The sequence below is a fragment of the Pelomonas sp. Root1217 genome (assembly GCF_001425705.1).
GTDB lineage: Bacteria > Pseudomonadota > Gammaproteobacteria > Burkholderiales > Burkholderiaceae_C > Pelomonas.
In genome coordinates this window covers 56,146-111,524 of the sequence record NZ_LMDC01000029.1, presented here as the reverse complement: position 1 = coordinate 111,524, position 55,379 = coordinate 56,146, and the positions used below count along the sequence as shown (strand labels likewise).

General features: G+C 67.8%; 52 protein-coding genes (2 of these 52 only partly in view). 30 read left to right on the top strand and 22 right to left on the bottom strand.

Translation table 11 applies throughout. The features are described from left to right. The 4 genes from ASC95_RS26045 to ASC95_RS26030 all read left to right on the top strand — a co-directional run. A protein-coding gene (locus ASC95_RS26045; protein WP_162250856.1) for an MFS transporter crosses the window boundary here: on the top strand, positions 1-706 show its 3' portion. It extends 434 nt beyond the left edge of the window; 706 of the gene's 1,140 nt are visible here — the last part of the coding sequence; the start codon falls outside the window, past its left edge; the stop codon is at positions 704-706. 58 nt (positions 707-764) lie between these two features. Then, positions 765-1,541 (top strand): class I SAM-dependent methyltransferase, encoded by a 777-nt coding sequence (locus ASC95_RS26040; protein WP_057300614.1) that lies wholly within the window; start codon positions 765-767, stop codon positions 1,539-1,541. Positions 1,542-1,588: 47 nt separating this feature from the next. After that, a complete protein-coding gene (locus tag ASC95_RS26035) occupies positions 1,589-2,380 on the top strand; it encodes a DUF2520 domain-containing protein (RefSeq protein WP_235538056.1) in 792 nt (263 codons plus the stop codon). 120 nt (positions 2,381-2,500) lie between these two features. Beyond that, a complete protein-coding gene (locus ASC95_RS26030) occupies positions 2,501-3,055 on the top strand; it encodes a protein phosphatase CheZ (RefSeq protein WP_057300612.1) in 555 nt (184 codons plus the stop codon). Here the strand turns inward: ASC95_RS26030 and ASC95_RS26025 are convergent. Then, positions 3,052-3,873, bottom strand: a complete 822-nt coding sequence (locus ASC95_RS26025) for a zinc-dependent peptidase (RefSeq protein ID WP_057300611.1) — start codon at positions 3,871-3,873, stop codon at positions 3,052-3,054. The two genes, ASC95_RS26030 and ASC95_RS26025, sit on opposite strands and share 4 nt — an antisense overlap. A gap of 70 nt (positions 3,874-3,943) precedes the next feature. Between ASC95_RS26025 and ASC95_RS26020 the strand changes: the two genes are divergently transcribed. Beyond that, entirely contained in the window at positions 3,944-5,110 is a 1,167-nt protein-coding gene (locus ASC95_RS26020) for a YbfB/YjiJ family MFS transporter (RefSeq protein WP_057300610.1), read from the top strand. 87 nt (positions 5,111-5,197) lie between these two features. Here the strand turns inward: ASC95_RS26020 and ASC95_RS26015 are convergent, their stop codons facing one another. After that, entirely contained in the window at positions 5,198-5,458 is a 261-nt protein-coding gene (locus ASC95_RS26015) for a hypothetical protein (RefSeq protein ID WP_157256511.1), read from the bottom strand. 302 nt (positions 5,459-5,760) lie between these two features. On the opposite strand from ASC95_RS26015, the gene ASC95_RS31530 reads away from it, so the two are divergent. Next, positions 5,761-5,937, top strand: coding sequence for a hypothetical protein (locus ASC95_RS31530; RefSeq protein WP_200960207.1), 177 nt, complete (start codon positions 5,761-5,763; stop codon positions 5,935-5,937). Between the two features lie 39 nt (positions 5,938-5,976). Further along, positions 5,977-6,309 (top strand): YXWGXW repeat-containing protein, encoded by a 333-nt coding sequence (locus ASC95_RS26010; protein ID WP_057300608.1) that lies wholly within the window; start codon positions 5,977-5,979, stop codon positions 6,307-6,309. Positions 6,310-6,343: 34 nt separating this feature from the next. Here the strand turns inward: ASC95_RS26010 and ASC95_RS26005 are convergent, their stop codons facing one another. The 4 genes from ASC95_RS26005 to ylqF form a co-directional block, all read right to left on the bottom strand. After that, positions 6,344-7,546 (bottom strand): acetyl-CoA C-acetyltransferase, encoded by a 1,203-nt coding sequence (locus ASC95_RS26005; protein WP_057300607.1) that lies wholly within the window; start codon positions 7,544-7,546, stop codon positions 6,344-6,346. 16 nt (positions 7,547-7,562) lie between these two features. Further along, a complete protein-coding gene (locus ASC95_RS26000; RefSeq protein WP_057300606.1) occupies positions 7,563-8,729 on the bottom strand; it encodes an acyl-CoA dehydrogenase family protein in 1,167 nt (388 codons plus the stop codon). Continuing rightward, on the bottom strand, positions 8,726-10,138 hold the full coding sequence (locus tag ASC95_RS25995) for a wax ester/triacylglycerol synthase domain-containing protein (RefSeq protein ID WP_057300605.1): 1,413 nt from the start codon (positions 10,136-10,138) through the stop codon (positions 8,726-8,728). The genes ASC95_RS26000 and ASC95_RS25995 overlap by 4 nt, the downstream gene beginning before the upstream one ends. A gap of 65 nt (positions 10,139-10,203) precedes the next feature. Then, the gene (gene ylqF, locus ASC95_RS25990; protein ID WP_057300604.1) at positions 10,204-11,169 is read right to left on the bottom strand and encodes a ribosome biogenesis GTPase YlqF; all 966 of its coding nucleotides are present in this window, start codon (positions 11,167-11,169) and stop codon (positions 10,204-10,206) included. A 108-nt stretch (positions 11,170-11,277) separates the two neighbouring features. Here ylqF and ASC95_RS25985 point away from each other — a divergent pair, with 108 nt between their 5' ends. Next, a complete protein-coding gene (locus ASC95_RS25985; protein WP_057300603.1) occupies positions 11,278-11,676 on the top strand; it encodes a cold-shock protein in 399 nt (132 codons plus the stop codon). 86 nt (positions 11,677-11,762) lie between these two features. Here ASC95_RS25985 and ASC95_RS25980 read toward each other — a convergent pair whose 3' ends face one another. The 5 genes from ASC95_RS25980 to ASC95_RS25960 form a co-directional block, all read right to left on the bottom strand. Beyond that, positions 11,763-12,080 carry an energy transducer TonB gene (locus ASC95_RS25980; protein ID WP_057300602.1) on the bottom strand — a complete coding sequence of 106 codons (318 nt, stop codon included), beginning with the start codon at positions 12,078-12,080 and terminating at the stop codon, positions 11,763-11,765. Positions 12,081-12,110: 30 nt separating this feature from the next. After that, positions 12,111-13,658, bottom strand: coding sequence for a methyl-accepting chemotaxis protein (locus ASC95_RS25975; RefSeq protein WP_057300601.1), 1,548 nt, complete (start codon positions 13,656-13,658; stop codon positions 12,111-12,113). Positions 13,659-13,868: 210 nt separating this feature from the next. Continuing rightward, positions 13,869-15,146, bottom strand: coding sequence for a cytochrome c (locus tag ASC95_RS25970; protein ID WP_057300600.1), 1,278 nt, complete (start codon positions 15,144-15,146; stop codon positions 13,869-13,871). Further along, the gene (locus ASC95_RS25965; RefSeq protein ID WP_057300599.1) at positions 15,143-15,820 is read right to left on the bottom strand and encodes a c-type cytochrome; all 678 of its coding nucleotides are present in this window, start codon (positions 15,818-15,820) and stop codon (positions 15,143-15,145) included. Before ASC95_RS25965 ends, ASC95_RS25970 begins: the two co-directional genes overlap by 4 nt. Next, on the bottom strand, positions 15,817-16,494 hold the full coding sequence (locus ASC95_RS25960) for a YggS family pyridoxal phosphate-dependent enzyme (protein ID WP_057300598.1): 678 nt from the start codon (positions 16,492-16,494) through the stop codon (positions 15,817-15,819). The genes ASC95_RS25965 and ASC95_RS25960 overlap by 4 nt, the downstream gene beginning before the upstream one ends. Before the next feature lie 27 nt (positions 16,495-16,521). On the opposite strand from ASC95_RS25960, the gene ASC95_RS25955 reads away from it, so the two are divergent. The 3 genes from ASC95_RS25955 to ASC95_RS25945 all read left to right on the top strand — a co-directional run bounded on the left by ASC95_RS25955 (position 16,522) and on the right by ASC95_RS25945 (position 19,680). Then, on the top strand, positions 16,522-17,565 hold the full coding sequence (locus ASC95_RS25955; protein WP_057300597.1) for a type IV pilus twitching motility protein PilT: 1,044 nt from the start codon (positions 16,522-16,524) through the stop codon (positions 17,563-17,565). 77 nt (positions 17,566-17,642) lie between these two features. Then, a complete protein-coding gene (locus ASC95_RS25950; protein ID WP_057300596.1) occupies positions 17,643-18,779 on the top strand; it encodes a PilT/PilU family type 4a pilus ATPase in 1,137 nt (378 codons plus the stop codon). A 10-nt stretch (positions 18,780-18,789) separates the two neighbouring features. Further along, positions 18,790-19,680, top strand: a complete 891-nt coding sequence (locus tag ASC95_RS25945) for an NAD(P)-dependent oxidoreductase (RefSeq protein ID WP_057300595.1) — start codon at positions 18,790-18,792, stop codon at positions 19,678-19,680. 219 nt (positions 19,681-19,899) lie between these two features. On the opposite strand, the gene ASC95_RS25940 is transcribed toward ASC95_RS25945, so the two are convergent. From ASC95_RS25940 to ASC95_RS25930, 3 genes are read right to left on the bottom strand one after another with little or no spacing between them, the layout of a single operon-like run. After that, the gene (locus ASC95_RS25940; RefSeq protein ID WP_057300594.1) at positions 19,900-20,511 is read right to left on the bottom strand and encodes a BON domain-containing protein; all 612 of its coding nucleotides are present in this window, start codon (positions 20,509-20,511) and stop codon (positions 19,900-19,902) included. Between the two features lie 19 nt (positions 20,512-20,530). Then, a complete protein-coding gene (locus ASC95_RS25935; RefSeq protein ID WP_057300593.1) occupies positions 20,531-21,109 on the bottom strand; it encodes an SIS domain-containing protein in 579 nt (192 codons plus the stop codon). Between the two features lie 16 nt (positions 21,110-21,125). Then, entirely contained in the window at positions 21,126-21,518 is a 393-nt protein-coding gene (locus ASC95_RS25930; protein WP_057300592.1) for a YraN family protein, read from the bottom strand. Between ASC95_RS25930 and rsmI the strand changes: the two genes are divergently transcribed. Further along, the gene (gene rsmI / locus ASC95_RS25925) at positions 21,511-22,431 is read left to right on the top strand and encodes a 16S rRNA (cytidine(1402)-2'-O)-methyltransferase (RefSeq protein WP_057300591.1); all 921 of its coding nucleotides are present in this window, start codon (positions 21,511-21,513) and stop codon (positions 22,429-22,431) included. The two genes, ASC95_RS25930 and rsmI, sit on opposite strands and share 8 nt — an antisense overlap. Here rsmI and ASC95_RS25920 read toward each other — a convergent pair. Both ASC95_RS25920 and ASC95_RS25915 read right to left on the bottom strand, forming a co-directional pair. Continuing rightward, complete coding sequence (locus tag ASC95_RS25920; protein WP_157256510.1) at positions 22,409-23,596, bottom strand: sorbosone dehydrogenase family protein; 1,188 nt, start codon at positions 23,594-23,596, stop codon at positions 22,409-22,411. The two genes, rsmI and ASC95_RS25920, sit on opposite strands and share 23 nt — an antisense overlap. A 149-nt stretch (positions 23,597-23,745) precedes the next feature. Next, a complete protein-coding gene (locus tag ASC95_RS25915) occupies positions 23,746-24,072 on the bottom strand; it encodes a hypothetical protein (RefSeq protein WP_057300774.1) in 327 nt (108 codons plus the stop codon). 135 nt (positions 24,073-24,207) lie between these two features. On the opposite strand from ASC95_RS25915, the gene tldD reads away from it, so the two are divergent. The 4 genes from tldD (at position 24,208) to ASC95_RS25895 (ending at position 29,744) form a co-directional block, all read left to right on the top strand. Next, complete coding sequence (gene tldD, locus ASC95_RS25910; protein ID WP_057300589.1) at positions 24,208-25,671, top strand: metalloprotease TldD; 1,464 nt, start codon at positions 24,208-24,210, stop codon at positions 25,669-25,671. Between the two features lie 203 nt (positions 25,672-25,874). Continuing rightward, entirely contained in the window at positions 25,875-27,002 is a 1,128-nt protein-coding gene (locus tag ASC95_RS25905) for a 3-deoxy-7-phosphoheptulonate synthase (RefSeq protein ID WP_057300588.1), read from the top strand. 93 nt (positions 27,003-27,095) lie between these two features. Further along, complete coding sequence (htpG, locus tag ASC95_RS25900; protein ID WP_057300587.1) at positions 27,096-28,976, top strand: molecular chaperone HtpG; 1,881 nt, start codon at positions 27,096-27,098, stop codon at positions 28,974-28,976. 207 nt (positions 28,977-29,183) lie between these two features. After that, positions 29,184-29,744 (top strand): GNAT family N-acetyltransferase, encoded by a 561-nt coding sequence (locus ASC95_RS25895; RefSeq protein ID WP_057300586.1) that lies wholly within the window; start codon positions 29,184-29,186, stop codon positions 29,742-29,744. 16 nt (positions 29,745-29,760) lie between these two features. Here the strand turns inward: ASC95_RS25895 and ASC95_RS25890 are convergent, their stop codons facing one another. Genes ASC95_RS25890 through ASC95_RS25880 form a run of 3 tightly spaced genes read right to left on the bottom strand, consistent with a single transcriptional unit; the run spans position 29,761 to position 35,390 of the window. Beyond that, on the bottom strand, positions 29,761-31,248 hold the full coding sequence (locus tag ASC95_RS25890; protein ID WP_082568127.1) for a M81 family metallopeptidase: 1,488 nt from the start codon (positions 31,246-31,248) through the stop codon (positions 29,761-29,763). Position 31,249: 1 nt separating this feature from the next. Then, the gene (locus ASC95_RS25885) at positions 31,250-33,148 is read right to left on the bottom strand and encodes a serine hydrolase (RefSeq protein ID WP_057300585.1); all 1,899 of its coding nucleotides are present in this window, start codon (positions 33,146-33,148) and stop codon (positions 31,250-31,252) included. A 13-nt stretch (positions 33,149-33,161) separates the two neighbouring features. Continuing rightward, the gene (locus ASC95_RS25880) at positions 33,162-35,390 is read right to left on the bottom strand and encodes a TonB-dependent receptor (RefSeq protein ID WP_082568126.1); all 2,229 of its coding nucleotides are present in this window, start codon (positions 35,388-35,390) and stop codon (positions 33,162-33,164) included. A 171-nt stretch (positions 35,391-35,561) separates the two neighbouring features. Between ASC95_RS25880 and ASC95_RS25875 the strand changes: the two genes are divergently transcribed. Beyond that, the gene (locus ASC95_RS25875; protein WP_057300583.1) at positions 35,562-36,278 is read left to right on the top strand and encodes a helix-turn-helix domain-containing protein; all 717 of its coding nucleotides are present in this window, start codon (positions 35,562-35,564) and stop codon (positions 36,276-36,278) included. Here the strand turns inward: ASC95_RS25875 and ASC95_RS25870 are convergent. Then, on the bottom strand, positions 36,275-37,555 hold the full coding sequence (locus ASC95_RS25870) for a peptide MFS transporter (protein WP_057300582.1): 1,281 nt from the start codon (positions 37,553-37,555) through the stop codon (positions 36,275-36,277). The genes ASC95_RS25875 and ASC95_RS25870 overlap by 4 nt on opposite strands. A 104-nt stretch (positions 37,556-37,659) precedes the next feature. On the opposite strand from ASC95_RS25870, the gene ASC95_RS25865 reads away from it, so the two are divergent. Continuing rightward, positions 37,660-38,802, top strand: a complete 1,143-nt coding sequence (locus ASC95_RS25865; RefSeq protein WP_057300581.1) for an FAD-binding oxidoreductase — start codon at positions 37,660-37,662, stop codon at positions 38,800-38,802. Here the strand turns inward: ASC95_RS25865 and ASC95_RS25860 are convergent. After that, positions 38,799-39,518, bottom strand: coding sequence for a Crp/Fnr family transcriptional regulator (locus ASC95_RS25860; protein ID WP_057300580.1), 720 nt, complete (start codon positions 39,516-39,518; stop codon positions 38,799-38,801). The two genes, ASC95_RS25865 and ASC95_RS25860, sit on opposite strands and share 4 nt — an antisense overlap. 127 nt (positions 39,519-39,645) lie before the next feature. Here ASC95_RS25860 and ASC95_RS25855 point away from each other — a divergent pair, with 127 nt between their 5' ends. The 10 genes from ASC95_RS25855 to ASC95_RS25810 all read left to right on the top strand — a co-directional run bounded on the left by ASC95_RS25855 (position 39,646) and on the right by ASC95_RS25810 (position 51,757). After that, entirely contained in the window at positions 39,646-41,592 is a 1,947-nt protein-coding gene (locus tag ASC95_RS25855) for a long-chain fatty acid--CoA ligase (RefSeq protein WP_057300772.1), read from the top strand. Further along, complete coding sequence (locus ASC95_RS25850) at positions 41,589-42,368, top strand: ABC transporter ATP-binding protein (RefSeq protein WP_057300579.1); 780 nt, start codon at positions 41,589-41,591, stop codon at positions 42,366-42,368. Before ASC95_RS25855 ends, ASC95_RS25850 begins: the two co-directional genes overlap by 4 nt. Further along, positions 42,368-43,297 carry a branched-chain amino acid ABC transporter permease gene (locus ASC95_RS25845; RefSeq protein ID WP_057300578.1) on the top strand — a complete coding sequence of 310 codons (930 nt, stop codon included), beginning with the start codon at positions 42,368-42,370 and terminating at the stop codon, positions 43,295-43,297. Before ASC95_RS25850 ends, ASC95_RS25845 begins: the two co-directional genes overlap by 1 nt. A gap of 123 nt (positions 43,298-43,420) precedes the next feature. Continuing rightward, the gene (locus tag ASC95_RS25840) at positions 43,421-44,485 is read left to right on the top strand and encodes a branched-chain amino acid ABC transporter permease (protein WP_057300577.1); all 1,065 of its coding nucleotides are present in this window, start codon (positions 43,421-43,423) and stop codon (positions 44,483-44,485) included. 34 nt (positions 44,486-44,519) lie between these two features. Next, on the top strand, positions 44,520-45,833 hold the full coding sequence (locus tag ASC95_RS25835; protein WP_057300576.1) for an ABC transporter substrate-binding protein: 1,314 nt from the start codon (positions 44,520-44,522) through the stop codon (positions 45,831-45,833). Between the two features lie 2 nt (positions 45,834-45,835). Beyond that, entirely contained in the window at positions 45,836-46,642 is an 807-nt protein-coding gene (locus tag ASC95_RS25830; protein WP_057300575.1) for an ABC transporter ATP-binding protein, read from the top strand. Further along, positions 46,639-46,938, top strand: coding sequence for a hypothetical protein (locus tag ASC95_RS25825; protein WP_057300574.1), 300 nt, complete (start codon positions 46,639-46,641; stop codon positions 46,936-46,938). Before ASC95_RS25830 ends, ASC95_RS25825 begins: the two co-directional genes overlap by 4 nt. Further along, positions 46,935-48,170 (top strand): phenylacetate--CoA ligase family protein, encoded by a 1,236-nt coding sequence (locus ASC95_RS25820; RefSeq protein ID WP_235538055.1) that lies wholly within the window; start codon positions 46,935-46,937, stop codon positions 48,168-48,170. Before ASC95_RS25825 ends, ASC95_RS25820 begins: the two co-directional genes overlap by 4 nt. Before the next feature lie 131 nt (positions 48,171-48,301). Then, a complete protein-coding gene (locus ASC95_RS25815; protein WP_162250855.1) occupies positions 48,302-50,707 on the top strand; it encodes a CehA/McbA family metallohydrolase in 2,406 nt (801 codons plus the stop codon). 81 nt (positions 50,708-50,788) lie between these two features. After that, a complete protein-coding gene (locus ASC95_RS25810; protein WP_057300573.1) occupies positions 50,789-51,757 on the top strand; it encodes a tripartite tricarboxylate transporter substrate-binding protein in 969 nt (322 codons plus the stop codon). A gap of 221 nt (positions 51,758-51,978) precedes the next feature. On the opposite strand, the gene ASC95_RS25805 is transcribed toward ASC95_RS25810, so the two are convergent. Continuing rightward, positions 51,979-53,601 (bottom strand): diguanylate cyclase, encoded by a 1,623-nt coding sequence (locus ASC95_RS25805; protein WP_057300572.1) that lies wholly within the window; start codon positions 53,599-53,601, stop codon positions 51,979-51,981. 168 nt (positions 53,602-53,769) lie between these two features. On the opposite strand from ASC95_RS25805, the gene ASC95_RS25800 reads away from it, so the two are divergent. Beyond that, positions 53,770-55,113 carry a GH1 family beta-glucosidase gene (locus tag ASC95_RS25800; protein ID WP_057300571.1) on the top strand — a complete coding sequence of 448 codons (1,344 nt, stop codon included), beginning with the start codon at positions 53,770-53,772 and terminating at the stop codon, positions 55,111-55,113. Between the two features lie 7 nt (positions 55,114-55,120). Continuing rightward, positions 55,121-55,379, top strand: the 5' portion of a protein-coding gene (locus ASC95_RS25795; protein WP_057300770.1) for a LacI family DNA-binding transcriptional regulator. It continues 746 nt past the right edge of the window; only the first 259 of its 1,005 coding nucleotides appear in the window; the start codon lies at positions 55,121-55,123; the stop codon falls past the right edge of the window.

Genomic DNA, 55,379 nt, shown 5'->3' with positions numbered 1-55,379 from the left:
GCTGGGCATTCCGGCCGGCGCCTGGCTGGGCTACGCATTGGGCTGGCAGGCAGCCTTTGTCGTCGTTGCCGTCCTGACGTTGCTGAGCTTGGCTGCCATGGTGGTCGCCCTGCCGGCCGGCATCGCGGTGCCGGTGGCCAGCCTGAAGAGCCTGGGCGCCGTGCTGCGCAGCGGCCGGTTGATGGGCGCGGTCGCCTTCACCGCCCTCTTCATCGGCGCGCTCTACGTTTGCTACACCTTCGTGGCGCCGCTGCTGGAGACTGTTTATGGCCTAAGCCGCGACGGCGTGGCCGGCATGCTGCTGCTGTTCGGCCTGGGGGCCGTCGCCGGCAACGCGATGGGCGGCCGGCTGACCGACCGCATCGGCTCACGCCGCACGCTGGTGCTGCTGTGCCTGGCGCAGTGCCTGCTGATGCCGGCGCTGACGCTGCCGACCTGGCCGCTGGCGGTGATGGGTGCGCTGGTCTTCACCTGGAGCGTGTTCGGCTGGAGCTTCATGGTTCCGCAGCAGGCGCGGCTGGCGGCGCTGGAACCGGCCCAGCTGCCGGTGCTGTTCGCATTGAACGCCTCGGCCATCTATGTCGGGGCGACGCTGGGCGCCAGCGTTGGCGGCATGGTGCTCAAAGGCCTCGGCCTGCATGCGCTGGGCCTGTTTGGCGCCGCGCTGGCCCTGCTTGGTCTGGCGTCTTTGGCATTCCGTCGCTGACCTTGGACAGGGGCCGACGGGCACCGGATACTGCCCTTTCCACAAGGAGACCCTCCCTATGAAGACTTGGCTGATCGCCACTCTCGCCACTTCCGCCATGTTTGCTGCTGCGGGCGCACAAGCTCACGACGCCAACCCGCTGAAGGCCGCTGTCGCGGCCGACAACCGCCTGGTGGGCAATGTCGCCCGCGATGCGCAACGCCACCCCTACGAAACGCTGAGCTTCTTCGGCATCAAGCCCACCGATACCGTCGTCGAACTCGCCCCGGGCGGGGGGTGGTTCACCGAGATCCTTGCCCCCTATCTGCGCGAAGGCGGTCAGCTCTATGCGGCCGACGGCGGCAGCGCGCGCTTCAAGGCCAAGATGGATTCAATGGGCGTCTACAGCAAGGTCAAGATCACGGCCTTCGACCCGGCCAAGGGCGTGTTTGACATCGCCCCGGCCGGCAGCGCCGATGCGGTGCTGACCTTTCGCAATGTGCACAACTGGATGAACGGTGGCACGGCCCAGGCCGTCTTTGACGCGGCCTTCAAGGCGCTGAAGCCCGGTGGCACGCTGGGCGTTGAAGAGCACCGCCTGCCGGCCTCGCGCACCCAGGATCCCAAGGCTCCGAGCGGCTATGTGCAGGAGGCCGCCGTCATCAAGTTCGCCGAGAACGCGGGTTTCAAGCTTGCCGGCAGGAGCGAGGTCAACGCCAACCCCAAGGACACGGCCGACCATCCCGAAGGTGTCTGGACGCTGCCGCCGACCTATGCGCTGAAGGACAAGGATCGCGCGAAGTACCAGGCCATCGGCGAGAGTGATCGCATGACGCTGAAGTTCGTCAAGCCCTGAGAAGGCATTCGCACCTTCTTCGCCCGCGCCCACTCATGAGACATGCTGTGATCGGGTACGGCCGGCTGGCCAGGGCGCTGGTGCCGGCGTTCCGAGCGGCGGGCGAGGAGGTTGTCGTTGGTCGGCGCTCGCCGGGTGAAGGCGAGTTCGCAATGGCCGATGCCGCCCAGGCGGCCGACTGGGTCTGGCTGACAGTCCCCGACGATCAGATCGCCACGACCGCCGCCGCCTTGCCGTGGCGCGCCGGCCAACTGGGCCTGCATTGCAGTGGCGCGACGCCGCTGGCCGCGCTGGGCCCGGCGCCGGCCGCGGCAGGCTTTCACCCGTTGAAGTTGCTGGCGGGCGACGTGGGCCTTGCCGGCGTGCATGTCGGTATCGAGGCGGATGCAGCACACCGGCCTGCGCTGGAAGCACTCGCTCACGCGCTGGGTCTGGTGCCACTGGCATTGCCGTCGCCGATGACGGCCCAGGCGCGGGCGGCCTATCACGCCGCGGCCAACCTGGCCGCCAGTGGCGTGCTGGCCGTGCTGGCCGAAGCCCAAACGCTGTGGGCGACCGCTGGACTGGCGCAGGCCGAAGCGCTGCCAGCCCTGGCGCCGCTGACCCGCGGTGCGCTGGACACGGCCCTGGACCGTGGCCTGGCCGGTGCCGTCTCAGGGCCTGTCGCGCGCGGAGACGCCGGCGTGCTGAGCCGCCATCTGCAGGCGCTGGCGTCTGCCGGGCTGGACACCGACCTGCTGCTGGCGCTGGGCCGGCGCCAGCTTCTGCTGGCCGAGGAAGCCGGCCGCCTCGACGTGATGCAGGCCGCGGCTTTGCGCGCACTGCTTGCGGCGCCCTGAATTGCACCCAGCGTGACAAAGGCCGCGTTCGGCAGCGAGCTGCGGAGTTGCGTGCCGGGGAGGCGCTTCTAAACTGGTTGGAGCCCCGTCGCTGCCGCCGGGCCATTCAGGGAGTTCCACATGTCCGACGCGTCCATCCAGGCCATCATCCGGGCCGACGCCGCCCAGATCCTGCATGACGTGGTCGACGAGTTGCCCGATGCGCGCGAGCGCCTGGCCTATGTGCGTAGCATGACTGAGCAGGCCGCCACCAAGGTGCTCAACCTGGTGGAAGCCGCCCAGGACGACGCCGAGGCCGTGCGCAAGAAGGGCCGCGAGCTGTCGGACGCGCTGAACCGCCTGGCCCTGTCCAGCAACATCAGCGCCGACCGTGCCCGTGCGCTGATGAAGCTGTGCGCCGCCTACGCCGCCGATGCCGCGAGCTTTGCCGCGCGCGAGAAGTCGCTGCACACCGAGATCATGATGTCGCAGGACTTCCAGGACCTCTCGGGCCAGGTCATCAACAAGGTCAGCAAGATGCTGGAGCGCGCCGAGCCGCCGCTCAAGGATCTCGTCCAGTCCCTGCCCGCGCCGGCTGCGGCTGCCGTGTCTGCCGAACTCGGTGGCGTGCAGACGCCGGACAAGGCGCTCAAGCAGGACGACGTGGACGATCTGCTCGCCAGCCTCGGCTTCTAGTTCCAGCTCGCCGGGTCCAGCCGGTAGTAGCCACTGAGCTCGCCGTACAGCGCCGGGTGACCTGCGGCCAGCTCGATCGGCCGCTCGAAGAACAGTTCGCTGATCACCGCGAAGAATTCCGCCGGGTCGGTCGCGCCATAGGCGTCGATGAGCCCTGGCTCGCCGCGGGCCAGCCGCCAGCGCAGCGCATCGAACTCGTTTTGCATCACCGTCGACCAGCGCCGGTAAGCCTCGGTCGACGGCAGTGCCGGCGCGCCATTGGCCGGGCCGCCCGCCTGGTCGAGCTGGTGGGCGAACTCGTGAATGACGACGTTGTGCCCGTCCCCCGGCGTGGCCGCACCGCGCTTGACCTCGTCCCAGGCCAGCAGCACCTGGCCTTGGCTCCAGCTCTCGCCAGCCAGAACGCGGCGCTGGTCAGACAGCACGCCGCCCGATTCGGTCACCGGCCGGTCGACGACGAAGGCGCCGGGATAGACCAGCACCTGGCGCAGCTCCGGGTAGACGCCGCGCGCCGCGCCCAGCAGCGGCAGGCAGGCCAGGGCGGCAATGGTCACGCGAATCTCGTCCGTCACGCGCAGGCCACGGCAGCCCAGGATGGGTTTCTCGGCGAGGAAGACCTGCATCAACCCTTTCAGTCGCAGTTGCTGGCGCGCCGGCAGCCGGGACACCAGCGGCACATGGCGGCGCAGCAGTCGCCGCCAGGACTGCGGGAAGGGGCGGCTGGCGATGCGCTCGCGGCGGCGGCGCACCCACAGCGGCCACAGCGCGATACCGGCGGCGGCGAGCAGGACGAGGCTGAAACAGACGAGCAGGGGCATGGCCGACAACTGGGTGCGGCCGCGCGCTTTGCAAGCTGCGGCAAAACCCGCGGCTGGTACAACCCGGGTCATGCCCAGCCCAACAGCCGCCCGTCTGCACGCCTGGCAGGTACTGCTGGGCGGTATCTGCGCGCTGGTGCTCACCATCGGGCTGGCGCGCTTTGCCTATACGCCGTTGTTGCCGCAGATGCAGGCTCAGGCGGGCCTGGGCGTCGCCGACGGCGGGCTGTTGGCTGCCATCAATTACGCGGGCTATATGAGTGGCGCGCTGCTGGCGGCCTGGATCGAAAGCCCGGCCTGGCGCCAGCGCCTGTACAGCTGGGGCCTGCCGCTGGCCTTGCTCATCACCGCCCTGATGGGCTGGAGCACGAACTTCGGCGTCTGGGCGTTGTCGCGCTATGTCGGCGGCCTGTGCGGTGCGGCCGGCATGCTGCTGGGCTCGGGCCTGGTGCAGGGCTGGTTGATCCGGTCGGGGCGCCGGCCCGAGCTGGGCATCTACTTCATCGGCCTGGGCCTGGGCATCGTCGTGTCGGCCCTGGGTGCCATGAGCATGACGCAGCAGGATCTGGGCTGGGCCACGCAATGGCAGGGCTTTGCCTTGCTTGGCCTGGTCTTTCTGGTCCCGGCATGGGCCTGGCGCCCGCCGGTGCCGCCGGTGGCCGCGAAGTCCGCGTCAGGCGCGGCACCGAGCCGGCGCTGGATGCTGCTCATGGTGGCCGCCTATTTCTGCGCCGGCTGGGGCTTTGTCATCAATGCGACCTTCACAGTCGCCATCGTCGAGAAGCAGCCTGTGCTGGCGGGACAGGGCCCCTGGGCCTGGTTGCTGGTGGGCTTGGCGGCGACGCCGGCGGTCTTCGTCTGGGACCGCATCGCGCGGCGCACCGGCGATGTCGGTGCGCTGTTGATTGCCTATGGCGTGCAGATCGTCGGTGTGCTGCTGCCGGTGCTGGCCGGAGGGCTGGTGGCGGCGCTGGCCGGCGCGCTGCTTTACGGCGCGACCTTCATCGGCATCGTCAGCCTGACGCTGGCCCTGGTCGGCCGGCGTTCACCGGCCAACCCGGGCAAGGCGATGGCTCGCCTGACACTGAGCTACGGCGTGGCCCAGATCAGCGCGCCGGCGCTGACGGGGCGAATGGTCGAGGCCAGTGGTCGCTTCGACGCCGCGTTGTGGCTGACGGCCGCCGTGCTGGCGGCCGGCATGCTGGCCCTGGCGGGCGTGCTGCGCGAGCCGCGCTGATTCGGGCTCACTTGCCGGCGGCGTGTCGGGGTTGGCAGCTGCTTGCTGAACCGGCTGGGCTTTGATCGGCCGCCGGGGCGGCGCGCATCAGGACCCCGGCTTTCCGGTCTGGCCGGCGCGGATGTTGCGGGCGCCGGCCTCCACGCTCTCGACGGTGCGGCGGTCGGCCTCGCGCTGTTCGGCGGTGCGGCAGCGCTTCGTCGGCAGGATGGTGCCAGTGCGGGTCTCGCGGTCGCAGACCACGTTCTCGTCGGCGGCGGCCACCGCGGCGTCCTTGGCCGGCGCGGGCGTGGTGGAGGCGCAGGCGGCCAGCACCAACGGTAGTAGGCTCAGCAGGAGTCGTTGCATGTGAAAGGTCGGTGGTGAAGCGCCGGAGAATACCCGCGCCTGGCAATCCAAGCCCGTGACATGAGGCACATGCTGAAAGCCCTGATGGTCGTTTTGAGCATCGGCCGGGGCCCTGGCTCAGCGGGAGGCGAAACGGGTCGATGGACCGGTCCTGCGCGCGGCGCGAGCGCTGGCTCAAGGGACCATTGCATGGGGCTCCAGACACAGTCCGCCACGGAGTAACTCTGTGTGACGCCGTCATCCGCCGGGCTCGTCCGGCGGTTAGTGGTGCACGGCCGCGCTTTTGTGGCCTGGAGTACCTCATGAAACGACTGGCCCTGGCCATTGCGCTGATTTCTACCGCCCTGCTGTCGGGTTGCATCATCGTGCCGGCCCGCCACGGCGGCTACCACCGGGACGGCTATTACCGGGATGGCGGCCACCAACGTGACGGCGGCTACTACCGCGGCAGCGTCTACGTTCAGCCTGGCCCGAGGTAACCGAATGGACCGCCTCCCTGAGGCGGCCTGGAGATTCCGATGAAACGACTCACTCTGGCGTTCGCCCTGGCTTCATCTTCACTGCTGTCGGCCTGCGTGGTCGTGCCTGCCCATCGCGCCGGCTATTACGACGGCGGCTCGACCATCGTGGTCGACGCGCCGCCTCCCGCGCCTTATGCCGAGGTCGTGCCCGTCACGCCCTATCCGGGCGCGGTCTGGGTCAATGGCTACTGGGGCTGGAGCGGCGGCCGTCACCACTGGGTGCCCGGCTATTACGAGCGTCCGCGCGCCGGCTATCGCTACGAGCCGCATCGCTGGGACAACCGGGGCGGCCGCTGGCATTTGCGTGCGGGTGGCTGGATCAGGATGTAGGGCCTTCGCGAACCATGCCGGCGGGAGACAGGCCCTAGACCCGCTCGATGATGGTGGCGATGCCCATGCCGCCGCCAACGCAAAGCGACACGGCGCCGGTGTGGAGATCGCGCCGCTCGAGTTCATCGAGCAGCGTGCCCAGCAGCATGGCGCCGGTCGCGCCCAGCGGGTGGCCGAGGGCAATCGAGCCACCATTCACGTTGACGCGGTCCAGGTCCAGGCCGAGATCGCGCGCCGTCTTCATCGGCACGGCGGCGAAGGCTTCGTTGATTTCCCACAGGTCGATGTCGCGAGCCTGCATGCCGGCCTGGCGCAGGGCCTTTTGGCATGCCGGCGTCGTGCCGGTCAGCATGATGGTCGGCTCGCTGCCGACGACGGCGGCCGCCCGGATGCGAGCGCGGGGCTTCAGCCCGGACGCTTCCCCGCCAGCCTTGGAACCCACCAGCACCAGGGCCGCGCCGTCGACGATGCCCGATGAATTGCCGGCATGGTGGCGGTGCTCAATGGTTGCGACCTGCGGATATTTGCGCAGCGCCAGAGCATCGAATTTGGCGCCGAGCTTGATGAAGGACGGGCTCAGCGCGGCCAGCGTGCCCGCCGTCGTCTGCGGGCGGATGGTTTCGTCCTCGGCCAGCAGCAGCGCACCGGTTTCGTCGTGCACCGGCACCAGCGCGCTTGCGAAGCGTCCTTCGGCGCGTGCCGCGGCAGCACGCTGGTGGGAGCGCGCTGCGTAGGCATCGAGCTCGTCGCGCGTGAAGCCTTCCAGCGTCGCGATCAGGTCGGCGCTGATGCCCTGTGGCACGAAGCCCACCGCATTGACGACCCGCTCGTCCAGCATCCAGGCGCCGCCATCGCTGCCCATGGGCACGCGGCTCATGCTCTCGACACCGCCGGCGGCGACCAGGCGCTCGAAACCGCTGGCCACCTTGGCCGCGGCGAGGTTGACGCTCTCCAGCCCCGAGGCGCAAAAGCGCGATTGCGTGACGCCAGCCACCGACTGCGCCCAGCCGGCATCCAGCACGGCGATGCGGGCGATGTCGCCGCCCTGCTCGCCGATGGGCGTCACGCAGCCGAGGATGACGTCGTCGACCAGGGCCGTGTCAAGCTGGGTGCGCTGCTGCAGGGCCTGTAGCACGCTGCGCACCAGCCAGATGGGCGTAGCCGCATGCAGTGAACCATCGGGCTTGCCCTTGCCGCGCGGTGTGCGGCAATGGTCGTAGAGATAGGCGTCGAACATTGCGGTCTCCAGGGCCTCACATGGATCGCGAGGCCAGTTCTTTCATGATCTCGTTGGTGCCGCCGTAGATGCGCGTCACGCGGGCGTCGGCCCACAGTGCGGCGATCGGCGTCTCCAGCATGTAGCCATAGCCACCGAAGAGCTGCAGGCAGGCGTCGGTCAGCCGGGAGGCGAGGTCGCTGCACCAGGCCTTCACCAGCGCCGCGCGGGCAGCGTCGAGCTCACCCTTCAGATGGGCCAAGATGGCCGCGTCGACGAGGGCGCGGGCGGCGAGTAGGTCGCTCTGTGCCTGGGCCAGCACGAAACGCGTATTCTGGAAGTTCCAGATCGGCTGGCCGAAGGCCTCGCGCTGCTTGGCGTAGGCGATGGTGTCATCCAGCGCCCGCTCCATCATCGCGACGGCCTGGCAGGCGATGACGAGGCGTTCCTGCGGCAGCTCGCACATCAGCTGGCCAAATGCCAGGCCTTCACTGCGCCCGAGCAGATTGGCAGCGGGCACGCGCAGTTCGTCGAAGAACAGCTCGCTGGTGTCCTGGGCATGCAGCCCGATCTTGTCCAGGCGGCGGCGCGTCAGGCCTGTCGTGCTGGCGTCGATCTCCGCGACGATCAGCGACAAACCCTTCGCGCCAATTGCTTCCCCGGTGCGGCAGACGACGACGATGAGGTCGGCGTTCTGTCCATTGGTGATGAAGGTCTTCTGGCCGTTGATGACGTAGTGGTCGCCCTTTTCGTCAGTGACGCGGCGCGCGCGGGTGCGGATGGCCTGCAGGTCCGAGCCCGTGCCCGGTTCCGTCATCGCGATGGCGCCAACGCGCCCGCCGGTGGCCATCGCTGGCAGCCAGCGCGCCTTTTGCTCGTCATTGCCGTGGCGCAGCAGATAGGGCGCGACGATGGCTGAGTGCACGCTGCCGCCGAAGCCGCCCAGGTTGGCGCGCGCAGCTTCCATGACGATGACGGCCTCATGGCCGAAGTCGCCACCGCTGCCGCCGAAGGCCTCCGGCATGGCCGCGCACAGCAGGCCCTGGGCACCGGCTTCGTGCCAGGTGTCGCGCTCCATCAGGCCGGCCGCACGCCAGGCGGCGGCGCGCGGCACCCAGCGCTCACTGAAGAAGCGCGCGGCGCTGTCCTGAAGCAGGTGGTGCTCCTCGGTCATCCAGTTCGAGGCAAAGAGCGGAAGACTCATGAAATGCCGACGGCTTCTTCCAGCGTCGCGATCTCTTCCTCCACATAGGCCGCCAGCCGGCCCAGGTTGGGCAGGGCGTCGGTTGCAATCAGGCCGAAGTAAAGAGTGCCGGCATAGCTGAACAACGTGATGTTGAGCAGATGGGTGGCCGGCAGCGTCGACATCGGGTGCATCTCCAGCAGCGGTGCGCCCTTGATGTACAGGCGCTTGGCCGGCCCGGGTACGTTGGACACCAGCGTGTTGCCCATGGGCGTGACGACATCGGCCAGCTTGAGCATGCCGGCGATCTGGCCGAGCAGGCCGGTCAGGATGGTATAGGTCTCGACCGCCTCGGGCGCGACGGCGTCGATCATCGTGCGCACATTGCGCAGCGAATAGCCGACATTGCGCAGCCGCACATAGGCGTCGTCGGTGGGCGGCGACAGGTCGACCAGGATGATGCCGATCTTGTTGCCGCCGTTCTTCTCGCCTTCGCGGCGCAGGTTCACCGGCATCTGGATGGTGATGGGTCGGTCCAGCTCGATGCCCTCGTCGGCCAGAAAGCGGTGCATGGCGCCGTCCAGGCAGGTCAGGGCCACGTGGTTGAGCGTGGCGCGCGACACCTTGCGGATGGCGTCGATGCGGGCCATGGGCACGGCGGTCGTGGCGAACTGGCGGCCCGGCGTGGCATTGCCGGTGAAGGGTGTGCCGCGGCTGGCCATGAAGGGCAGGGCGATGGCATTCTTGGTCAGCTTGATGGCTTCCAGCGCCAGCATGGCCGTGAGCCGACCGATGCCGACGGCGCGCTTGCTGTTGGCGGTGAGCTGCTTCCAGACAGTGCCGGCGACGGCCTGGTCCAGCCGCTTCTTGCCCTTGAGGCCACCGCTGCCGCCGCTGCGGCGGGTGTGGTCCAAGGTCCAGACCGGGGTGACGGTGTCGTCGTCGGGCGTGGTGCGCAGCGACTCGACGCCCCAGCGCGTCATCGTGATGCCGTCGGCCACGGCGTGGTGCATCTTGTAGTAGATGGCGAATTGCCTGTCCCACAGGCCGGCGATGACATGCACCTCCCACAGCGGCCGGCTGCGTTCCAGCACCGGCTCGTGCAAATCGGCAGCCAGCGCATAGAGCGCCTCGCGATCATTCTGGCCGGCCTTCATCTTGTGGAAAAAGACGTGCTGTGCCAGGTCGACCGATTCGGCCGTGCTCCAGCTCGGCATCAGCGTCGGTGAGACGAAATTGATGACCTGGTCGAAGGGCGCCTGCACGTCGGTGTGCGTCAGGAACTCCTCATAGAGCTGCTTGGCGAAATTGGCGCCGCCACCTTTCACCCCCTTGGGCACCTGATGGATGTGCAGGCCCGCCACATGCTTGGGACTGGCCTCGCTTTCGGCAATGAAGAAGGCGAGGTCGAGCAGGGAGAGTCGGCTCATGATGTCTCGTGTCGTTCCGGGCGGCCCAGCATAGGCGCGCCGGTGAGACGGTCAAGGCCGGGAATTTACGCGCTTGTTTCCGCGTCCCCGCTGGACGACTTTCTCTTGCCGCTGCGGCGTTCCTTGTCGGCCAGACGCGCGGCCTCTGCCTCGGCGGCCTTGCGCTCTTCCTCCTCTGCAGCGGCCCGGCGCCAGGCCGTCATCTCGTCCGGGGTCTCCAGCGTGATGCAACCGAGCGCCCCGCCGCGGAAGTCCATCAGCAGCGCCTCGGCGGCCTTGTGCATCAGCACACCGCCACCGCGGACCTTGGCGCCGCGCTTGGCTCCGATGGCCTCCAGCACGGCGTCGTCGGTGCCCAACTCGGTGAGGCCGTAGCGCTGCTGCAGCCGCTCGGGGTAGTGGCGCTTGAGCACGGCGATCAGCTCCAGCGCCACTTCCTCCTCGTCGAAGGCATTGCGGCCGATGGCGCCGCTGGCGGCCAGGTTGTAGCCGCTCTGCGCGATGGCGATGCGGGGCCACAGCATGCCCGGTGTGTCGAACAGGTAGAAACCGTTCTCCAGCACGAACTTCTGCTCGAGCTTGGTGATGCCCGGCTCGTCGCCGGTCTTTGCCGCGCGCTTGCCGACCAGGGTGTTGATCAGCGTGCTCTTGCCGACGTTGGGAATGCCGCAGATCAGCACCCGCAGCGGCTTGTGCATGTCGCCGCGCAGCGGTGCGAGCTCGCGGCAGGCCTTGATGAGGGCGCGCGCCGGCGCCTTGTCGCCAGCGTCCAGCGCGATGGCGCGGGTATGCGCCTGGGCGTTGTAGTAGTCCAGCCAGGCGGTGGTCTGGGTCGGGTCGGCCAGATCCTGCTTGTTCAACACCTTCAGCGACGGCCGTCCCGTCGTCAGCGCCGCCAGCAGCGGGTTGCTGCTGGAGCCCGGCAGGCGCGCGTCGAGCAGTTCGATGACCACGTCCAGCCCCGCCTTCACGCGATCCTTGATCGCCTGACGGGTGGAATTCATATGGCCGGGGAACCAGTTGATGGGCATGCGCAGCAGAGGTGGGAATTCGGGAGGGCGGATTGTCGTTGGCTTACATCCGGTTGCGGCCGCCTGCGCGGCGTCCCCCAAGATCTGGGGGTAGTCGTTGAGGTGAATATGAGATTCGAAGGCGTATTGAGCGCGTGGAACCAGGATGCCGGCTACGGCGCCATCCGGCCGTCTGGCGGGGGAGAAGAAGTCTTCGTTGGCCTGGCCGCCTTCCCAACGGACGGCGAGGGTCCTCGAATGGATGAGCCGCTGAGCTTTGAAATTGTCACGAGCCGTGACGGTCGCAAGCAGGCGGTGAATCTGAAGCGGCTGTCGCAGGCCCATCTCAGCCCGGCACTTCGCGCATCGGCTGGCGGCACTCGCGTGCGAGCCCGGCAGGCGCAAAAGAAACGGCGCCTGGGCTTGCTGGCCGGAGGCGCCGTGGTGACGGTGATGCTGGTGGCGGGTGGGGTGCACTGGTGGCAGCCCACGGACCGGACCGGCGAGTTGCCGGTGATGAAGCGGTAAAGCGCGCTTCTCCTGCCTTGCGCCCTGCATGGCGCAAGTCCTGACACAGGCGAGAAAGGCCGCGCAGGCGGCCTTTCTGTCCAGTGTCAGTCCTCGTTCTTGAAAACGAGCTTGACTTCGTGGGTGGCCTTTTCGCCGGGCTCGAACTTCCACTCCATCAGGGCGGCCTTCACGGCGCGGTCGAACACCCGCTTCGGCTCGGCTTCGACGATCTCGACGTCGCTGACCTTGCCGTCGGCTTCGATCGTCATCTTGGCCTTGACCGAGCCGGTGGAGATGCCCTTCTTGGAGGCCTCGGCCGGGAATTCAGGTGGCACCTTCTTGACGACCTTGGGGGCGGCCTGGGCGGCCAGGGCCAGCATCAGGCTGGCGGCCAGGACGGTGGCGGAACGCAGGAATGACATGGCGGGCCTCGGGCGATGGATGAAAAGGGTTCAGGCGGCCCGGAAGAAGCCGACGGCTTCAATCAGGCGGGTCGAGCTGTCGCGCAGGGCGTCGGCCGAGCGGCTGAGGTCGCCGACCAGGCTGGTGTTCTGCTGTGTGGCCTTGTCGAGCTCGTTCATGGCGCCGTTGACGACGCCGACGCCGGCGGCCTGCTCGTGGGCAGAGTGCGAGATTTCCTCGATCAGCTGACCCATGTTGTTGACTTCGTCAACGACGCTGCGGATGGTGACGCCCGCGTTGTTCACCAGCGTCGTGCCGTTCTCGACCTTCACGGTCGATTCCTGGATCAGCACCTTGATTTCCTTGGCGGCACCGGCCGAGCGCTGGGCCAGCGCGCGGACTTCGGCGGCCACCACGGCGAAGCCGCGGCCATGCTCGCCGGCCCGGGCGGCTTCCACGGCCGCGTTCAGGGCCAGGATGTTGGTCTGGAAGGCGATGCCGTCGATCACGCCGATGATGTCGCCGATCTTCTTGGAGCTGGCGCTGATCTCTTCCATGGTCTCGACGACCTTGGAGACAACGGCGCCCCCATTGCTGGCGGCCTGGCGGGCTGTCACGGCGATGCCGGCGGCGCGGCGGGTCAGGTCGCTGGCGCCCTTGAGTGTGGAGGCGATCTCTTCCACCGAGGCGGCGGTGTTCTGCAGGCTGGCGGCGGAACGCGTCGTGCGCTCGGCCAGGTTGGAATTGCTGTCGGCGATGGAGCCGGAGTTATGGGCCACCTCGCTGGCGGCGGTGGACACATCGCGCACGACGCCCGAGAGAGCTTGCTGCATGTCCTTCATGGCCTGCAGCATCTGGCTGAGTTCGTCGCGGCCTTCGACGCGGATGTCTTGCGTCAGATCGCCGGCGGCGATGGCTTCGGCGGCCAGCTGGGCCTTGCGGGCCGGAGCGACGATGGAGCGGGTGATGACGAGGCCGCCACCGATGCCGATGACCACGGCCACGACCAGCAGGATGATGGTCACCCAGACTGAGAAGCGGGCCAGGTCGACGCCGGACGTGGCCAGGGCCTTACCGCTTTCGAACTGCATATCGACCAGCTTCTTCAGGCCTTCCTGCAGCGCGGCCTGGGCGGGGCGCAGGTCGGTGATCAGGCTTTCGCGGGCTTCATCGGGCGTGCCATCGGCCTGGATCTTCTGGAATTTCTCGAGCGCAGCCAGGAACTTGGTCTTGTGCTGACGCACCTCGCTGACGGCGGCCTTTTCCGTATCGCCGGCGACGGCGCCTTCCAGACCGGCCAGCTGCTTCTCGCCTTCTTCCAGCGCGTCGGCGATGGCCTTCTTCTGCTTCTTGATGGCGCCTGCGGTGTCCAGCAGCAGCAGGTCGCGCACGGCGCGCGAAATGATGTTGACCTGGCTTTCCAGACCGTTGGCTGCGCCAATCTTGAAGAGGCTGGAGTTGGCGGTGCGGTCCAGATCCTTGGCCAGGCCGTTCGCATTCTTCGCGCCGTAAATGCCGATGCCCACCAGCAGCAAAATGAGCAGGCCAAAGCTCAAGGCCAGGCGATGGCCAATACGCAATTGCGTCAGGAAGTTCATCTGTTCAGGTCCTTGTCCGGTGATCGGGTATCGGCGGCGGGCTGCCGCTCTTGAATTCAACGACGACTGTAGGCCTCTCGGCCCTGTTTTTGACGGCCCTACCCGGGAGCCGCGCGCAGTGTGTCGCGACCTGTGACCATTTGCTACCTGGCTGCGGCAGGCTTGCGTGAAGTCGTTCACATCGGCCCCCGCGCCCAGGGGCTTGTGGCCTCAACGGGCCGCTGCGGCGCGCAGCCTGAGCACCTCGACGGCGTCGACTTCGCCGGCAGCGTGGCCGAAGGATGCCCGCAGATGGCTGATCAGCGCGGCCAGGTCTTCGGCGCCCAGCACGCCCGCGAAGGGCGGCATGCCGTAGGGGCGCGGGTTGCCGGGCGTCGCCGGCGCGAAGCCGCCACGCTCGATGAGGCGGATCAGGTTGGCGGCGCTGGCCTGGGTGACCAAGCGGCTGCCAACCAGCGCCGGGTAGGCCATGACTCCGCTTTCGTCGCGCCGGCCCTGGCCCTGCTCGCCGTGGCAGGCGGCGCAGTGCTCGCGGTAGAGACCGGCACCGCGCTCGCGGCGGCGCGCATCCGGCTCGGCTGGCTCGGAGCGGGCGACGGCCTGCTCGGGCAAGGCGCGCAGATAGCTGCTCATCGCGGCGAGATCGGCATCATTCAGCGCCGCAGTGCTGCCGATGACGACCTCGGCCATCGGCCCGAGCGCCACATGGCCTTGCGCCTTGCCGTCGCGCAGCCAGCGTTGCAGCGTCTCGGTCGGCCAGCGCTGCACGCCGGCCTCGGCCGGGTCATGCAGCGAAGGGGCCACCCAGCCCAGGCCGGCCAGCAAGCCACCGCGAAAATCCGCTGGGCCCTGGTCGCCACCCAGCGCATTGCGGCCGGCGTGGCAGGCGCTGCAATGGGCCAGGCCCTGGCTGAGATAGGCGCCGCGGTTCCAGGCCGCGTCCCGGGCCGGGTCGGGTTGATAGACCCCGGGCCTGAAGTACAAGGTCCGCCAGACGGCGACGGCCAACTGGCTCCCGTACGGCCAGCGCAGCTCATGCTCGCGGCGTGGCGCGGTCGCGGCTGGCTGGGCCTGCAGCCAGGCATACAGGGCGTCGGCTTCCTCGCGGCTGACGAGGGTGGTGTTGGTGATCGGATGAGCCGGCACCAGCAGGCGGCCGTCGCGGTTGCGGCCTGAATGCAGCGCCTGCCAGAAGTCGTTGCTGCTCCAGCCACCCAGGCCGGTGGCGTCGGGCGTCAGATTGGATGAGAAGGCGGTGCCAAAGGGCGTCGGGATCGCCCGGCCGCCGGCCAGGCGTTCGCCACCGCGGGCCGTGTGGCAGCCGGCGCAATTGCCCACGGCGGCGAGGTAGGCGCCGCGCTCCAGGCTGACTGGCGCGGTGGAGGGCGGCGTTGCGTCCCCTACGGTGCGTTGCCAGGCCAGCAACCCGAAAGCGGTGGTTAGGGCCAGCAGGGCCAGCAACGCGAGGCCGATCAAGAGGCGCTTCATGGCGGCAGGCCGCCGCAGCGCAGGGGCGGCGGCGCGGCCAGGGTGGGCGCCGGATGCGGGTCCGCCGGCAGCGCCCGGCCAGCGAGGAATTGCGTGATCGCGTTGATCTCAGGCTCGGTCAGGGTCTTGGCGATCTGTGCCATGCAGTCGGGCGCCCGCGCGCGGCGCTGGCCGCTGCGCCACGCGCCGAGCTGGCCGTTCAGATAGTCGCGCGACAGACCGAGCAGGCCGGGGATGGCGGGCTGAGTCCCCGTCAGGCGCTCGCCATGGCAGGCGGTGCAGGCCGGCAAGCGGCGGGCGGCGTCGCCGCGGCTCACCAGCGCCTCGGCGCGGGCCAGCTCGTCGGCGGGAAGGCCAGGCTTTTGTGGCGGTGAGTAAGGCAGATCCAGCGACGCGAAATGCCCGGCCAGTTCCTGCAGATAGGCATCGGACAGCGGCGCGATGAGTTCGCTCATCAAACCGTAGTCACGCCGGCCGTCGCGGAAGTTCAGCAGCTGGTTGTAGAGGTAGCCGGCCGGTTTTCCGGCCAGGCGGGGGTAGTAGCCGTCGGGCGCGGCGCGCCCCTCCTTGCCATGGCAGCCGGTGCAGGCCAGGGCGCGTTGGGCGAGTGTGTCGGGAACGGGCTGCGCTTGTGCGGCCAAGGCAGCAGTGGCCAGCAGCCAGGCCGCCCTCATGCCCGTGCCCCGAAGATGGCGCTGCCCACGCGCACCATCGTGGAGCCGGCCGTGATCGCGTCCTCCAGGTCGGCGCTCATGCCCAGGGACAGGGTGTCCAGGTCCTGGCCTTCGGATTTCAGGCTTTCGAACAGTGCCGCCATCGCCTGGTGCTGGGCCAGGGCGCCGGGACCGGGTTCAGGCACGGCCATCAGGCCCCGCAGCTTGAGCCGGGGCAGGGCGGCGACTTCGCGCGCCAACGCCGCCACCTCATCGGCCAAGAGGCCGCTCTTGCTGGCCTCGCCGCTGATGTTGACTTGCAGGCAGACATTGAGCGGCGCCAGCTCCGCCGGCCGTTGCTCGGACAGCCGCTGGGCGATCTTGAGCCGGTCCACGCTGTGCACCCAGTCGAACTGTTCGGCCACGGGCTTGGTCTTGTTGGACTGCAGCGGGCCGATCAGATGCCATTCGATCTCGCCGCGCAGGTCGCTCAGCTCGCCGATCTTGACCAGGCCTTCCTGCACATAGTTCTCTCCGAAGGCGCGGACGCCAGCCGCAAAGGCCTCGCGCACGGCAGCGGCCGGGAAGGTCTTGCTGACGACGAGCAGACGGACCGCCTGGGGCGGGCGGCCGGTTGAGGCACATGCCGCAGCGATGCGATTTTTGGTGGCTTGAAGGGAGTCGGAGATCGCCATAATGGTCTGAGCACTCCACAGATCATCATGGACATCACTCAGCTGCTGGCATTTTCGGTCAAGAACAAGGCGTCGGACCTGCACCTCTCGGCCGGCCTGCCGCCGATGATCCGGGTGCATGGCGACGTGCGTCGCATCAATGTCGAGGCCCTGGACCACCGCGCGGTCCACGACATGGTGTACGACATCATGAACGACTCCCAGCGCAAGATGTACGAGGAGACGCTGGAAGTCGACTTCTCCTTCGAGATCCAGGGCCTGGCGCGCTTTCGCGTCAACGCCTTCAACCAGAACCGTGGCGCCGGTGCCGTGTTCCGGACGATTCCGAGCAAGATCCTCAGCCTGGAGCAGCTCGCCGCGCCCAAGGTCTTTGCCGAGCTGGCGCTCAAGCCGCGCGGCATGGTGCTGGTGACCGGGCCGACCGGCTCGGGCAAGAGCACGACGCTGGCGGCCATGGTCAACCACCTCAACGAGAACGAGTACGGCCACATCCTCACCATCGAGGACCCGATCGAGTTCGTGCACGAGAGCAAGAAGAGCCTGATCAACCAGCGCGAGGTCGGCCCGCATACGCACTCGTTCGCGAACGCCCTGCGCTCGGCGCTGCGCGAAGACCCGGACTGCGTGCTGGTGGGTGAAATGCGCGACCTGGAAACCATCCGCCTGGCGCTGACCGCGGCCGAGACGGGTCACTTGGTGTTCGGCACGCTGCACACTTCGTCGGCCGCCAAGACGGTGGACCGCATCGTCGACGTCTTCCCCGCGGCCGAGAAGGAGATGGTGCGGGCGATGGTGTCCGAATCGCTGGTGGCGGTCATCTCGCAGAGCCTGTGCAAGCTGAAGGACGGCACCGGCCGCGTCGCCGCCCACGAGATCATGCTGGGCACCTCGGCCATCCGCAACCTGATCCGCGAAAACAAGGTCGCGCAGATGTACTCGTCCATCCAGACCGGCAACTCGCAAGGCATGCAGACGCTGGACCAGAACCTCACCGACCTGGTCCGCCGCAACATCATCTCGCCGGCCGAAGCGCGGTCGAAAGCCAAGTTCCCTGAAAATTTCCCGGGCTAGTCCCGGGAAATTTGACGTCACTCATGTGGCTCGCCACGTGAGTGACGGCAAAACGCCGCACACACAGAAAGCCATTCATGGAACGCGACCAGGCATCCAAGTTCATCAACGACCTGTTGCGGCTGATGCTGTCGCGCAAGGGCTCCGACCTCTTCCTGACGGCCGAGTTCCCGCCGGCGATCAAGGTGGACGGCAAGCTGACCAAGGTGTCGCCCCAGCCCCTGACCGGTCAGCACACGCTGCAGCTGGCGCGGGCCATCATGAACGACAAGCAGGCGGCCGAGTTCGAGCGTAGCAAGGAGTGCAATTTCGCGATCTCGCCACATGGCATCGGGCGCTTTCGTGTGAACGCCTTCCTGCAGCAGGGCCAGGTCGGCCTGGTGTTGCGGACGATTCCGTCGACGCTGCCCACCATCCAGTCGCTGGACTTGCCCGTCATCCTGCGCGAGGTGGTGCAGCACAAGCGCGGCCTGGTCATCGTCGTGGGCGCCACCGGTTCGGGCAAGAGCACGTCTCTCGCCGCCATGATCGACGAGCGCAACGAAACGACCTACGGCCACATCGTGACCATCGAGGACCCGATCGAGTTCGTGCACCCGCACAAGAACTGCATCGTCACCCAGCGCGAGCTGGGCCTGGACACCGACAGCTGGGAAGCCGCGCTGAAGAACTCGCTGCGCCAAGCGCCCGACGTCATCCTGATGGGCGAGCTGCGTGACCGCGAGACCATGGAGCATGCGGTGGCCTTCGCCGAGACCGGCCACCTGTGCATGGCCACGCTGCACGCCAACAGCGCCAACCAGGCGCTGGACCGCATCATCAACTTCTTCCCCGAAGACCGCCGCCAGCAGCTGCTGATGGACCTGTCGCTGAACCTGCGCGCGCTGATCAGCCAGCGCCTGCTGCCGCGCCGCGAAGGCAAGGGCCGCGTTGCCGCAGTCGAGATCCTGCTGAATTCGCCGCTGATCTCCGACCTGATCTTCAAGGGCGAGATCACAGAGATCAAGGAGCTGATGAAGCGCTCCCGCGAGCAGGGCATGCAGACTTTCGACCAGTCGCTGTTCGATCTCTACGAGGCCGGCAAGGTCACCTACGAAGACGCGCTGCGCAATGCCGATTCGGTCAACGACCTGCGCCTGCAGATCAAGCTCAACAGCGAGCGCGCCCGCAGTGGCGACCTGTCCAGCGGCACCGAACATCTGACGATTCTTTGACCCATTGCTCATGACCACCCGCAGCTACGATCCCGTTCCTCCCCGCCGCGTCGCCTTCCTGGGCCTGGGCGTCATGGGCCACCCGATGGCCGGCCATCTGGCGCGTGCCGGCCATCAGGTCACTGTGTACAACCGCACGACAGCCAAGGCCGAGGCCTGGACAAGGGAGTACGGCGGCAGCTTTGCGGCCACGCCCGCCGAAGCCGTGCAGGGCGCCGAGTTCGTGTTCTGTTGCGTTGGCAACGACAACGACCTGCGCTCCGTCGTCCTCGGCGACGCCGGTGCGCTGGCCGGCATGACCTCGGGGGCCATCTTCGTGGACCACACCACCGCCTCGGCGGCCGTGGCTCGCGAGCTGCATGCAGCAGCGGCCCAGCGTGGTGTGGCCTTCATCGATGCCCCGGTTTCGGGCGGCCAGGCCGGTGCCGTCAACGGCGTGCTGACCGTCATGTGCGGCGGCGATGTGGCTCCGTTTGACATGGTGAAACCGATCGCACTGGCCTTTGCCAAGGCCGTGACCTTGCTCGGCGGCCCGGGCTCAGGGCAGCTTGCCAAGATGGTCAACCAGATCTGCATCGCCGGTGTCGTACAGGGCCTGTCCGAGGCCGTGCGCTTCGGCCAGAACGCGGGCCTGGACATGGCTCAGGTACTGGAGGTCATTGGCAAGGGTGCGGCCCAGAGCTGGCAGATGGACAACCGCGGCAAGACCATGGTCGAAGGCAAGTTCGACTTCGGCTTCGCGGTCGACTGGATGCGCAAGGATTTGGGCCTCGTGCTGGACGAGGCGCGCCGCAATGGTTCACGCCTGCCGCTGACGGCGCTGGTGGACCAGTTCTACGCGGACGTGCAATCCATGGGCGGAAGTCGCTGGGACACGTCCAGCTTGATCAAGCGGTTGTGAGGGTTGGCCCCTCGCCCAGCGCTGAGGCGCTGGTCGGTCTTGCAGACCGCGCTGCGGCATGTGCCGCAGCCCTTCGGCAGGCACATCGCCCCCACTGGGCGCAATGTGTCCGGCCTCAGCCCCCGAGGGGACGCCGATGCGAGCGGGCGTGGCCCCCTCGCACATCGGCTCAAGCGCGACTAGGGGCGGCCCGTCGCCGCGCTTGATTCCAAGCCGAAATCACGACTTCTTGGGCGTCAAACGAGCGAGTTCGTCCTCGCTGATGATCTCGAAGGCACGCACGACCTTCTTGACGCCGCCGACCTGGCGCGCGATCTCGCTGGCGCGATGGGCCTCGCGTTCGGTCACGCGGCCCATCAGGAAGACCTCGCCGCGTTCGACGACAACGTAGAAGGCATTGCTCAACAGGTCGCGCGCGTCGATGAACGAGGCCTTCACCTTGCCCTGGATGACGACGTCGTTGGAACGGCCGCTGAGCGCACTGTGCATCGTGACCGCGCTCTCGTTCAGGACCTTGGTGACGTTCTCGACACCCGCGACGATGCGCTCCACCTCGGCCCGGTCGGCGTCGGTGCGCGCTTCACCGGTGATCAGCGCGACGCGGTTGTAGCTGTTGACGTTGATGTGCACCTTGTCGCCCAGCTGCTCGCGGATGCGAGAACCGGCCTTGATCTCGATGGTCTCGTCCTCGAGCTGGGTGGCTGAGGTGCGGCGGTCGGTGGCGACGCTGACGCCACCCACCATCGCGCCGCCGATCAGCAGCGGTGCGCAACCGGTGGCGAGCGTGCTGGCGAGGATGGCGGCGGCCAGGGTCAGGGTGAGTTTTTTCATCTAGCTTCCATCGAAAGGGTTATTCGTCGCTGCCGAGCAGTTGCAGGTCGACGGCGTCGACCAGCGCATGCAGCAGCACGCGCTGGGCTTCCACAACGCGCGGCTCGCGGCCGTGGCTGACGCGGATCTGGATATCGGTGTCCAGCAGCAGGCCGCGCCATTCGTCGGCGGCGCCGGGTGGCTGGGCGGTCAACGCGATGATGCTCATCTCCTGCGCATGGGCCACGGCCACGGCGGACTGCCAGGCGTCGCGCTGCTCGCGCAGGGGTTCGATCATGACGAGGACGTCGCCCGGGTGGCCATGGGCCTGCAGCAGGCGCGCCAGGTCCACGCCGGCGGCGTCGCGGGCCTGGGCGGACAGGCTCCAGGCGGCCAGGCCAGGCCTCTCCTGCTCGAAGCGGCCGGCCAGGCGAGCGGCCAGATAGTCGGCGTCCATGCTGGCCAGGCCTTGGCCGGCACAAAGGATGCGGCTGCCGCCCGTGACGGCGTCCACCACCATCTGCGCGGCCATCGCCAGGGGCCGCGCCAGTTGCTCGGCGGCTTGGTAGAGCAGGTCTGCGCTCTCGAAGAATTGCTGCTGGATGCGTTGTTCAATCATGCGCCGCGGATCATAGTCAGACAGCGTCGAAAGCTCCCTGTAACCAGTTGAGTTCGGCACCGTCGATGGCGACGACGTCGAAACGGCAGGGCGGTGGGCTGGCGTGGCGCAGCAGGTAGTGCTGGGCGGCGTAGATCAGGCGCTGCTGCTTCCTGGCCGTCACGCTGGCGGCCGCGCCGCCATGCGAATCGCTCGCCCTTGCCCGCACTTCGACGAAGACCAGGGTGCCGTCGCGGTCGAGCAGGATCAGGTCGACTTCGCCGGCATGGCGGTTGGGGCCGCCGCCGACTCGATAATTCCTCTCCACCAGGCGCAGGCCGGCGCGCTGCAGATGTGCAAGCGCCGCGTCCTCGCCCGCCAGGCCGATCCCGGCCCGGTCAGGTTTTGAACGAGAGCCCCACTTGAACATTGATGCCTCTGTGCTTCGCCAGGCCGCGCAAGCCGCGGCCGGCGGCCAGCAGTATCCGGCCGCCACGCTCTATCTCGTCGCGACGCCGATCGGCAATCTTGCCGACATGTCCTTGCGCGCCATCCATGCCTTGAGCCTGGTCGATGCGCTGGCCTGCGAGGACACGCGCCAAGGCGGCGGCCTGCTGCGCCATCTGGGCCTGCACAAGCCACTGATCGCCCTGCATCAGCACAACGAGCGGGAGGCCAGCGCCACCGTTCTCGCGCGGCTGGCTGCCGGCGAGCGGGTGGCCTATGCGTCGGACGCCGGCACGCCGGCCATCTCCGACCCCGGCGCCGTGCTCGTGCAGGAGGTCGTCGCAGCCGGCTACCGCGTGCTGCCCCTGCCTGGGCCGAGCAGCGCGGTGACGGCCCTCAGCGTGGCCGGCGATACGGCAGCCCGGGGCTTTGCCTTTGCCGGATTCCTGCCCACCAAGGCCGGCGAACGCCGCACAGCGCTGCAAGCGGTGCTGGCCATCGAGGGGCAAAGCCAGGTCGTGTTCGAGGCGCCGCACCGGATCGTCGAACTGATTGCGCTGCTGGCCGAGCTGGCCCCGACGCGGCGCGTGACGGTCTGCCGCGAGCTGACCAAGCAGTTCGAAAGCATCCACACCGCGCAGGCCGCGGCGCTGCCGGCCTGGCTTGCAGCCGATGCCCAGCGCCAGCGCGGCGAGTTTGTCCTCGTGCTGCACGCGTTGGCGCCGCAGGCTGCGGCGGGCGACGAACTGCCCGCCGAAGTCTTGCGCGTGCTGGCCCTGCTCGCCGCCGAGTTGCCGCTGAAGCAGGCCGTGGCGCTGGCGGCCCAGATCAGCGGCGCGCCGCGCAACCGCCTCTACGACGCCGGCCTGGCTCTCAAGCGCGGCGGCGACGAGTGAAAAGGCTGCCTGCCGCCAGGCCCAGGGCCAGCAGCAGGGCGGGGGCGGGCTCGGGCACGGCGGCAGCGAGCAGATAGATATTGCCGTCGATGCCGACGCCGTAGAGGGCGCCATTGCCGCCTTCGCCGAAGCTGGTCAGCGTGGAGCCGCCGAAGGGCGAGGCCAGTGGCGTCGCAGTGCCGCCGTTCAGCGTCCAGATGCGGCCGGAGATGTAGTCGCCGAAGACGTATTTGCCCTCGAGGCTGGCGTCCGCGCCGCCGCGGTAGACATAGCCGCCGATGACGGTGGCATCGCCGTTGGCGCGGCCGTAGTCGTAGATCGGCTCGGTCAGGTTGGGCGGCGTGGGGTCGCTGATCCCGGGTGTGGCGATCGTGCCTTCGCGCACCCGCCAGCCGTAGTTGGCGCCCCGGCCCAGGCCCGACGCGGCGGACGCGAAATCCACCTCTTCGCGTGCGCCTTGGCCCACGTCGCCGATCCACAGGTCGCCCGTCTGGCGGTCGAAGCTGTTGCGGTAGGGGTTGCGCAGGCCATAGGCCCAGATCTCATCATTGCCGGCCACACCGACAAAGGGGTTGTCCGTTGGCACCGTGTAGCCGCCGGCGGCGTTGGGCGTGATGCGCAGCAGCTTGCCGAGGTTGCTGTTGAGGTTCTGGGCGTTGTTGTCAGGGTCGTTGCCGCTGCCGCCGTCACCTGTCGCCACGTAGAGGTGGCCAGGATCGGCGGCACTGAAGCCGATCCAGCCGGCCTTGTGGTTGCTGCGCCCAGCCGGCTGGGCCACCGTGATGACCGTCTTGGCACTGGCGAGGTCCACGGCACCCGAGCCATTGACCGTGTAGCTCGCGACGACGGTGTTCAGCGTCGTCTTGTCGATGTAGTCGACATAGAAGCGGCCGTTGGTCGAGAAGGCGGGGTCGAAGGCCAGGCCCAGCAGGCCGCGCTCACCGGCGGTATCGACCTGGCCCGACAGGTTCAGCCAGGTGGACACCGCGCCGCCGCTGTCCTGCACCTTGATGCGGCCGGTCTTTTCGACGATGAAGAGACGCGAATCGCCGGTGGGGGCGGTCAGGAAGACGGGTTGCTCATAGCCCGAGCCGACCAAAGTGGCGGCGAAGGCCGGGCTGGCAGCAGCGGCCAGGGCCAGCGTGGCAAGCGGAAAAAGCTTCATGCGGCGCTCCAATTCCGTGAAGGACGGATACGCCGCATGCTGTCCGGGGCCTCGCCCCGGCGGCCATCCCTAGCAAGGCATTGCCAGAGATGGATTTGTTAGCAGCCGTAATGCACGGGTCATCTGACTCGACGCGCGGCTGCAATGCGTCACTGGCCGCGAGCGTTGTGCTTCTTGCGGTGGATGTCGCGGCTGGCGCCGTCCTGCATGGCGGTCAGGCGGCGGCGTTCCTTGGCGGTGACGGTGCCGTCCGCCTTGGCCTTGGTCTCGGCGTGGTCGACGCGGGCCTGCTCCTTCTCCAGGCGCTGGGTCTCATGGGCCGTCAGGCTGCCGCTGGCGGCGCCCTGGGCGATGCGGGCCTGCTGGTTGGCCTCGCGCTGGTCGATGCGCGGCGTGTGAGTGCCGGCCGTCTGGGCGAAGGCGCTGGCGCCGGCCAGGGTCAGCAGGGCGATCAGGGCTTTGTGAAAGGTCTTCATCGGGGGCTCCTTGAGGATGTCGGGTTGCAAGGCCAGTCCACAACGACGCCTTTTTCCGCGCGGCTGACACCTTGCCGGTAAAGAAGGATGTCCATGTCTTCCAATGCCTGACGCCCGACTTCCTAGAATCAAGCCATGATCGCCGTCGAACCCACCCTGGCCCGCTTGGCCACCGCCCGCTCGCAACTGCTGGAGCCCTTCGGCCTGACCGAGGCCTCGCTCTCGCAGGCGCTGCGCCTCATCACCGAGCATCGCGTCGATGACGCCGACCTCTATTTCCAGACCACGCGCGCCGAGGGCTGGAGCCTGGAGGAGGGCATCGTCAAGAGCGGTTCCTTCAGCATCGACCAGGGCGTGGGCGTGCGCGCCGTGGCCGGCGAGAAGACGGCGTTCGCCTACTCGGACGACATCTCGCTCGATTCGCTGCTGGACGCCGCGCGCACCGTGCGCACGATTGCTGCAGCTGGCCAGAGCAAGAAGGTCAAGGTGCCGAGCCAAAGCCGCGTGGCCGGCAGCCGCGAGCTGTACGGCGTGACCGATCCCATCGCCAGTCTGGACAGCGCCGCCAAGGTGGCGCTGCTGGAGCGCACCGAGAAGATGGCCCGCGCCAGGGACCCGCGCGTGGCCCAGGTCATGGCCGGCCTGGCCGCCGAGCACGAGGTCGTGCTGATCGCCCGCGCCGACGGCACATTGGCCGCGGACGTGCGCCCGCTGGTGCGCCTGTCCATCACGGTGATCGCCGAGAGGAACGGCCGCCGCGAGGTGGGCTCGGGCGGCGGTGGCGGGCGCTTCGGCCTGGCCTATTTCACCGACGAGATGATCGCCAGCTATGTCGAGCAGGCCGTGCACGCCGCGTTGACGAACCTGGAAAGCCGCCCGGCGCCCGCCGGTGAGATGGTCGTCGTCGTCGGCCCGGGTTGGCCAGGCGTGTTGCTGCACGAGGCCGTCGGCCACGGCCTGGAAGGCGACTTCAACCGCAAAGGATCGAGCGCCTTTGCCGGCCGCATCGGCCAGCGCGTGGCGTCCAAGGGCGTGACGGTGCTGGACGATGGCACCATCCCCGACCGCCGCGGCTCGCTGAACGTCGACGACGAGGGCTGCGCCAGCCAGCGCAATGTGCTGATCGAGGACGGCATCCTGAAGGGCTATATCCAGGACGCGATGAACGCGCGGCTGATGAAGGTCGCCCCCACCGGCAACGGCCGTCGCGAAAGCTATGCCCACGTGCCCATGCCGCGCATGACCAACACCTACATGCTGGGCGGCAAGGACGACCCGAAGGAGATCGTCGCCTCCATCAAGAAGGGCCTGTACGCCACCAACTTCGGCGGCGGCCAGGTCGACATTACCAGCGGCAAGTTCGTGTTCTCGGCGAGCGAGGCCTACTGGGTCGAGAACGGCAAGATCCAGTACCCCGTCAAGGGCGCCACCATCATCGGCAACGGCCCCGACGCGCTGACCCGCGTCAGCATGATCGGCAACGACATGGCGCTGGACACCGGCGTGGGTGTCTGCGGCAAGGAAGGCCAGAGCGTGCCGGTGGGTGTGGGGCAGCCGACGTTGCGCATTGAGGGGCTCACCGTCGGCGGCACAGCTTGAAAGCTTGCCTTTGCGTCTCGCGAAAGCCCGCGTTCATCGCCGTGCTAGATTCCGCTCCCATGTCCCGCTCTGCTTACTTTAGCTTTTGGTTTTTTCCCCGCCCCGGCGGTGGAGAGTCCTGAGCGCGCGCGCTGAACACAGAAACTCCCCCAAACCGCCGAGGCCGCCAAGCCCGGCGGTTTTTTGTTTTTAAGGTGCCGAAGATGAACGCCAAAGTCTCCTCCGTCGAACCCGAAGCCCAGCGCTGGTACTCCCAGGACGACAAGACCAGCGCCACCGATGACGAGCGCATCGTCGACGTCACGCCGCTGCCGCCGCCGGAGCACCTGATCCGTTTCTTCCCTATCCGCGGCACGGCGATGGAGAACCTGATCGGCCAGACCCGCCAGCGCATCCGCAGGATCATGAGCGGCGATGACGACCGCCTGCTCGTCGTCATCGGCCCCTGCTCCATTCACGACCCCGCTGCCGCCGTCGAGTACGCCCGCAAGCTGAAGGAGCAGCGCGATAAGTACGCCGGCACGCTGGAGATCGTCATGCGTGTCTACTTCGAGAAGCCACGCACGACGGTGGGCTGGAAGGGCCTGATCAACGACCCCTACCTGGACGAGAGCTACCGCATCGACGAGGGCCTGCGCATCGCCCGCCAGCTGCTGCTGGAGATCAACCGCCTGGGCATGCCGGCCGGCAGCGAGTTTCTTGACGTCATCTCACCGCAGTACATCGGCGACCTGATCGCCTGGGGCGCCATCGGCGCGCGCACCACCGAGAGCCAAGTTCATCGCGAACTGGCCTCAGGGCTGTCGGCGCCCATCGGCTTCAAGAACGGCACCGACGGCAACATCAAGATCGCCACCGACGCCATCCAGGCCGCGGCGCGCGGCCACCACTTCCTGTCGGTGCACAAGAACGGCCAGGTCGCCATCGTTGAGACGCGCGGCAATGCCGACTGCCACGTCATCCTGCGCGGCGGAAAGGCGCCCAATTACGACGCCAAGAGCGTCGCCGAGGCCTGCGCGGACCTGGAGAAGTCCAAGCTGCCGCAGCGCCTGATGGTGGACTGCTCGCATGCCAACTCGAGCAAGCAGCACCAGCGCCAGCTGGATGTGGCGCGCGACATTGCCGGCCAGATGCGCGAGGGCAGCAAGAGCATCTTCGGCGTCATGGTGGAAAGCCATCTGAACGACGGCGCCCAGAAGTTCACGCCTGGCAAGGACGACCCCGCCAAGCTGGAATACGGCAAGAGCATCACCGATGCATGTCTGGGCTGGGACGACTCCCTGGCCGTGCTGGATGTGCTGTCGCAAGCCGTGCAGGCGCGCCGGGGCTGACAATCCCGCACTTCGGGGTCGTGGCCGGCCCCCTTGAATCTTTGCCACGCGGCCCGATCTGGGCCGCGTTTCGTTTTCCGGACTCGACACGCCATGACCAAGCAAACCCACGCCTTCCAGGCCGAAGTCAAGCAGATCCTGCACCTCGTCACGCACTCGCTGTACTCCAACAAGGAGATCTTCCTGCGCGAGCTCGTCTCCAACGCCAGCGATGCCTGCGACAAGCTGCGCTTCGAGGCGCTGGACAACGCGGCGCTGTTTGAAGACAACCCCAACCTGGAAGTGCGCGTCAGCTTCGACGAGGAAGCCAAGACGCTGACCATCAGCGACAACGGCATCGGCATGAGCGCCGAGGAGGCCGCCTCGCACCTGGGCACCATCGCCAAGAGCGGCACGCGCGAGTTCATGGCCAAGCTGGAGGGCGACCAGAAGAAGGACGCCCAGCTGATCGGCCAGTTCGGCGTGGGCTTCTACTCGGGCTTCATCGTCGCCGACCGCATCACGGTCGAGACCCGCCGCGCCGGGCTGCCGGCCGACCAGGGCGTGCGCTGGAGCAGCGAAGGCACGGGCGAGTACGAGATCGAGACGATCACCAAGCCGGGCCGCGGCACCGACGTCATCCTGCACCTGCGCGACGGCGAGGAAGAATTCCTGAAGACCTGGCGCGTCAAGTCGACGATCAGCAAGTACAGCGACCACATCTCCCTGCCCATCCTGATGAAGAAGGAAGAGTGGGATCCGGACAACGCCAAGCAGATCGTCAAGGACGAGTGGGAGCCGGTCAACAAGGCCTCGGCGCTGTGGTCGCGCTCCAAGAGCGACATCACGCCGGAGCAGTACGAGGAGTTCTACAAGCAGATCAGCCATGACAGCGATGCGCCGCTGGCCTACACGCACAACCGCGTCGAGGGCCGTAGCGAGTACACCCAGCTGCTCTACATCCCGCAGAAGGCGCCCTTCGACCTGTGGAACCGCGACAAGCGCGGCGGCGTGAAGCTCTACGTGAAGCGCGTCTTCATCATGGACGACGCCGAGGCGCTGATGCCGGTCTACCTGCGCTTCGTCAAGGGTGTCATCGACTCGGCCGACCTGCCGCTGAACGTCTCTAGAGAGTTGCTGCAGGAAAGCCGCGACGTGAAGGCCATCCGCGAGGGCTCGACCAAGCGCGTGCTGGGCATGCTGGAAAGCCTGGCCAACAGCGAGGACCAGGCCGAGAAGGACAAGTACGCGGCCTTCTGGACCGACTTCGGCCAGGTACTGAAGGAAGGCATCGGCGAAGACCACGCCAACCGTGAGCGCCTGGCCAAGCTGTTCCGCTTCGCGTCCACGCATGCCGACGCAAACGTCAGCCTGGCGGACTACGTTGGCCGCATGAAGGAAGGCCAGGACGTCATCTACTACATCACCGCTGATTCGCTCGCTGCCGCCAAGCACAGCCCGCAGCTGGAGATCTTCCGCAAGAAGGGCATCGAGGTGCTGCTGCTGGTGGACCGTGTCGACGAGTGGATGCTCAGCCACCTTTACGAGTTCGAAGGCAAGACGCTGCAGTCGGTCGCCAAGGGCGCCGTCGACCTGGGCAAGCTGCTCGACGAAGACGAGAAGAAGAAGGCCGACGAGACCGCCGAAAGCCTGAAGCCGCTGCTGGACAAGCTCAAGGACGCGCTGAAGGATCGCGCCAAGGACGTGCGCGTGACGACCCGCCTGGTCGACTCGCCCGCCTGCATCGTTGTGGAAGAAGGCGACATGAGCGGCCACCTGGCGCGGCTGTTGAAGCAGGCCGGCCAGAACGCGCCTGAAGCGAAGCCGACGCTGGAGATCAACGCCGAGCATGCCCTCGTCAAGAAGCTGGACGGCAGCGAGCACTTCGACGACTTGGCCCAGGTGCTGTTCGACCAGGCCGTGCTCGCCGAAGGCGGCCACCTGGAAGACCCGGCGGCCTATGTGAAGCGCGTCAATGCGTTGCTGACGGGTTGACCGCTTCGGCGGGCGGGTTTTCGGTCGGTCGAAGCGACCGGAAATCCGCCTCTTTACGTGGCTTTGTGACGGTTTTGCGACAGCTCCCGTGGACCCGGGCTTTCGCCTCGGCCGGCTCGCGGCTACCCTCCTAGGGTTTCCACCGAGTTTGCGTCGTCCATGGTTCCGAGTGAGTTCTGCGCATCTGTTGCGGCCGTGCCAGCGGCCATGGTGACCCGACGCCTCGTGCTGAGGCCGCCGCGTGAAAGCGATCTGGATACCCTGACTGCGCTGCACGCCGACCCGGCGGTGAACCGCTTCTGCGCGGCCGCGACGCCGCACGGCCGCGCGGCCACCGAGGCCCAGTTGCAGGCCTGGCTGGCTCACTGGCAGTCGCGGGGTTTCGGCCACTGGGCCATCGCCGAGCGCGAACAACCTGAGACGCTGATCGGCTTTGGTGGCCTGATGCACCGCAGCGTTGCGGGCCACGCCGGCCTCTACCTCTACTACCGCATCACGCCGCAGGCCTGGGGCCGCGGCCTGGCGTCGGAAATGGCCCAGTACGCTTTTGAGCAAGCCTTCGAGCAACGCCATGAGGGCACTGTCGTCGCCGCCGTGCTGCCGAGCAACGCCCCCACGCGCAAGACGCTCGAATGCCTGGGCCTGCGCATGAAGGGCGCGCTGGCCGACGGCCCGGGCAGCGCCGCCGCCCTGCTTTACGAGCTGCGCGCCGACCGCTGGGCCACGTTGCCCCGCGGTGAGCCGGAAGCGGTTGCCTTCGCGGCTTAGACCCTTTTCACAAGTCCTAGTCGATCGGCCACACCGGCCGCGGCAGGTGCTTGAAGGGCAGCGCGCCAATATTGGCCTGCAGACTGCCGGGTGAGTCGGCATAGACGACCGCCGCGGCCATCGCATCGAAACCCGAGCGGAAATGCTGGGTCGACTTCACGACCACCAGCCGCTTGGCCGCCGGGTCGATGCCCAGTTGCGTGAAGCACTCGGCCGAGAACACCTGCTGGCGGATGCTGTTCAGCACGATGTCAATGCCTTGGGCGCGCACCGCGACGCAAGGGCCCAGCGGATCGGTACCCCCGGGCGTCAGGCTGCGCTGGCGCGCATCCTCGCGGCAGGCCAGCACCTCCACTTCCAGATCCACCGGGTCGCCCGACGTCGGCCCCACCTTGCCGCCGATGCGCAGCGGCAGCCGTGCGCCCACGCCGGCCGACGTCGCGATCGCCACGGCCTGCGGGTCCCAGATCATGCCCAGCGCCACGTTGCGCAGGCCGCGGTTCAGCAGCTCGCGCAACACGAAGGTGCTGTCCCCAGACGCGCCGCCGCCGGCGTTGTCCGCCGTGTCGGCCAGCACGACCGGGCCCGGCCGGGCCAGCCGCATCTCGGCTTCGGCCAGGTCCAGCGCGTCCTTCAGTGGCAGGCGCTTGGCGGCCGCCATCTCGCGGATGCCGTAGAAGGCCTCGGCCAATTCCTCCAGCAGGTCTGAAGCCACGCCTGCCGCGGCGGGTGAATCCTCCGCGAGCACCAGCATGGCCGCGCAGGTGTGGGGCGTGTCGGCCCAGGGAAAGCCGTGCAGCACCGATACCGACAGGATGCCCGGCAGCCTGGCCTCGCTGTCCTTTAGCCGCGCCACGAAGTCACTCATCGGTGCGACCGTGGTGCCGAAGATGCCCAGCAGCGGCACGCGCTTCCAGTGCGCCTTCATCGCCAGCTCGCCGCGCACCATGGCCCCCAGCATTGCGTGCAGTTCCTCGCCGCGCGCTGCGTAGTCGATGTGCGGGTACTCCTTGCAGGCCACCAGCGCCGCGCCCGACTCGATCATGGCGGGGCTGAGGTTGCAGTGCAGGTCCAGCAGGGCGCCCAGCGGCACCTGGGGGCCGATGAGCTCGCGCACGCGCATCAGCAAGTCGCCCTCGCAGTCGTGATAGCCCTCGGCCAGCATGGCGCCGTGCAGCACTAGCAGCACAGCGTCCACGGGACCGGAGGCGTTCAGGTCGGCCAGCAGTTCGTCGCGCAGCGCCTCGTAGTCCGCGCGGGACAGCGGCCCGGACGGCTGCGCTTCCGCGTACAGCCCGGGCAGCAGCGTGTCGCCCTGGCGCGCGGCGGCGGCGATGACGCCCATCAGGTTGGGCTGGGCCGCCACCTGCTGCAACGCGCGGGGATCGCTGCGGTGGATCAGCACGCCTTCGCGGAAGGACTGCACGCTGGTGGGCAGCGGCGAGAAGCTGCTGGTCTCATGCACCAGGCCGCCAAGGAAGAGGCGCATGGGCTTGGTGCTCATTTCAGTACCACTGGTTGAAGCTGATCAGATGGTGGGCCAGGCTGACGATAAGCAGCACGGCGAATGACAGCACCCAGACGATGGCCAGGGCCTTGCTCCACTTGTCGCCAGTCTTCATCACATTGCGGGCGTGCAGGCCCGCCACCACCAGACCCCCAATGGCCGACAGCGCCAGGCTCAGCTGGGCCAGGGGCAGCAGGATCGACGCATCGCCCAGGCTTTCCAGCAGGGTCACGACCCAGCCCCACAGGCCCAAGGCCACCATCGCGCCGACGCTGGCGCCACGTACCCAGGTCATGTGCTGAGGCGGCGGCACCGCCACGTGATGGCGACGACGCAGCACGGCGGCAACCGGCCAGAGCAGGGTGGTCAGCAGCAGCGTGACGATGGCCAAGCCCATCAGCACCAGCACCGTGGTGCTGGCCATGAAAGGCACGGGCTCGAAGATGAAGGCGAACACGAAGGGCTCCAGGCCCCAATGTTTGACCTTGCCGTTCTCGACGACGGCCTGCAGCCGGCGCTTGCCGTGTTCCTCCTCCCACAGATAGGGCTTGACCTCGTGGTAGTTGCTGCGCGCGCCGGCCAGTTCGATGGACAGGCGCCCGTCTTCCAGGGCCTGGACCTTGACCGGGCTCAGCAGCTGCAGCACCGACAGCCAGGTCGAGTCCTCGCGGCGTGTGTTGCGGTAGCTGCCGGCCATCTGCTGGGCATGCTGCTTGGCCGTGGCCTCGTCCACCTCCGGCTTCGTTGCCGGGCGCTGGTCGGGCAGGTAGCGGTCGGCAAAGGCCTCGAACAGCTTGTCGCGCAGCCAGCCGCCCTGGCGCTCATGACCCGGGGCGTTGACCGAGATGTACAGGCCGATGCCGTCGTCGACGAACAGCAGCAAATCGCTGTGGAAGAGCACCGTGTCGCCGCCATGGGCGAGCACGCGGTGGCCGTTGATGTTCTGCTCGTAGAAGCCCAGGCCGATGCCCGACAGGCCGGGCAGGGCGCGCGTGAGCTGGGTGTGCATCAGCTTGACGGTCTCGGCCTTGAGGATCTGCGCCTCACCCAGCTTGCCCTGCTGCAAAAAGGCCAGCATGAAGCGGCCCATGTCCGCGCCGGTGGACGACATGCTGCCTGCCGGCGGCATGCTGATGACCTCGAAGCCCTTGGGCTTCTCGTCCCAGGTCATGTAGCCCTGCGACATCTGGCCCTTGAGCGCGTCGGGCAGTGGCTGGCGGAAGGTCGACTGCTTCATGCCCAGCGGCGCGAAGACGTTTTGATCCATGTAGTCGTCGAAAGACTTGCCGCTGACGCGCTGCACGATGTAGCCGGCCAGCGACGTCGCATAGTTGGAATAGCCGGGCGTGGTGCCAGGGTCATAGACGTAGGGAGGGATATAGGCCTTGAGCACCTTGCCGAGGTCGGGCCCGGCGGTGTCGTAGGTCAGCAGGTCGCGCGCCGTCTCCTCGAAGCCCGTCGTGTGCGTCATCACATGGCGCAGCGTCAGCGCCTTGCCGTTGCGGCCCGGGATGGTGAAGTCCAGGTATTTGTTCAGGTCGGCGTCGAGGTCCAGCTTGCCCTGCTCGACGAGCTGCATGACCGCCGTCCAGGTGAACAGCTTGGACACCGAGCCCGGGCGGAACAGCGTCTTGTTCGGGTCGACGGGGATGTTCTTGTCCCAGTCGGCCAGGCCGTAGCCCTTTTGCAGCAGCGGCTGGCCGTCCTTGACGACGACGACGACAGCGCCGGGCACGCGCGCGTTGCGCAGGGCCGTGGGCACCAGGCCGTCGATGAAGGCTTCGACATCGACGGCCGTGAGCGGCGTGGCCGTCCTGGGCTGGGCGAAGGCGGCCGGCAGCGCGCCGACACACAGGGCCAGCGCGGCGACGCGCAGGCGGTTGAACAACTGCTTCATGGGAGATCCAGGGTCAGAAGTTGAAGGTCAGGTTGGCGCCCACCGTGCGCGGGGCCACCGTCGTCACGTTGAGCGGCAGGCCGAAGGCGGTCAGGGCCGTGTCGGCGCCGAGGATGGCGCGCTTGTCGGTCAGGTTGCGGACGAAGGCGGAGAGCTGCCAGCGGCCCATCTCCAGGCCCCACTGCCCATCCACCAGCGTGTAGCCCGGCTGGCTGAAGTAGGGCACCGAGGTGCCGGGCGAATCGAAGCCGGCGTTGCGCTGGCCCACGCGGCGCACATTCAGACCCGCATACGACGGGTTGCCGGCCAGGTCGAAGGCGTAGCGCGCCCCGAGCGTGTAGGCCAGCTTGGCCGTGTTGGGCAGGCGCGAGCCCGAGGGCCCCAGCGCCAGGGAGCCTTCGGTCAGCTTCGGGTCGGTGTACGCGAGGCTGGCGTCCAGATTCCAGTGCGCATCAACCTTGTAGCGCGCCGCCAGTTCCAGACCGCGCACCCGCGCCTTGCCGGCGTTGACGACGATGGTGCTGGCGCCGACGGCCTTGGGCTGCTGCAGGTCCTTCCAGTCGATGTTGAAGACGGCGGCTTCGAAGTTCAGCGTCTTGTTCAGCAGGTCGGCCTTGTAGCCGAGTTCATAGCTCCACAGCGTGTCGTGGCCGAAGGTGGCCGGCGTGCCGGGGATGACCTGGCCGTTGGGGTCGATGGCCGGCGAGTTGGGGCCGCCGGGCCGGTAGCCGCTGGCGGCACGGAAGTAGAGGTTGCTGGTCTTGTCGATGGCGTAGCGGAGCGTGGCGAGATAGGTCTTGGCCGTGTCGTCGCTCGGCCCCGAGGAGCTCAGCTGCTCGTTGACGAAGACGGTGTAGACCTGCTCGTTCTTGGCCACGCGGACGCCCAGGGTCAGCGACCAGCTCGGGTCGAGGTTCCAGGTCACGTCGCCGTAGAAGGCGCGCTCGCGGTACTCGGAAGGCTGGCCGGTGGTGGTCAGCGTCATGTCGCCGCCACCGCCCGCCAGCTGCGCCCACAGGCGCTGGCCGACGTGACCGGTTTCCTTGGTGTGGTAATAGCCGAGCAGCCATTCGACGGGGCCGCGCTGCGAGGTCAGGCGCAGCTCCTGGGTCTGCTTGCGCAGGCTGAAGGCGTTGTCCAGCGAGACGAAGTCAAAGGCCGGGTTGCCGCCCAGCAGCGCGGTGGCGTCCTGGCCGGTCGCGCTGTCCAGGCGCTGCGTCGACGCGATGGCGTTCAGGCGTGCAAAGCCGAAGTCGTACTCGAAGTCGGCCGAGCTCAGCCGCGTCTTGAGCTTGTAGGCCTCACCTGTGTCCAGGTGGCGGGTCAGGTCGCCGTAGATGGGCTGGCCCTTGGTGGCGTCGTACTCGATGACGTTGAGGCCGTTGCGCTGGATCTCCTGCTGGGTGTGCGCCAGGCGCAGCTTCATCTTCGACGTCGGCTCGACCAGCAGCGACACGCGCGCGCCACGGGTGCTGCCGTCGTTGATGTGCTCGCCGGCAGCCTTGCCCACCGCGTCGATGTAGCCGCCCTCATGGTCGTTGAAGGCCGCCACGCGCAAGGCGGCCACGTCCTGGCTCAGCGGCACATTGAGCACCGCGTGCTCGGTGTGGCCGAGCGCGCCGCCGCGGGCTTGGCGCACACCCACGCCCACCTTGCCGGAGAACTGAGTGCTGTCGGGCTCGTTGGTGACGTACTTCAGCAGGCCTCCCATGGCGCCGGCGCCGTACAGCGTGCCTTGCGGGCCGCGCAGCACTTCGATGTGCTTCAGGTCCAGCAGCGACAGGTCCAGCGCCGTGTTGGCGCCGCCGACGAAGGCGCTGCTGGAGCCGAAGGCGACCTCGTCGACATACATGCCGACGGTGGCGATCTGCTGCTCGCCGACGCTGACGCCGCGCATCGTGACGGCGTTGCGACCGGGGCCGCCCGAGGTCTTGACGTCGATGCCGGGCAGGCTGCCGACGTAGTCGCTCAGCGAGGTGGCGCCAGCGCGCTCCATGGGCTCGGCGCCTAGCGTCTCGACTCGCAGCGGCACGTCGCGCACCGACTCACGGCGGCGCGTGGCCGTGACGGTCACGACGTCGAGCTTCTCGATGTCGGCCTTGGTGTCGGCGGCGGCGGACGTGGTCTGCGCCCACAGCGGCGAGGCGCACAGCGCGGCCAGGCCGGGCACGAGCAGGGCCGCGAGCTTGCGAGGCCTGTGGCGCGCACCGAGAGGAGAGGAACAGCGGGAAGACCGGCTCATGGCAGCTCCAGGATCGGGTGAGGTTGTTTGATCCACGAAGTTTCCAATTTGGAAAAATCTTTCCCATCGGTGTAAACCTTAGATGAAAAACAGAACGGACGTCAGGGCAAGCGAGCAGACGGTTGCCAGCGGGGCATGACCTAAGATGAAACGACTCCCCTCTCCAGTGACATGGCCAGTTCCAGCACCTCTCCCGGCGAACACATCCGCAGCGTGCGCAAGCGCCTCGGCCTGACCCTGGCCCAGGTGAGCGAGCGCACCGGCATGGCGGTGTCGACGTTGTCCAAATTGGAAAAAGGCAACGTGTCGCTGTCCTACGACAAGCTGATGCTGCTCAGCCGCGGCCTGGGCGTGGACATGGCCGAGCTGCTGCACGACGCCCAGGGCGCGCGCCCCGCCCCCAGCGGTGGCGGCCGGCGCGTGGTGCACCGCGCGGGCGACGGCCAGGTGGTGGACACGCAGAGCTACAAGCAGACCTATCTCGCGGCCGAGCTGCTGAACAAGCGCTTCACGCCGCTGATCGCTGAGGTGCGCGCGCGCACGCTGGACGAGTTCAAGGCCGAGTTTGGCGACCTGATCCGCCATCCCGGCGAGGAGTTCGCCTTCGTCATCGAAGGTGAGGTGGCCTTCCATTCCGAGCTGTATGCGCCGGTCATCCTGAAGCCGGGCGATTCCATCTTCTTCGACAGCGAGATGGGCCACGCCTACCTGAAGGCGTCGGAGGGCACCTGCCGGCTGGTGGCCACCTGCGCGCCGCGCAACGGCCATGGCGACGTGATGACGCAGCACTTCGTGGAGGCGTCGCAACGCCTGTCGGCGCCGGAACCGACAGCGCCGGCCAAGGCGGCGCGCGCCACCCGGCCCAAGGCCAAGCCGGTACGCCGCTAGGCCGGTTGGCGCTCCACGCGCCGCAGCAGCGGCCGCAACGCGAAGAGCGCCGCCGCGGCGATGCCCGCGATGCCGGCCAGCGCGGCGAAGAAGCCCGCCGGGCCCAGCGGCTCCCACGCGCGGCCCACCAGGCCGGCCAGGAAATTGCCGCCGAACGACGCCAGGAACCACGCGGCAATGACCGTGGCCCCCATGCCTCGCGGCGCCAGCCGCGCGAAAAGGCCCAGACCCACCGGCAGGATGTACAGCTCCCCGAGCGTGTAGAGCACGAAGAAGGCCACCACCCACAGCATGCTGACCGGCGTGCTGCCCTGCGAGGCCACCAGCAGCGAGAGCGCCAGGTAGGACAGCGCCACGCCGGCAGCGCCGGTGGCCATCTTCGCCAGGGCGGACAGTTCCCGCCCGCGTTCCGCCGCGCGGCGCCAGCTGCCGATCACGAAGGGCGTCAGCAGCAGCACGAACAGAGAGTTCAGCGACTGCACCCACGTCATGGGCATCGTGAGGCCCCAGACGGAACGATCGACCCCCGCCTGCACCCAGACCGCCAGCGTGTTGCCGCTTTGCTCATAGGCGCTGCGGAACACGACGACCGCCAGCGCCACCAGCAGCAAGGGCAGGAAGCTGCCGCCGCCTTGCCCTGCGGGCATCGCCGCGGCCGGCTCGGCGCTGCGCGGGCGGTCCTGCGGCAGGTGGCGCGAGCCCATCATGTAGATGACCAGGCCCACGCACATGCCGATGCCCGCGGCGCCAAAACCCACGTGCCAGCCGTACAGCTCGCCCAGCGTCCCGCACACCAGCGGCGCCAGCATGCCGCCCAGGTTCACCCCCGCGTAGTAGACGTTGTAGGCGCCGCCGCGGCGCGGGTCCTTCTCGTCATAGAGGTCGCCCACCTGGCTGGGCAGGTTGGGCAGGAAGAGGCCGTTGCCCAGGGCAATCAGCAGCAGGGCCGGGAAGAAGGCCGACTCGAAGGCCAGCGTGAAATGCCCCAGCGCCATCAGCGAGCCGCCGATGAGGATGGCGCGCCGCCGGCCGAGCCAGCGGTCGGCGATGTAGCCGCCGAAGATGGGCGTCAGGTACACGCCCGCCGTGTAGGCGCCGTAGATGGTCGACGCGTCGGCCTGCTGGAAGTTCAGGTGCCGAATCATGTAATAGATCAGCAGCGCCTTCATGCCGTAGAAGGAGAACTTCTCCCACGCCTCGGTCAGGAAGAGCACCACCAGGCCACGCGGCTGGCCGAACCAGGGCGCGGCGGTGCGGGGTTGCAGGGAAGCGTCCACTCGATCTCCTCAAAACGGCGCCGGATGCGCGGATTTCATCATTGCCCAACGTTTTTCGTGATGGTACATTTATTTTCCGTTTTGGAAAATTGCACCAGCCAGCCATGGGCCAAGAGACAACGACGAAGAACGTGGATTGCATCGTCATCGGTGCCGGCATCGCGGGGGCGTCGGTGGCGGCCTCGCTCGCGGGCGAGGCGAGTGTGGCCGTGCTCGAAGCCGAGCCCCATGCGGGTTACCACTCCACCGGCCGCTCGGCGGCGCTCTACTCGGCGCTCTACGGCAACGCGACCATCCGTGCGCTGACGCGTGCCAGCCTGGGCTACTTCCGCACGCCGTCGCAGGGCATGGTCAAGGAGGCGCTGCTGCGCGAGCGGCACACCCTCTTTCTCGTCGGCGCCGGTCAGCTCGACCTCGTCGCCAGCTTCACGGCGGACGCGGATGTGCGCGAGCGCACCACCACGCTGAGCGTTGACGAGGTGCTGGCCCGCGTGCCCGTGCTGCAGCGCGCGCGCATCGCCGGCGCGCTGCTGGACGCGACCTCGGCCGACATCGACGTCGACCTGCTGCACCAGGGCTTCCTGCGCAGCGCGCGGGCCGCGGGTGCGGGCCTGCACCTCGGTACCCGCCTCGAGGGACTGGAGCGTGAAGGGTCGAGCTGGCTGGCCCATTCCACCGCGGGCAGCTTTCGCGCCGGCATCGTCATCAATGCGGCCGGCGCCTGGGCCGACGACGTCGCGGCACTCGCCGGCATCGCGCCGGTGCCGCTGCAGCCGCTGCGCCGCACCGCCGTGTTGATCGATCTGCCCGAGGGGGTCGATGCCAGCGACTGGCCCGCCGTCGTCGCGATCGACGAGAGCCAGTACTTCAAGCCCGATGCCGGCCTGCTGCTGATCTCGGCCGCTGACGAGACGCCCAGTCCGCCCTGCGATGCCCAGCCCGAGGAGCTGGACGTGGCCATCGCCGTGGACCGCTTCGAGACGCTGACCGGCCAGCCGGTGAAGCGCGTGCGCCACCGCTGGGCCGGGTTGCGCGTGTTCAGCCCCGACCGCTCGCCTGTTGTCGGCTTCGACGCATCGGCGCCGGGCTTCTTCTGGTGCGCGGGGCAGGGCGGCTATGGCATCCAGACCTCACCGGCCCTGGGCCGCGCCGCGGCGGCACTGGCGCTGGGGCGCGGCTTGCCGCAGGACTTGCTCGACATGGGCGTCACGGCGCAGCAGCTGTCGCCACAACGCTTCCGTTCCTAGACCGCCGCCGGCTCGAAGCGCCTGAGCCCCTGCAGGTCCAGCACCCGCAGCCCGCCATATTCGATGCGGATCAGGCCGGCATCACCGAGGCAGTGCAGCGCCTGGTTCACGCGCTGGCGCGACAGCCCCACCAGATAACCCAGCTCCTGCTGCGTGATGCGCAGCCAGTTGCCCACGCCGGGGTAGAGCGTCGGGTGGAAGAGGGCGGCCAGGTTGCGGGCGACGCGCACATCGGGGTCGTGAATGCGGTCGGTCTCGCGCGCGGCGATGAACTGGCCCAGGCGTTCGTTGAGCTGGTCCAGCACGAAGCGGTTGAAGGCGATGCTGCCGTCCAGCAGCGCGTGGAAGCTGTCGATGGGCAGGCCGGCCACGACGCTCGGCCGCAGGGCCTGGATGTTGTAGCGGTAGACCTCGCGCTTGAGCAGCGTGCCCTCGCCGAACCAGCCGCCCGGCGGGATGCCGGTGAAGGTGACGGCTGCGCCCAGCGAATCGTCGTTGTTCATCTTCAGCAGGCCGTCGACCACGCCGAACCACAGCGTGGCCGGGCGTCCGATGCGGCAGAGGCGCTCGCCGGGCTCCGCATCGCCGACCTCCAGTGTGGTGAGGGCGCGCTCGCGCAAAGGTCCATCGAGCAGCTTCAGCCAGGGGATGGCGTCCAGCTCGGCCGGCGTTGGCCGGCGGGTACGTTGTCTGAGCGGCAGTGACGTGTCAGCCATGGGGGGGCGGGAAAGTCTGGGCCGTGAAGACCCGTAAATTGTCGTCGTACCGACAGATGGGCGTCAAAGTACTGACCAGAATGGGCCTCAACAGACGCAGGCTCCAGCCCGCGCATTGGAGACAGGCTTGACGACCTTCCCCCGGCTCTTGCTCGACCACGCCGCCCGCCGGCCCGACGCGCCCGCGCTGCGCGAAAAGGCCTACGGCGTGTGGCAGACGCTGTCGTGGGCGCAGCTCGCGGCGCTGGTTCAGGAGCTGGCCTTGGGTCTGGCGGCCGCCGGCCTGCGCCGCGGCGAGCACATCATCGTTGTCGGTGAAAACCGGCCGCGCCTGTACGCCAGCATGCTGGCCGCGCAATGCCTGGGTGCCGTGCCGGTGCCGCTCTATCAGGACGCCGTCGCGGCCGAGTTCGTCTTCCCGCTGAACAACGCCGAGATCGCCTTCGCCATCGTCGAGGACCAGGAACAGGTCGACAAGCTGCTGGAGCTGCGCGAGCAGTGCCCGCAGCTCAAGAGCATCTGGTTCGACGACCCGCGTGGCCTGCGCCACTATGACGAGCAAGGGCTGTCATCGCTGGACGAACTGGCCGCCCGCGGGCGCGCCTACGCCCTGGAGCGGCCGGAGTTCTTTGCCGCCGAGGTGGCGGCCTGCCTGCCCGGTGACGTGGCGGCGCTGTTCTTCACCTCGGGCACGACGGGCAACCCCAAGGGCGTCATGCACACCCATGCGACGCTGATCGACCGCGCCCAGGCTGGCCAGCGCTTCGACAAGCTGACGTCGGACGAAGAGGTGCTGGCCTATCTGCCACCGGCCTGGGTCGGCCAGAACATCTTCAGTTATGCGCAGTGGCTGGCGGTGGGCTATGTCGTCAACTGCCCGGAATCGGCGTCGACGGTCAGCATTGACCTGAAGGAGGTCGGCCCGACCTATTACTTCGCACCGCCGCGGGTCTTCGAGGGCCTGCTGACGACAGTGATGATCCGCATGGAGGATGCCTCCGCCGTCAAGCGCTGGCTGTTCGAGCGTTGCATGACGCTGGCGCGCCGCGTCGGCCCGCGGTTGATGGACAAGCAGCCTGTGGGACTGCTTGACAGCCTGGCCTATGCCTTGGGTGACGTGCTGATCTACGGCCCGCTGCGCAACACGCTGGGCTTTTCGCGCGTGCGCGTCGCCTATACGGCGGGCGAGGCCATCGGTCCCGACCTGTTCAGCTTCTATCGAGCCATCGGCATCAATCTGAAGCAGCTCTACGGCTCGACGGAAACCGCCGTCTTCGTCTGCCTGCAGCCCGACCACGAGGCCCGCGCCGACACGGTGGGCGTGCCCATCGACGGCGTGGAGATCAAGCTGACCGACAGCGGCGAGCTGCTGGTGCGCTCGCCCGGCCTGCTCAAGGGCTATTACAAGAACGACGCGGCGACGGCCGAGGCGCTGACGGCAGACGGCTGGTATCACACCGGCGATGCGGGGTTCCTGACGCCAGGCGGCCACCTGAAGATCATCGACCGTGCCAAGGATGTCGGCCGCCTGATGGGAGGCGCCTTCGATGGCGCGATGTTTGCGCCCAAGTACGTCGAGAACAAGCTGAAGTTCTTCCCCCACATCAAGGAAGCGGTCTGCTTCGGCGACAAGCGCGAGAAGGTCTGCGCCTTCATCAACATCGACTTCGAGGCCGTCGGCAACTGGGCCGAGCGCCGCAACCTGCCCTATGCCGGCTACACCGACCTGGCCCAGCGCGCCGAGGTCTACGAGCTCATCCTCGACTGCGTCGAGAAGGTCAACGCCGACCTGGCCCAGGACGAGTTGCTGGCCGGCAGCCAGATCAGCCGCTTCCTCATCCTGCACAAGGAACTGGACGCCGATGACGGCGAGCTGACGCGCACGCGCAAGGTGCGCCGTGGCGCCATCGCCGAGAAGTACGGCGTGCTGATAGACGCGCTCTACGAAGGCAAGGTGTCGCAATACATCGAGACCCAGGTCAAGTTCGAGGATGGCCGCACGTCCATGGTGGCGGCCGATCTGCGCATCGTCGAGGCCAAGACCTTCCCGGCCGTCAAAGGACAGGCCGCATGAAGAAGATTGGCGACGTCGTCCTCGAGGTGAAGAACATCTCGCTGGCCTTCGGTGGCGTGAAGGCGCTGACCGACATCAGCTTCGATGTGCGCGAGCACGAGGTGCGCGCCATCATCGGCCCCAACGGCGCGGGCAAGAGCTCGATGCTGAACTGCATCAACGGCGTGTATCAGCCGCAGCAGGGCGCCATCACGCTGCGCGGCCGCACCTTCAAGGGCATGAGCCCGCGCCAGGTCGCCGAGATGGGCGTGGCCCGCACTTTCCAGAACCTGGCGCTGTTCAAGGGCATGAGCGTGCTGGACAACATCATGACCGGCCGCAACCTGCGCATGAAGCGCGGCTTGTTCTGGCAAGCCCTGCACCTCGGCCCCGCGCGGCGCGAGGAGAGCGAACAGCGCGAGGCGGTGGAACGCATCATCGATTTCCTCGAGATCCAGGCCTACCGCAAGACGCCCGTGGGGCGACTGCCCTACGGCCTGCAAAAGCGCGTCGACCTCGGCCGCGCCTTGGCGATGGAACCCAGCCTCTTGCTGCTGGACGAACCCATGGCCGGCATGAACGTGGAAGAGAAGCAGGACATGTGCCGCTTCATCCTCGACGTCAACGACGAGTTCGGCACCACCATCGTCTTGATCGAGCACGACATGGGCGTCGTCATGGACATCTCCGACCGTGTCGTCGTGCTGGACTACGGCAAGAAGATCGGCGACGGCGCGCCGGATGAGGTGCGCAAGAACGAAGACGTCATCAAGGCCTATCTCGGAGCGAGCCACTGATGGGACCTTTTCTCGAAACCCTGATTGGCGGCCTGATGGCGGGGATGCTCTATTCCCTCATCGCGTTGGGCTTTGTGCTGATTTTCAAGGCCAGCGGTGTCTTCAATTTCGCGCAGGGCGCCATGGTGCTGTTCGCTGCGCTCGCGATGGCGCGCTTTGCCGAATGGATCCCGAAGTTCACAGGCCTGGACGGCAAGATCCTCATCAACCTGCTGGCCTTTGTCGGCGCGCTGGCGGTGATGGTGGTCGTGGCCTGGCTGGTGGAGCGATTGGCGCTGTCCAAGCTCGTCAACCAGGAAGGCGTGACGCTGCTGATGGCCACGCTCGGCATCGCCTATCTGCTCGAAGGCCTGGGCCAGACGCTGTTCGGTAACGACATCTACAAGATCGACATCGGCCTGCCCAAGGACCCGATGTTCCTGTTCGAGGATGTCTTCCAGGGCGGCATCCTCGTCAGCAAGGAGGATCTCTACGCGGCCCTGATCGCAGCGGCGCTGGTGGCCGGGCTGTCGCTGTTCTTCCAGAAGACCGCCACCGGCCGCGCGCTGCGCGCTGTCGCCGACGACCACCAAGCCGCGCAGAGCATCGGCATCCCGCTGTCGCGCATCTGGGTCATCGTCTGGAGCGTGGCTGGTTTCGTCGCGCTGGTGGCCGGGATGATCTGGGGCAGCAAGCTGGGGGTGCAGTTCTCGCTGTCGTTGGTGGCGCTGAAGGCACTGCCCGTCGTCATCCTCGGTGGGCTGACGAGCGTGCCGGGCGCCATCGTCGGCGGTCTGCTGATCGGTGTGGGGGAGAAGTTGTCGGAGGCCTATCTCGGGCCGATGCTGGGTGGTGGCATCGAGTACTGGTTCGGGTACGTGCTGGTGCTCGTGGTGTTGCTGGTGCGGCCGCAAGGACTGTTCGGCGAAAAGATCATCGATCGTGTCTGAAGGAACATAAATGCAACCACAGAGGCACAGAGGCACAGAGGGAATACAGGAGATCAGCCGGCGAAGCCGCTCTGTGCCTCTGTGTCTCTGTGGTTGCCTTCCTATTGCGCGCGGGGTCTGACGATGCTCTACCGCGAAAACGGCCAGTTCAAGACGAACTACCCGGCAGACAGCCAGATCCTCCCCATCCGCCAGGACCGCATCGGCATGGCGCTGCTGCTGGCGGTCGCCTTCGTCGTCATCCCGATGGTGGCCAGTGAATATCTGATGCGCGCCATCTTCATCCCCTTTCTGATCCTGTCGCTCGCCGCCTTGGGCTTGAATGTGCTTGTCGGCTACTGCGGCCAGATCTCGCTGGGCTCCGGCGCCTTCATGGCCGTGGGTGCCTACGTGGCCTACAACTGCCAGGCCCGCTTCGAGGGCATGCCGCTGATCGTGTCGCTGCTGGCGGGTGGCCTGGGCGCGACGGTGCTGGGTGTCGCCTTCGGCCTGCCGTCGCTGCGCATCAAGGGTCTTTACCTCGCGGTCGCGACGCTGGCGGCGCAGTTCTTTGTCGACTGGGCCTGCCTGCGCCTGCCCTGGGTCACCAACGGGTCTTCGTCCGGCTCGGTCAGCGTGGCGGGGCTGAGCCTCTTCGGCTTCAGTGTCGAATCTCCGGCAGCGCGCTACCTGCTGTGCCTGGCCTTCGTCGTCGCCTTCTCGCTGGCGACCAAGAACCTGGTCCGCGGCCATATCGGCCGCTCGTGGATGGCCATGCGCGACATGGACGTCGCGGCCGCCGTCATCGGCATCCGGCCCATGCAGGCCAAGCTCAGCGCCTTTGCCGTCAGCAGCTTCATCATCGGCGTGGCCGGCGCGCTGTGGGGTTTCGTGCACCTGGGCTCCTGGGAGCCGGCGGCCTTCGGCATCAACCGCTCGTTCGACCTGCTCTTCATGGTCATCATCGGCGGCCTGGGTTCGATCTCGGGTGCCTTCTTCGGCGCGGCCTTCATCGTCGTGCTGCCGCTGATCCTGGACAAGCTGCCCTATTGGACCGGCCTGCCCATCGACACGGCCACCGCCTCGCATCTCGCGCTGATGATCTTCGGCGCCCTCATCGTGTTCTTCCTCATCAAGGAACCACACGGCCTCGCGCGACTCTGGGCAACCGCCAAAGAGAAGTTGCGCCTCTGGCCCTTCCCGCATTGAATCCAACGCACCACAACGACAGGAGACAAAGCCCATGAAGACCCTCATCGCCTGCGCGGCCCTTGCCGCATTGCAGCTCGCCACGCCGGCCGCCCAGGCCCAGGCCAAGGAGCAGTTCTTCCCGTTGCTGGTCTATCGCACGGGGCCCTATTCGCCCAACGGCACGCCCTGGGCCAATGGCAAGCAGGACTACATCAAGCTGATCAATGCGCGTGACGGCGGCGTCAACGGCGTCAAGCTGACCTTCGAGGAATGCGAGACCGGCTACGCGACCGATAAGGGCGTGGAGTGCTACGAGCGCCTGAAGGGCAAGGGCGCGACGCTGTTCGATCCGCAGGCCACCGGCATCACCTTCGCGCTGACCGACAAGGTTCCCAACGACAAGATCCCGCTGATCACGCTGGGCTATGGCCTGTCGGCCTCGGCCGATGGCGGCGTGTTCGCCTGGAACTTCCCGCTGATGGGCAGCTACTGGACGGCGGCCGACATCCTCATCCAGCACATCGGCAAGAAGGAAGGTGGGCTGGACAAGCTCAAGGGCAAGAAGATCGCCCTGGTCTATCACGACAGCCCCTTCGGCAAGGAGCCCATCCCGCTGCTGGAAGAGCGCGCCAAGACGCATGGCTTCGAGCTGGTGAAGATCCCCGTGACCGCACCCGGCGTGGAGCAGAAGTCGGCCTGGCTGCAAGTGCGCCAGGCCCGGCCCGACTACACGCTGCTGTGGGGCTGGGGCGTCATGAACTCCACCGCGCTGAAGGAGGCCCAGGCCACCGGCTATCCGCGCGACAAGATGTACGGCGTCTGGTGGTCGGGCGCCGAGCCCGACGTGAAGGACGTGGGCGAGGGCGCCAAGGGCTACAACGCGCTCAACCTCAACACCTCGGGCCAGAGCCCCAAGGTCATCCAGGACATCCTCAAGCTCGTGCACGACAAGGGCCAGGGCACGGGCCCGAAGGACGAGGTCGGCTCGGTGCTGTACACGCGCGGCCTGGTCATCCAGGCGCTCGGCGTGGAGGCCGTGCGGCGCGCGCAGGAGCGCTTCGGCAAGGGCAAGGTCATGACCGGCGAGCAGGTGCGCTGGGGTCTGGAGAACCTGGCCCTGGATGACAAGAAGCTGGCGTCCTTGGGCCTGACCGGCGTCATCCGCCCGATCAGCACCAGCTGCACCGACCACCAGGGCTCGACCTGGGCACGCATCCACACCTGGGATGGCGCGAAGTGGAGCTTCAGCAGCGACTGGTACGAGGCCGACAGCCAGATCATCAAGCCGATGGTCAAGGCAGCGGCGGACAAGTACGCGGGTGAAAAGAAGATCACCCGCCGTACCCCGGCGGATTGCCAGAGCTGAAGATGAGCAAGCCGCTGCTCGATGTGAATGGCATCGAAGTCATCTACAACCACGTCATCCTCGTGCTCAAGGGCGTGTCCCTGCAGGTGGCCGAGGGCCAGGTGGTGGCCTTGCTGGGCGGCAATGGCGCCGGCAAGACGACCACGCTGCGCGCCGTCTCCAACCTGCTGGAAGGCGAGCGCGGCGAGGTCACCAAGGGCAGCATCGAGCTGCGCGGCGAGCGCATCGAGAAGCTGTCGACGGCGGCCATGGTGGAGCGTGGCGTGGTGCAGGTCATGGAGGGGCGGCACTGCTTCGCCCACCTGACCATCGAAGAGAATCTGATGACCGGCGCCTACACGCGCAAGGACGGGCGGGCGGCCGTGGCGGCGACGCTGGAAAAGGTCTACAACTACTTCCCGCGACTGAAGACGCGCCGCAGCAGCCAGGCGGCCTACACCTCGGGCGGCGAGCAGCAGATGTGCGCCATCGGCCGCGCGCTGATGGCCAACCCCAGGATGGTGTTGCTGGACGAGCCGTCCATGGGCCTGGCGCCGCAGATCGTCGAGGAGGTGTTTGAGATCGTGCGCGACCTCAACACCAAGGAGAGGACGACCTTCCTGCTGGCCGAGCAGAACACCAGCATGGCGCTGCGTTATGCCGACTATGGCTACATCCTGGAGAACGGTCGCGTCGTCATGGACGGCGCTGCCAGCGCGCTGCGCGAGAACGAGGACGTCAAGGAGTTCTATCTCGGCGTCGGCGGGGAAGGGCGGCGCAGCTTCAAGGACGTGAAGTCCTACAAACGTCGCAAGAGGTGGCTGGCATGAGTGATGACAACTGGGAGATGGCGCCTCCGCCCTTTGATGCGGACTCGGCGCTGCTGACGATGAAGCGCTTTGCGCGCGACCAACGCGTGCTGGCCGAGCGGGGCGAAGGCTGGATGTTGGGCGCCGACGTGGTGCTCAAGCTGGCGGTGGAGGGTGCGACCGTCAAGGTCCAGCTCACCAAGCGCCCCGCGCGAACCCCCGAGTGGGACACGTTCACGCTGAAGTCGGCGACCGAACTCCGCAAGCTGCAGGACGAGATCAAGCGGCGGCTCACGCGCTGGAAGGATGAGGAGTGAGCGACGAGTTCTTCGACGTGCTGGAGACGCGCGATCCTGCCGAGCGAGAAGCGGCGCTGATGGCGGCGCTGCCCGAGCAGATCGCCCATGCACAGTCCAGCAGCCCGGCCTACACCGAACTGCTGGCCGGCATCGACGCCAAGGCGATCACCTCGCGTGCCGCGCTGGCCGCGCTGCCGCTGACGCGCAAGAGCAGCCTTGCCGCCGCCCAAGCCGCGCGGCGGGCGTTGCGCCTGGGTGGTTTTGCCGCGGGCATGCCGCGCCGCATCTTCCAGTCGCCCGGGCCGCTGTACGAGCCCGAGCCCGACGCTGATGGCAGCGACCCCTGGCGTGCCGCCCGCGCCCTGCATGCCGCCGGCATCCGCGCCGGGCAGCTGGCGCATGTGGGCTTCAGCTATCACCTGACGCCCGCGGGCGCCATGATGGAAGCCGGCCTGCGCGCCATCGGCGCGGCGAGCTTTCCGGGCGGCGTCGGCAACACCGAGCTGCAGCTGCAGGCCCTGCTGGACCTGCAGCCCGAGGCCTATGCCGGCACGCCCAGCCTGCTGCGCATCCTGCTGGAGAAGGCGGCCGAGGGCGGGCATGTGCTGCCCTATCTGCAGCGTGCCCTGGTCAGCGGTGAGGCTTGCCCGCCGGCGCTCGGTGCATGGTTTGCCGCACACGGCGTCGATGCCTACCAGTGCTATGCGACGGCCGACCTCGGCCTCATCGCCTACCAGACCGCGGCGCGTGAAGGCCTGATCGTGGACGAGGGCGTCATCGTCGAGATCGTGCGCCCCGGTTCGGGCGACCCCGTGCCCGACGGCGAGGTGGGCGAGGTCATCGTGACGACGCTCAGCGCCGGCTACCCGCTGATCCGCTTTGCCACGGGCGACCTGTCCGCCGTCATGCCGGGCGCGAGTCCTTGCGGCCGCACCAACCAGCGACTGCGCGGCTGGCTGGGCCGGGCCGACCAATCCGCCAAGGTGCGCGGCATGTTCGTGCATGCCGGCCAGGTGGCCGAGGTGCTGGCGCGCTGCGGCCAGCGCGGCCGGGCGCGTCTCGTCGTCGAGGGTGAACTGGCCAATGACCGCATGCGCCTGCAGCTCGAGGCGGCGCCTGCCGAGGGCCTCGTCGAGCAGTTGCAGACGGCGCTGCGCGACATCACCAAGCTGCGCGGCGAGGTTGAGCTCGTCCCACCAGGCAGCCTGTCCAACGACGGACTGGTCATCGAGGATCTCCGCGCGGTGTGACACGCGTTTGAAGGACTCGGGCCCGGCCTTAGCCTGAATTGGTGACAGGAAGGCCCGCATGGACTCGATCCGGCGCGGCCACCACAGTCCGCCGCTTTGCTGGCCACCGCTGGCACCGCCGAGGACGCGACATGACCCTTGCCCGCCATCTTCCGCCCACCCTGCTCTTGCTGCTGCTCGCGGCCTGCGGTGGTGGCAGCAGCGACCCCCAGGCCGTCCAGGCCAGCCAGGCCGAAAGCGACCTGAACAAAGCCGCCGCCGTGCGCCCGCGCGCCAAGGACCCCGACCACCACGAGTTCTCGGCCACGCTGTCCGCGCCCTTCGCCGTCACGGCCGCCAGCGGCGAGCGCGTCTTCATTGTGCAGATGGACCACCCCGGCATCGCCGACGGCCAGGCCTTCGCCTGGGCCCTCAGCCTCATCGACGAGCAGGGCCGCGTGCGTCAGCGCTGGAGCGGCGAGTCCCGCTATGCCGGCGCGCCGGTCACGGCCAATGTGCGCTGGACCGGCCGCGGCACTGGCGGCGCAGCGTTGGTCGATGGTCTCTATCAACTCAAGCTCGAAGCCGCGAGCCTAGACGCCGCCACCGCGCTGAGCCAGGGCGCGACCACCGGCCGCGCCGAGCGCCTGCTGGCCGCTGCTGCGCCGCTGGACCATGCCGAGCAGCAATGGCCGGTGGCCCTCGGCCAGCCGGCCAACGTCGACCTGCCGCCCTATGCGGCCATGCCCACGGCCGCCGGCCGCGGCCTCGTCAAGGCGCAATCGGCACCGGCCATCAACAGCCTGCCCTACACGGTCTACTACGCCAATCTGCACAGCCAGACCAACGACTCCGACGGCGGCGGCGCATTGAGCAACTGCTCGTCGTCGCAGCCCGCGCAGACGGGCGCCTATGGCCCCGCCGACGCCTTCGCCTATGGCAAGACGGCGGGCCTGGACATCCTGATGTCCTCCGAGCACAACCATTACTTCGACGGCTCCTCCAGCACCAACGCCAGCGGCAGCGCCGCCACGGCCAAGAGCCGCTACCAGGCCGGCCTGTCAGCCGCCACCGCCGCGACGACGGCCAACTACCTCGCGATCTACGGCATGGAATGGGGCGTCATCAGCAATGGCGGCCACATGAACATCTTCAACAGCACCGAGCTGTTCGCCTGGGAATACAACAGCAGCAACCAGCTGTTCGGCGACCGCTTCACGGCCAAGAGCGACTACGCGGCGCTCTACGCCACCATGCGCCAGCTTGGCCTCGTCGGCCAGTTCAACCACCCTGACACGGCCGGCCAGTTCCTCGTCGGTGGCACGGCCCTGGGCTACAGCGCCGATGGCGACGAGGTCATGGTGCTGACCGAGATCCTGAACAGCTCGGCGTTCTCGTCCAACACGACCGAGACCGAGACCGGCCTCAGCAACTTTGAAGACGCCTTCAACAAGATGCTGGAACGGGGCTTTCACGTGGCGCCCGCCAGCAACCAGGACAACCACTGCGCCAACTGGGGCAAGTCGTACACCAACCGCACCGGCGTGCTGATCCCGAATGGCACGGCGCTGGGCAAGACCAGCTTCATCGACGCCATCAAGGCCCGCCGCGTCTTCGCGACGATGGACAAGACGGCGCAGATCGTGCTGACCGCCAACGGCCACGTCATGGGTGAGCGCTTCACCAACAGCGGCACGCTCTCCTTGAGCGTCGGTTATGCCAGCAACAGCGGCAAGACGGCCGCCAGCGTGCAGATCTACGAGGGCGTGCCCAAGCGCAATGGCACCGTCACGCTGCTGGCCAGCAGCGCCACGGCCAGCACGACACCGGCCGTCGGCGAGCACTTCTACTACGCCAAGATCACGCAGAACGACGGCAAGATGCTGTGGACAGCGCCCGTCTGGGTCACGCAGTCCAACGGGCCGGTGGACACGACGCCGCCGACCGGGACGGCCAGCGAGAGCGGCACGGCCGGCACCATCACGCTGTCTGCCACGGCGAGCGACAACGTCGGCGTGGCGCGCGTGGACTTCGTTGTCGACGGCGTCGTCAAGGGCAGCGACACCAGCTCGCCCTATTCGATGACGCTGGACTCGACGCTGCTTGCCAACGGCAGCCACAGCCTGGTCGCGCGCGCCTACGACGCGGCCGGCAATTCGGGTGCCTCGACGGCTGTCGCCTTCAGCATCAGCAATGCCAGCGCGACTCTGAACGAGACCGAGTCCAACGGCACCATCGCCACGGCCAACGTCGTCGCCAACCAGACGACGATCAGCGGCACCATGGCCACCACGAGCGACAAGGACTACTTCAAGGTCACGTTGGCGGCCGGCAAGACGCTGCGTGTCGACATGAGCTGCCCGGCGGCCTATGACTACGACCTCTATCTGCACAACGTCAGCGGCACGACGCTGACCTCGTCGGAGAGCGCCACCTGCACCGAGTCCCTGAGCTACAAGAACACCAGCAGCTCGGCGCTGGCGGTCTACATCCGCGTGGGGGCTTACTCAGGCAGCAGCAGCACCCAGGGCTACACGCTGACACTGAGTTTTCCCTGACGCGGTGAGTTAGGGGCTGCCCGCTATGCCCCAGCGTGGCGCTGTCCCTAAGATGGCTGCACAACTCCACGGAGACAGTCCATGCGCTTGACCCTGATTGCACTGGCAGCCTTGCTGGCCGCCGGCACCGCCGCTGCCGATTACCCCGACAAGCCCGTCACCTTGATAGTGCCGTTCGCGGCCGGCGGCCCGACCGACAAGGTCGCCCGCGACCTGGCCGAGGCGCTGCGCAAGCCCCTGGGGGCCACCGTCATTGTCGAAAACGTCGGCGGCGTCGGCGGCACGCTGGGCGCCAACAAGGTCGCCAAGGCCGCGCCGGACGGCTACACGCTGCTGCTGCACCACATCGGCATCGCCAGCGCGACGGCCCTGTACCGCACGCTGCCCTACAAGACGCTGGAAGACTTCGAATACCTGGGCCTGGTCAACGAGGTGCCGATGACGCTCATCGGCCGCCCCAGCCTGCCAGCTTCGAACTATGCCGAACTGGCCAAGTGGCTGGAGTCCAACAAGGGCAACATCAACCTCGCCCATGCCGGTGTCGGCTCGGCCTCGCATCTGTGCGGCCTGCTGTATCAGTCGGCCATCAAGATCGACATGACGACCGTGCCCTACAAGGGCACCGCGCCGGCCATGAACGACCTGCTCGGCGGCCAGGTCGACATCATGTGCGACCAGACCACCAACACCACCGGCCAGATCGAGGCCGGCAAGGTCAAGGCTTATGCCGTGATGTCGTCCAAGCGCCTGCCCAGCGGCCCGCTGGCCAAGCTGCCGACGGCCGATGAGTCAGGGCTGAAGGGCTTCAACCTGGCCGTCTGGCACGGCATGTATGCACCCAAGGGCACGCCCAAGGCCGTCATCGACAAGGTCAACACGGCGCTGCGCGCAGCCCTGAAGGACGCCGACTTCCACAAGCGCCAGGAGGCGCTGGGTGCGGTCATCATCAGCGACGCGCGCCTAGCGCCGGCAGAGCACAAGAAGTTCGTCGAGGCCGAGATCAACAAGCTCACCCCAGTCATCAAGGCGGCAGGGATCTACGCCGACTGAAATGGAGCCCCTCGTCTGGTCTCGCCATGCTGACGCAGGCGAGTCCAGCCGGTCCCCCTGGGGGGCGGCGATGCTTGGCGGATTGACCGGCAAGCACATCGCCAAAGGCGGGCCTGCTTGGGAGCGGCCCGGCGCTCGGCCCGCAAGCCCGCAAGCAGGTGTTGTTTCGAACGCCGGCCGGGCCGCGCTCAGCCTTGTGCGCGGGCGTGCACGCTTGGCCGCTAGCCGGCGCGGGCCTTGTCGCGCTTGTTCGCGTACATGCCTTGATCGCTGCGGCTGAGCACGGTACGCAAGGTGTCGGTCGGCAGGACTTCGGCGAGCCCCAGGCTCACTGAAACCGACAGGCCGGCAGCGATGCCGCTCCAGGCATGGCGGGACACCGCGTCGGCGATCCGCTCGGTCAACGCTTGGGCTGCCTGCGCGCCGGTATCGCGCAGGATGATGACGAACTCGTCGCCGGCCAGCCGCGCGGGAAAGTCCTTGTCGCGCACGCATCTTCGGATCTGCGCCGCGATGGCCTGCAGCACCGCGTCGCCCGCGTTGTGCGAATGGCCGTCGTTGATCTGCTTGAACTTGTCGACATCGATCATGACGAGGCAGGCCGTGCTGCCCTGGGTGCGCACCTCTTCCAGCAGGCCTTGGAGCTGAAGTTCGAAATGGCGCCGGTTCGGCAGGCCGGTCAGGCCATCCTCGAGCGCCAGTTGCTGGAAGTGCGCGCGCCCGGCCTCGGAGGCGTGCAATTGCCGGGTCCGGCTGCGCAGTTCCAGTTGCCGCTCCACGTCGGCGACGCGGCCGCGCAGGCTGGCAGACCGGGCCAACTGCTCGCGCTCGGCCAGCTCGCGCAGGGCCTGCGCGGCCGCGGCGTGGTCGCCCGCGGTGGACGCCAGATAAGCCAGCTGGCCCAGGCCAATGCTGACCAGCCCTTCATGGTTCTGCGCCAGGGCGATGCGAATCATCTCCTTGGCGTGATTGCGGGCCAACGGCAGGTCGCCTTCGGCCAGGGCCAGCTCCGACCCGGCCCACAGCACGAGGGCTTGCAGCCATGGCCGGCGGGAAGATTCCACCGCCTCGCGCAGCCGGCACACCTGCGCCGCGGCACCCGCAAGGTCAGCCTGCCAGATCAACAGCATGGCCTTGTTGAAGGCGTGGGTGAGGGCGCTGCTGCTGCGGCTGCCGATGCCGATACTGGCCAGCGGGGCTGCATCGCGCAGCAGTTCGTCGCAACGGCGCAGGTGTTCGCGCAGCAGTTCCAGGCTGGTCGTGCCCGCGGTGATGGCGCTGCGCGCGCTGAGCGTGCGCATGACCTCGGTGGACCCCAGGTCGGCATGCAGCACATAGGTGTCCACCGGGGGATCGCACTGGTAGGCCAGCTCGATGGCGCGCTGTGAAGCCTCGCTGGCCTCGGCGTAGGAGCGGCCGATGAACATGGCGACACCCAGCGCGTGGTGGGCCACGACCTGCTCGACGCTGGCTCCGTCGCTCGACGTGCCGGCACACAGCTTGACCGCCAGCAGGGCGCAGTCGACCGAGGTTTCGTAGTAGCCCAGGCGTGCAGCAGCCATGGCCTGGGTGGCGAGCGCGCGGCACTCGCCCTCGGGCATCTCGGCCTGCTGGAACTGGAATGCCGCCTGCCGCGCCGACTCCAGCGCTGCAGCGAAATTGCCCAGCAGGCGCAACTCGATGCTGGCAATGCAGTGCCTGGCTTCGGCTTGGGCGGCCACGCTACCCCGTTCAAGCGCGGCGTGGTGGGCGCGGCCCGCGGCTTTCAGCGCGGCCTCGGCGTTGCCGGCATCGGCATGGGCCCTGGCTTCGGCCAGCGTGGCGTCGATCTGTGCTTGTTCCATCCCTTGCCTCTGCTTCTGGTGGCGGGCGAAGCGGCGGAGTCTGAGGTGCGGGCGCGACGCGCCGGGGTAAACACGCTGTTGACTCGTCAAGTAATCACGGAAAGAATGCATGTAAACGTTTACATGACGACACAACGACCGGCCCGCGCAAGCGGAGTTGGCATACGGATGAGACAACCGTTCCCGCCCGGCTTCCTTTGGGGCTGCGCGACTTCCGCCTATCAGATCGAAGGCTCGCCGCTGGCCGATGGCGCCGGCGTCAGCAACTGGCATCGCTTCGTGCGCACGCCGGGCCGCGTGCTCGGCGGCGATACCGGCGACATCGCCTGCGACCACTACCGCCGCATGAAGGACGACGTCGCGCTGATGCGCGAGCTCGGCCTTGCCACCTATCGCTTCAGCATCGCCTGGAACCGTGTGCTGCCGTCGGGCCGTGGTGCGGTGAATGCGGCCGGCCTGGGCTTCTACGAGCGCCTTGTCGACGAACTGCTGGCCGCTGGCATCCAGCCGATGGTGACGCTGCACCACTGGGACCTGCCCTCGGCGCTGGACGACCGTGGCGGCTGGCTCAACCCCGACATGCCCGACTGGTTCGCCGACTACGCGCAAGTGTGCTTCAAGGCGCTGGACGACCGCGTGCCGATGTGGGTCACGCTGAACGAACCCTGGGTCGTCGCCGACGGCGGCTTCATGCATGGTGCGCTGGCGCCCGGCCACAAGAGCGCCTTCGAGGCGGCCATCGTGGCGCACCGGTTGATGCAGGCGCATGCCAAGGGTGTGCAGGCCTATCGTGCGATCGGAAAGAACAGGATCGGCCTGGTCGTCAACATCGAGCCCAAGCATCTGCCGGCCGACGCCAGCGAATACGACCGCCACGCGGCGGGGCTGGCCGACGCCTACATGAACCGGCAGTACCTCGACCCGGCCCTGCTCGGCCGCTACCCGCACGAGTTGCGCGAGGTCTTTGGTGAAGCCTGGCCCGACTGGCCGGCCGCCGAGGTCGAGGCGCTCAAAGTCCCCGTCGACTTCCTCGGCCTGAACTACTACACCCGCGCCGTCGTGCGCTTTGATCCCAAGGCCTGGCCGGTGCCCGCTGTGCCGCAGCGCCAGCCCGGGGGCATCTACACCGAGACCGGCTGGGAGCTGCACCCACAAAGCCTGGCCGACACCCTGGTGTGGATGCACGAGCGCTACGGCGGCCTGCCGCTGTACGTGACCGAGAACGGCGCCGCGTTTTACGACCCGCCAACGGCCATCAATGGGCGTGTCGACGATCCGCTGCGCGTGCACTATCTGCGCACCCATATCGCCGCCGTGCAGGACGCTATTCAAAGGGGAGCCGACGTGCGCGGCTACTGCGCTTGGTCGCTGTTCGACAACCTCGAATGGGCGCTCGGCTTTGCCAAGCGCTTCGGTCTTGTGCATGTGGACTTTCAGACACAGCGGCGCACCCCCAAGGCCAGCGCACGCTTCTATGCTGAGGTCATCGCCGCGCATGGCGCCAACCTCTGACAACAAGATGGTCACCCCCGCCACGATCAAGGATGTCGCCCGTGTCGCCGGCGTGTCGGTCGCCACTGTCTCGCGCGCGCTCAACGGCGCCGAGAACGTGTTGCCGCACACGCGCCAGCGCATCGTCGAGGTCGCCCGCGAACTGCGCTATTCGCCGTCGGGCGCTGCACGCAGCCTCATCACGCGACGCACCGACACCATCGGCGCCCTGCTGCCCGACCTGCACGGCGAGTTCTTCTCCGAGCTGATCCGCGGCATCGACCAGG

What these genes read in the sequence shown, in the direction of transcription:
- ASC95_RS25885 (WP_057300585.1), bottom strand. Translation starts at nt 33,148, where the DNA reads ATGAAGCAGTTGTTCAACCGCCTGCGCGTCGCCGCGCTGGCCCTGTGT.
- ASC95_RS25895 (WP_057300586.1), top strand. Translation starts at nt 29,184, where the DNA reads ATGGTGACCCGACGCCTCGTGCTGAGGCCGCCGCGTGAAAGCGATCTG.
- ASC95_RS26015 (WP_157256511.1), bottom strand. Translation starts at nt 5,458, where the DNA reads ATGCAACGACTCCTGCTGAGCCTACTACCGTTGGTGCTGGCCGCCTGC.
- ASC95_RS26030 (WP_057300612.1), top strand. Translation starts at nt 2,501, where the DNA reads ATGTCCGACGCGTCCATCCAGGCCATCATCCGGGCCGACGCCGCCCAG.
- ASC95_RS25880 (WP_082568126.1), bottom strand. Translation starts at nt 35,390, where the DNA reads ATGAGCCGGTCTTCCCGCTGTTCCTCTCCTCTCGGTGCGCGCCACAGG.
- ASC95_RS31530 (WP_200960207.1), top strand. Translation starts at nt 5,761, where the DNA reads ATGAAACGACTGGCCCTGGCCATTGCGCTGATTTCTACCGCCCTGCTG.
- tldD (WP_057300589.1), top strand. Translation starts at nt 24,208, where the DNA reads ATGATCGCCGTCGAACCCACCCTGGCCCGCTTGGCCACCGCCCGCTCG.
- ASC95_RS25935 (WP_057300593.1), bottom strand. Translation starts at nt 21,109, where the DNA reads ATGATTGAACAACGCATCCAGCAGCAATTCTTCGAGAGCGCAGACCTG.
- ASC95_RS25955 (WP_057300597.1), top strand. Translation starts at nt 16,522, where the DNA reads ATGGACATCACTCAGCTGCTGGCATTTTCGGTCAAGAACAAGGCGTCG.
- ASC95_RS26005 (WP_057300607.1), bottom strand. Translation starts at nt 7,546, where the DNA reads ATGTTCGACGCCTATCTCTACGACCATTGCCGCACACCGCGCGGCAAG.
- ASC95_RS25985 (WP_057300603.1), top strand. Translation starts at nt 11,278, where the DNA reads ATGAGATTCGAAGGCGTATTGAGCGCGTGGAACCAGGATGCCGGCTAC.
- ASC95_RS25845 (WP_057300578.1), top strand. Translation starts at nt 42,368, where the DNA reads ATGGGACCTTTTCTCGAAACCCTGATTGGCGGCCTGATGGCGGGGATG.
- ASC95_RS25825 (WP_057300574.1), top strand. Translation starts at nt 46,639, where the DNA reads ATGAGTGATGACAACTGGGAGATGGCGCCTCCGCCCTTTGATGCGGAC.
- ASC95_RS26010 (WP_057300608.1), top strand. Translation starts at nt 5,977, where the DNA reads ATGAAACGACTCACTCTGGCGTTCGCCCTGGCTTCATCTTCACTGCTG.
- ylqF (WP_057300604.1), bottom strand. Translation starts at nt 11,169, where the DNA reads ATGCCCATCAACTGGTTCCCCGGCCATATGAATTCCACCCGTCAGGCG.
- ASC95_RS25915 (WP_057300774.1), bottom strand. Translation starts at nt 24,072, where the DNA reads ATGAAGACCTTTCACAAAGCCCTGATCGCCCTGCTGACCCTGGCCGGC.
- ASC95_RS25815 (WP_162250855.1), top strand. Translation starts at nt 48,302, where the DNA reads ATGACCCTTGCCCGCCATCTTCCGCCCACCCTGCTCTTGCTGCTGCTC.
- ASC95_RS25840 (WP_057300577.1), top strand. Translation starts at nt 43,421, where the DNA reads ATGCTCTACCGCGAAAACGGCCAGTTCAAGACGAACTACCCGGCAGAC.
- ASC95_RS25810 (WP_057300573.1), top strand. Translation starts at nt 50,789, where the DNA reads ATGCGCTTGACCCTGATTGCACTGGCAGCCTTGCTGGCCGCCGGCACC.
- ASC95_RS25970 (WP_057300600.1), bottom strand. Translation starts at nt 15,146, where the DNA reads ATGAAGCGCCTCTTGATCGGCCTCGCGTTGCTGGCCCTGCTGGCCCTA.
- ASC95_RS25800 (WP_057300571.1), top strand. Translation starts at nt 53,770, where the DNA reads ATGAGACAACCGTTCCCGCCCGGCTTCCTTTGGGGCTGCGCGACTTCC.
- ASC95_RS25930 (WP_057300592.1), bottom strand. Translation starts at nt 21,518, where the DNA reads ATGTTCAAGTGGGGCTCTCGTTCAAAACCTGACCGGGCCGGGATCGGC.
- ASC95_RS25850 (WP_057300579.1), top strand. Translation starts at nt 41,589, where the DNA reads ATGAAGAAGATTGGCGACGTCGTCCTCGAGGTGAAGAACATCTCGCTG.
- ASC95_RS26025 (WP_057300611.1), bottom strand. Translation starts at nt 3,873, where the DNA reads ATGCCCCTGCTCGTCTGTTTCAGCCTCGTCCTGCTCGCCGCCGCCGGT.
- ASC95_RS25890 (WP_082568127.1), bottom strand. Translation starts at nt 31,248, where the DNA reads ATGAGCACCAAGCCCATGCGCCTCTTCCTTGGCGGCCTGGTGCATGAG.
- ASC95_RS25940 (WP_057300594.1), bottom strand. Translation starts at nt 20,511, where the DNA reads ATGAAAAAACTCACCCTGACCCTGGCCGCCGCCATCCTCGCCAGCACG.
- ASC95_RS26020 (WP_057300610.1), top strand. Translation starts at nt 3,944, where the DNA reads ATGCCCAGCCCAACAGCCGCCCGTCTGCACGCCTGGCAGGTACTGCTG.
- ASC95_RS25945 (WP_057300595.1), top strand. Translation starts at nt 18,790, where the DNA reads ATGACCACCCGCAGCTACGATCCCGTTCCTCCCCGCCGCGTCGCCTTC.
- ASC95_RS25835 (WP_057300576.1), top strand. Translation starts at nt 44,520, where the DNA reads ATGAAGACCCTCATCGCCTGCGCGGCCCTTGCCGCATTGCAGCTCGCC.
- ASC95_RS25865 (WP_057300581.1), top strand. Translation starts at nt 37,660, where the DNA reads ATGGGCCAAGAGACAACGACGAAGAACGTGGATTGCATCGTCATCGGT.
- ASC95_RS25950 (WP_057300596.1), top strand. Translation starts at nt 17,643, where the DNA reads ATGGAACGCGACCAGGCATCCAAGTTCATCAACGACCTGTTGCGGCTG.
- ASC95_RS25960 (WP_057300598.1), bottom strand. Translation starts at nt 16,494, where the DNA reads ATGGCGATCTCCGACTCCCTTCAAGCCACCAAAAATCGCATCGCTGCG.
- ASC95_RS25920 (WP_157256510.1), bottom strand. Translation starts at nt 23,596, where the DNA reads ATGAAGCTTTTTCCGCTTGCCACGCTGGCCCTGGCCGCTGCTGCCAGC.
- ASC95_RS25965 (WP_057300599.1), bottom strand. Translation starts at nt 15,820, where the DNA reads ATGAGGGCGGCCTGGCTGCTGGCCACTGCTGCCTTGGCCGCACAAGCG.
- ASC95_RS25875 (WP_057300583.1), top strand. Translation starts at nt 35,562, where the DNA reads ATGGCCAGTTCCAGCACCTCTCCCGGCGAACACATCCGCAGCGTGCGC.
- ASC95_RS25975 (WP_057300601.1), bottom strand. Translation starts at nt 13,658, where the DNA reads ATGAACTTCCTGACGCAATTGCGTATTGGCCATCGCCTGGCCTTGAGC.
- htpG (WP_057300587.1), top strand. Translation starts at nt 27,096, where the DNA reads ATGACCAAGCAAACCCACGCCTTCCAGGCCGAAGTCAAGCAGATCCTG.
- ASC95_RS25905 (WP_057300588.1), top strand. Translation starts at nt 25,875, where the DNA reads ATGAACGCCAAAGTCTCCTCCGTCGAACCCGAAGCCCAGCGCTGGTAC.
- ASC95_RS26040 (WP_057300614.1), top strand. Translation starts at nt 765, where the DNA reads ATGAAGACTTGGCTGATCGCCACTCTCGCCACTTCCGCCATGTTTGCT.
- ASC95_RS25830 (WP_057300575.1), top strand. Translation starts at nt 45,836, where the DNA reads ATGAGCAAGCCGCTGCTCGATGTGAATGGCATCGAAGTCATCTACAAC.
- ASC95_RS26000 (WP_057300606.1), bottom strand. Translation starts at nt 8,729, where the DNA reads ATGAGTCTTCCGCTCTTTGCCTCGAACTGGATGACCGAGGAGCACCAC.
- ASC95_RS25995 (WP_057300605.1), bottom strand. Translation starts at nt 10,138, where the DNA reads ATGAGCCGACTCTCCCTGCTCGACCTCGCCTTCTTCATTGCCGAAAGC.
- ASC95_RS25805 (WP_057300572.1), bottom strand. Translation starts at nt 53,601, where the DNA reads ATGGAACAAGCACAGATCGACGCCACGCTGGCCGAAGCCAGGGCCCAT.
- ASC95_RS25860 (WP_057300580.1), bottom strand. Translation starts at nt 39,518, where the DNA reads ATGGCTGACACGTCACTGCCGCTCAGACAACGTACCCGCCGGCCAACG.
- ASC95_RS25980 (WP_057300602.1), bottom strand. Translation starts at nt 12,080, where the DNA reads ATGTCATTCCTGCGTTCCGCCACCGTCCTGGCCGCCAGCCTGATGCTG.